47 protein-coding genes, 2 tRNA genes and 2 pseudogenes (1 of these 51 cut by a window edge) are annotated in these 57,671 nt (G+C 43.9%); 28 read left to right on the forward strand and 23 right to left on the reverse strand.

What is annotated here, in order from left to right; all coding sequences use genetic code 11:
- The 7 genes from IQO02_RS22155 to purF form a co-directional block, all read left to right on the forward strand.
- Window positions 1–1,763 (forward strand): FimV/HubP family polar landmark protein (locus IQO02_RS22155; RefSeq protein WP_322626533.1); only part of this gene is annotated, 1,763 nt, incomplete at its 5' end.
- Window positions 1,764–1,908: 145 nt separating this feature from the next.
- Window positions 1,909–2,703, forward strand: coding sequence for a tRNA pseudouridine(38-40) synthase TruA (truA, locus tag IQO02_RS10325; RefSeq protein ID WP_010436895.1), 795 nt, complete (start codon window positions 1,909–1,911; stop codon window positions 2,701–2,703).
- Between the two features lie 176 nt (window positions 2,704–2,879).
- Window positions 2,880–3,806 (forward strand): acetyl-CoA carboxylase, carboxyltransferase subunit beta, encoded by a 927-nt coding sequence (gene accD, locus IQO02_RS10330; RefSeq protein WP_010436898.1) that lies wholly within the window; start codon window positions 2,880–2,882, stop codon window positions 3,804–3,806.
- Window positions 3,807–3,848: 42 nt separating this feature from the next.
- The gene (folC, locus tag IQO02_RS10335; protein WP_016767511.1) at window positions 3,849–5,111 is read left to right on the forward strand and encodes a bifunctional tetrahydrofolate synthase/dihydrofolate synthase; all 1,263 of its coding nucleotides are present in this window, start codon (window positions 3,849–3,851) and stop codon (window positions 5,109–5,111) included.
- Window positions 5,112–5,687, forward strand: a complete 576-nt coding sequence (locus IQO02_RS10340) for an SPOR domain-containing protein (protein WP_010436902.1) — start codon at window positions 5,112–5,114, stop codon at window positions 5,685–5,687. It abuts the gene before it with no gap.
- 61 nt (window positions 5,688–5,748) lie between these two features.
- A complete protein-coding gene (locus IQO02_RS10345) occupies window positions 5,749–6,240 on the forward strand; it encodes a CvpA family protein (RefSeq protein ID WP_009848678.1) in 492 nt (163 codons plus the stop codon).
- Between the two features lie 33 nt (window positions 6,241–6,273).
- Window positions 6,274–7,788, forward strand: coding sequence for an amidophosphoribosyltransferase (purF, locus tag IQO02_RS10350; RefSeq protein ID WP_010436912.1), 1,515 nt, complete (start codon window positions 6,274–6,276; stop codon window positions 7,786–7,788).
- Between the two features lie 198 nt (window positions 7,789–7,986).
- Here purF and IQO02_RS10355 read toward each other — a convergent pair whose 3' ends face one another.
- Complete coding sequence (locus IQO02_RS10355; protein WP_004734167.1) at window positions 7,987–8,862, reverse strand: LysR family transcriptional regulator; 876 nt, start codon at window positions 8,860–8,862, stop codon at window positions 7,987–7,989.
- A 228-nt stretch (window positions 8,863–9,090) separates the two neighbouring features.
- On the opposite strand from IQO02_RS10355, the gene IQO02_RS10360 reads away from it, so the two are divergent.
- The 7 genes from IQO02_RS10360 (at window position 9,091) to recR (ending at window position 15,077) form a co-directional block, all read left to right on the forward strand.
- Window positions 9,091–10,194: a response regulator gene (locus IQO02_RS10360; RefSeq protein ID WP_010436916.1), complete on the forward strand. Its 1,104-nt coding sequence runs from the start codon at window positions 9,091–9,093 to the stop codon at window positions 10,192–10,194.
- 148 nt (window positions 10,195–10,342) lie between these two features.
- Window positions 10,343–10,480 carry a hypothetical protein gene (locus IQO02_RS10365; protein ID WP_004734169.1) on the forward strand — a complete coding sequence of 46 codons (138 nt, stop codon included), beginning with the start codon at window positions 10,343–10,345 and terminating at the stop codon, window positions 10,478–10,480.
- 74 nt (window positions 10,481–10,554) lie between these two features.
- Complete coding sequence (locus tag IQO02_RS10370; protein WP_029189203.1) at window positions 10,555–10,926, forward strand: YbaN family protein; 372 nt, start codon at window positions 10,555–10,557, stop codon at window positions 10,924–10,926.
- Between the two features lie 163 nt (window positions 10,927–11,089).
- Window positions 11,090–11,635, forward strand: coding sequence for an adenine phosphoribosyltransferase (gene apt / locus IQO02_RS10375; RefSeq protein ID WP_010436920.1), 546 nt, complete (start codon window positions 11,090–11,092; stop codon window positions 11,633–11,635).
- An 18-nt stretch (window positions 11,636–11,653) separates the two neighbouring features.
- A complete protein-coding gene (gene dnaX / locus IQO02_RS10380; protein ID WP_016792772.1) occupies window positions 11,654–13,918 on the forward strand; it encodes a DNA polymerase III subunit gamma/tau in 2,265 nt (754 codons plus the stop codon).
- Between the two features lie 151 nt (window positions 13,919–14,069).
- Window positions 14,070–14,399, forward strand: coding sequence for a YbaB/EbfC family nucleoid-associated protein (locus IQO02_RS10385; RefSeq protein WP_009848672.1), 330 nt, complete (start codon window positions 14,070–14,072; stop codon window positions 14,397–14,399).
- A gap of 78 nt (window positions 14,400–14,477) precedes the next feature.
- Window positions 14,478–15,077 carry a recombination mediator RecR gene (gene recR / locus IQO02_RS10390; protein ID WP_010436925.1) on the forward strand — a complete coding sequence of 200 codons (600 nt, stop codon included), beginning with the start codon at window positions 14,478–14,480 and terminating at the stop codon, window positions 15,075–15,077.
- Window positions 15,078–15,172: 95 nt separating this feature from the next.
- On the opposite strand, the gene aqpZ is transcribed toward recR, so the two are convergent.
- Both aqpZ and IQO02_RS10400 read right to left on the reverse strand, forming a co-directional pair.
- The gene (gene aqpZ, locus IQO02_RS10395; RefSeq protein WP_016767513.1) at window positions 15,173–15,862 is read right to left on the reverse strand and encodes an aquaporin Z; all 690 of its coding nucleotides are present in this window, start codon (window positions 15,860–15,862) and stop codon (window positions 15,173–15,175) included.
- Between the two features lie 100 nt (window positions 15,863–15,962).
- On the reverse strand, window positions 15,963–16,211 hold the full coding sequence (locus IQO02_RS10400; protein ID WP_010436940.1) for a YkgJ family cysteine cluster protein: 249 nt from the start codon (window positions 16,209–16,211) through the stop codon (window positions 15,963–15,965).
- Window positions 16,212–16,370: 159 nt separating this feature from the next.
- On the opposite strand from IQO02_RS10400, the gene IQO02_RS10405 reads away from it, so the two are divergent.
- A complete protein-coding gene (locus IQO02_RS10405; protein WP_016767514.1) occupies window positions 16,371–16,808 on the forward strand; it encodes a YcgN family cysteine cluster protein in 438 nt (145 codons plus the stop codon).
- A 138-nt stretch (window positions 16,809–16,946) separates the two neighbouring features.
- On the opposite strand, the gene IQO02_RS10410 is transcribed toward IQO02_RS10405, so the two are convergent.
- The 8 genes from IQO02_RS10410 to gap all read right to left on the reverse strand — a co-directional run bounded on the left by IQO02_RS10410 (window position 16,947) and on the right by gap (window position 27,934).
- Window positions 16,947–18,524: an alkaline phosphatase gene (locus tag IQO02_RS10410; protein WP_193838533.1), complete on the reverse strand. Its 1,578-nt coding sequence runs from the start codon at window positions 18,522–18,524 to the stop codon at window positions 16,947–16,949.
- Window positions 18,525–18,717: 193 nt separating this feature from the next.
- Window positions 18,718–20,604: a BCCT family transporter gene (locus IQO02_RS10415; protein ID WP_010437049.1), complete on the reverse strand. Its 1,887-nt coding sequence runs from the start codon at window positions 20,602–20,604 to the stop codon at window positions 18,718–18,720.
- Window positions 20,605–20,779: 175 nt separating this feature from the next.
- The gene (locus tag IQO02_RS10420) at window positions 20,780–21,133 is read right to left on the reverse strand and encodes a hypothetical protein (RefSeq protein WP_010437053.1); all 354 of its coding nucleotides are present in this window, start codon (window positions 21,131–21,133) and stop codon (window positions 20,780–20,782) included.
- 253 nt (window positions 21,134–21,386) lie between these two features.
- Window positions 21,387–22,346, reverse strand: coding sequence for a ChaN family lipoprotein (locus IQO02_RS10425; RefSeq protein WP_193838534.1), 960 nt, complete (start codon window positions 22,344–22,346; stop codon window positions 21,387–21,389).
- A gap of 75 nt (window positions 22,347–22,421) precedes the next feature.
- Window positions 22,422–23,237 carry a 23S rRNA (guanine(745)-N(1))-methyltransferase gene (gene rlmA / locus IQO02_RS10430; protein ID WP_010437055.1) on the reverse strand — a complete coding sequence of 272 codons (816 nt, stop codon included), beginning with the start codon at window positions 23,235–23,237 and terminating at the stop codon, window positions 22,422–22,424.
- A 210-nt stretch (window positions 23,238–23,447) separates the two neighbouring features.
- On the reverse strand, window positions 23,448–25,484 hold the full coding sequence (locus IQO02_RS10435; RefSeq protein WP_010437057.1) for a methyl-accepting chemotaxis protein: 2,037 nt from the start codon (window positions 25,482–25,484) through the stop codon (window positions 23,448–23,450).
- A gap of 330 nt (window positions 25,485–25,814) precedes the next feature.
- Window positions 25,815–26,699 carry a D-hexose-6-phosphate mutarotase gene (locus IQO02_RS10440; RefSeq protein ID WP_016769082.1) on the reverse strand — a complete coding sequence of 295 codons (885 nt, stop codon included), beginning with the start codon at window positions 26,697–26,699 and terminating at the stop codon, window positions 25,815–25,817.
- Between the two features lie 239 nt (window positions 26,700–26,938).
- The gene (gene gap / locus IQO02_RS10445; protein WP_009848658.1) at window positions 26,939–27,934 is read right to left on the reverse strand and encodes a type I glyceraldehyde-3-phosphate dehydrogenase; all 996 of its coding nucleotides are present in this window, start codon (window positions 27,932–27,934) and stop codon (window positions 26,939–26,941) included.
- A 358-nt stretch (window positions 27,935–28,292) separates the two neighbouring features.
- On the opposite strand from gap, the gene msrB reads away from it, so the two are divergent.
- Window positions 28,293–28,691: a peptide-methionine (R)-S-oxide reductase MsrB gene (gene msrB, locus IQO02_RS10450; RefSeq protein WP_010437061.1), complete on the forward strand. Its 399-nt coding sequence runs from the start codon at window positions 28,293–28,295 to the stop codon at window positions 28,689–28,691.
- A gap of 170 nt (window positions 28,692–28,861) precedes the next feature.
- Here msrB and IQO02_RS10455 read toward each other — a convergent pair whose 3' ends face one another.
- Window positions 28,862–29,668, reverse strand: a complete 807-nt coding sequence (locus IQO02_RS10455; RefSeq protein WP_010437066.1) for a DUF2989 domain-containing protein — start codon at window positions 29,666–29,668, stop codon at window positions 28,862–28,864.
- A 115-nt stretch (window positions 29,669–29,783) separates the two neighbouring features.
- Here IQO02_RS10455 and IQO02_RS10460 point away from each other — a divergent pair, with 115 nt between their 5' ends.
- Window positions 29,784–30,065 carry a YeaC family protein gene (locus IQO02_RS10460; protein WP_010437067.1) on the forward strand — a complete coding sequence of 94 codons (282 nt, stop codon included), beginning with the start codon at window positions 29,784–29,786 and terminating at the stop codon, window positions 30,063–30,065.
- A gap of 272 nt (window positions 30,066–30,337) precedes the next feature.
- On the opposite strand, the gene ansA is transcribed toward IQO02_RS10460, so the two are convergent.
- Together ansA and sppA are read right to left on the reverse strand one after the other, a co-directional pair.
- Window positions 30,338–31,354, reverse strand: a complete 1,017-nt coding sequence (ansA, locus tag IQO02_RS10465) for an asparaginase (RefSeq protein WP_010437068.1) — start codon at window positions 31,352–31,354, stop codon at window positions 30,338–30,340.
- 118 nt (window positions 31,355–31,472) lie between these two features.
- Window positions 31,473–33,323: a signal peptide peptidase SppA gene (gene sppA / locus IQO02_RS10470; protein ID WP_010437076.1), complete on the reverse strand. Its 1,851-nt coding sequence runs from the start codon at window positions 33,321–33,323 to the stop codon at window positions 31,473–31,475.
- A 279-nt stretch (window positions 33,324–33,602) separates the two neighbouring features.
- On the opposite strand from sppA, the gene IQO02_RS10475 reads away from it, so the two are divergent.
- The 3 genes from IQO02_RS10475 (at window position 33,603) to IQO02_RS10485 (ending at window position 38,466) form a co-directional block, all read left to right on the forward strand.
- Window positions 33,603–35,612 (forward strand): NADPH-dependent 2,4-dienoyl-CoA reductase, encoded by a 2,010-nt coding sequence (locus IQO02_RS10475; protein ID WP_016769081.1) that lies wholly within the window; start codon window positions 33,603–33,605, stop codon window positions 35,610–35,612.
- A gap of 199 nt (window positions 35,613–35,811) precedes the next feature.
- Window positions 35,812–36,360 carry an NAD(P)H nitroreductase gene (locus tag IQO02_RS10480; protein WP_016769080.1) on the forward strand — a complete coding sequence of 183 codons (549 nt, stop codon included), beginning with the start codon at window positions 35,812–35,814 and terminating at the stop codon, window positions 36,358–36,360.
- A 114-nt stretch (window positions 36,361–36,474) separates the two neighbouring features.
- On the forward strand, window positions 36,475–38,466 hold the full coding sequence (locus tag IQO02_RS10485; RefSeq protein ID WP_016792776.1) for a DNA topoisomerase III: 1,992 nt from the start codon (window positions 36,475–36,477) through the stop codon (window positions 38,464–38,466).
- A gap of 18 nt (window positions 38,467–38,484) precedes the next feature.
- Here IQO02_RS10485 and IQO02_RS10490 read toward each other — a convergent pair whose 3' ends face one another.
- The gene (locus IQO02_RS10490) at window positions 38,485–39,516 is read right to left on the reverse strand and encodes a DUF3080 domain-containing protein (protein ID WP_016792777.1); all 1,032 of its coding nucleotides are present in this window, start codon (window positions 39,514–39,516) and stop codon (window positions 38,485–38,487) included.
- A complete protein-coding gene (locus tag IQO02_RS10495; RefSeq protein WP_016792778.1) occupies window positions 39,494–40,180 on the reverse strand; it encodes an SDR family oxidoreductase in 687 nt (228 codons plus the stop codon). Before IQO02_RS10495 ends, IQO02_RS10490 begins: the two co-directional genes overlap by 23 nt.
- Window positions 40,181–40,439: 259 nt before the next feature.
- Here IQO02_RS10495 and IQO02_RS10500 point away from each other — a divergent pair, with 259 nt between their 5' ends.
- Together IQO02_RS10500 and IQO02_RS10505 are read left to right on the forward strand one after the other, a co-directional pair.
- Window positions 40,440–41,360 (forward strand): histone deacetylase, encoded by a 921-nt coding sequence (locus IQO02_RS10500; RefSeq protein WP_010437086.1) that lies wholly within the window; start codon window positions 40,440–40,442, stop codon window positions 41,358–41,360.
- A gap of 207 nt (window positions 41,361–41,567) precedes the next feature.
- The gene (locus IQO02_RS10505; RefSeq protein WP_193838535.1) at window positions 41,568–43,712 is read left to right on the forward strand and encodes a methyl-accepting chemotaxis protein; all 2,145 of its coding nucleotides are present in this window, start codon (window positions 41,568–41,570) and stop codon (window positions 43,710–43,712) included.
- Between the two features lie 97 nt (window positions 43,713–43,809).
- Here IQO02_RS10505 and IQO02_RS10510 read toward each other — a convergent pair.
- The 4 genes from IQO02_RS10510 to IQO02_RS10525 all read right to left on the reverse strand — a co-directional run bounded on the left by IQO02_RS10510 (window position 43,810) and on the right by IQO02_RS10525 (window position 46,558).
- Window positions 43,810–43,900: transfer RNA gene (locus tag IQO02_RS10510), tRNA-Ser, on the reverse strand.
- Window positions 43,901–44,270: 370 nt separating this feature from the next.
- Window positions 44,271–44,361, reverse strand: a tRNA-Ser gene (locus tag IQO02_RS10515).
- 138 nt (window positions 44,362–44,499) lie between these two features.
- Window positions 44,500–46,302: a DUF3413 domain-containing protein gene (locus IQO02_RS10520; protein ID WP_010437089.1), complete on the reverse strand. Its 1,803-nt coding sequence runs from the start codon at window positions 46,300–46,302 to the stop codon at window positions 44,500–44,502.
- Window positions 46,303–46,330: 28 nt separating this feature from the next.
- On the reverse strand, window positions 46,331–46,558 hold the full coding sequence (locus tag IQO02_RS10525) for a YejL family protein (RefSeq protein WP_010437090.1): 228 nt from the start codon (window positions 46,556–46,558) through the stop codon (window positions 46,331–46,333).
- A gap of 84 nt (window positions 46,559–46,642) precedes the next feature.
- Here IQO02_RS10525 and yejK point away from each other — a divergent pair, with 84 nt between their 5' ends.
- The 4 genes and pseudogenes from yejK (at window position 46,643) to IQO02_RS10540 (ending at window position 50,493) form a co-directional block, all read left to right on the forward strand.
- Window positions 46,643–47,647, forward strand: a complete 1,005-nt coding sequence (yejK, locus tag IQO02_RS10530; RefSeq protein WP_016792779.1) for a nucleoid-associated protein YejK — start codon at window positions 46,643–46,645, stop codon at window positions 47,645–47,647.
- A 106-nt stretch (window positions 47,648–47,753) separates the two neighbouring features.
- Window positions 47,754–48,540 (forward strand): annotated as a pseudogene (locus IQO02_RS22565) (Hpt domain-containing protein); the annotation flags it as partial.
- A gap of 326 nt (window positions 48,541–48,866) precedes the next feature.
- Window positions 48,867–49,238: pseudogene (locus IQO02_RS22570) on the forward strand (Hpt domain-containing protein); the annotation flags it as partial.
- 76 nt (window positions 49,239–49,314) lie between these two features.
- The gene (locus tag IQO02_RS10540; protein ID WP_010437093.1) at window positions 49,315–50,493 is read left to right on the forward strand and encodes a DHH family phosphoesterase; all 1,179 of its coding nucleotides are present in this window, start codon (window positions 49,315–49,317) and stop codon (window positions 50,491–50,493) included.
- 111 nt (window positions 50,494–50,604) lie between these two features.
- On the opposite strand, the gene nhaC is transcribed toward IQO02_RS10540, so the two are convergent.
- Window positions 50,605–52,041: a Na+/H+ antiporter NhaC gene (gene nhaC / locus IQO02_RS10545; RefSeq protein WP_016769064.1), complete on the reverse strand. Its 1,437-nt coding sequence runs from the start codon at window positions 52,039–52,041 to the stop codon at window positions 50,605–50,607.
- 509 nt (window positions 52,042–52,550) lie between these two features.
- Here nhaC and asd point away from each other — a divergent pair.
- The gene (gene asd / locus IQO02_RS10550) at window positions 52,551–53,669 is read left to right on the forward strand and encodes an aspartate-semialdehyde dehydrogenase (protein ID WP_016792781.1); all 1,119 of its coding nucleotides are present in this window, start codon (window positions 52,551–52,553) and stop codon (window positions 53,667–53,669) included.
- A gap of 64 nt (window positions 53,670–53,733) precedes the next feature.
- On the opposite strand, the gene IQO02_RS10555 is transcribed toward asd, so the two are convergent.
- Window positions 53,734–54,579: an ion transporter gene (locus tag IQO02_RS10555; RefSeq protein WP_010437102.1), complete on the reverse strand. Its 846-nt coding sequence runs from the start codon at window positions 54,577–54,579 to the stop codon at window positions 53,734–53,736.
- Between the two features lie 143 nt (window positions 54,580–54,722).
- A complete protein-coding gene (locus tag IQO02_RS10560) occupies window positions 54,723–55,361 on the reverse strand; it encodes a YchE family NAAT transporter (RefSeq protein WP_010437104.1) in 639 nt (212 codons plus the stop codon).
- A gap of 639 nt (window positions 55,362–56,000) precedes the next feature.
- Between IQO02_RS10560 and adhE the strand changes: the two genes are divergently transcribed.
- A protein-coding gene (gene adhE / locus IQO02_RS10565; RefSeq protein ID WP_016769062.1) for a bifunctional acetaldehyde-CoA/alcohol dehydrogenase crosses the window boundary here: on the forward strand, window positions 56,001–57,671 show its 5' portion. The gene runs 1,035 nt beyond the window's last position; only the first 1,671 of its 2,706 coding nucleotides appear in the window; the start codon lies at window positions 56,001–56,003; its stop codon lies off the right edge, out of view.

Below are 57,671 nucleotides of genomic sequence, written 5' to 3' on the forward strand. Positions count from 1 at the left end.
AGATCATTCCCAATGAATTTGGTGTACCAGAGGATGACGATTGGCTGATTGGAGAGGATACAATTAACGAAGGTGCATTGACGGAATCTGACGCGGAAGTAACATCGGAATCAGAAGCTCCTGTTGCTGACTCTCAACTCGACGCTGCACCTGAAAGCGGTGCTGTGCCTCAAACGGAAACCACACCACAAGTTGAATCTGTACCTCAAACTGAAACTACTTCCTCAGACAGCGAAGATGAGTTCTCTTTTGATGATTTCGAATTGCCTGAGTTCGGTGAAGAAGATGTATTGGCGGAAGCTGATGCTGAAGTCACACCAGAATTAGAAGCTCCTGTTGTTGACTCTCAACTCGATACTGAATTGCAACTAGACGCTGCACCGCAAATTGAATCTGCACCTCAAATAGAAGCTACACCATCAGACAGCGAAGAAGAGTTCTCTTTTGATGATTTTGAGCTTCCTGAGTTTGGCGAAGAAGATGCATTAGCGGAAGCTAACACTGAAATAACACCAGAACCAACAGCACCTGTTACTGATTCACAACCAACCGCAGAACCTCAAACCGAAGCTGCACCACAAACTGAAATGGCGAGATCAGATAGCGAAAAAGAGTTTTCGTTTGATGATTTTGAACTTCCAGAGTTTGGTGAAGAAGATGCGTTGGCGGAAGCAGTTAGTGAACCGGACGAAGCACAGTTAGAGCAAGACTTATCTGATGGTACAGAGACGTTCGAGTTCGATGACCTTGACCTTCCTGAGTACGATGAAGAGAGTGCCAAAGCGGATTCTGTTCTTGATGACATTGAACAAAGTAGTGACGAGCCAGTCGCTGAAGAACAAGGCGTAGAATTAGATGAATTTGATTTGCCGGAATACGGTGAAGATGAAGCTATATCAGATGCCTTTGCTGAAAAACCAACGCCGTTAACTTCTTTTAGCCCGCAAGGTGAAGAGCAAGACGCATTGCATGACTTGTTCTCTAATCCACAAAGCTTTAGTCAAGCTGATGATTTCTCTGATACAGAAGAACCTAAAGTTGAAGACTTTACTCAACCGATGACTTCTGCGGGTGAAGCACCAAGACAAGACTTAAACACAGCGTTGACTCAAGACGAGCCACTTGAAGGCTTTGATGATTTTGATGAAACAGCATTAGCTGAATTGCTTTCTGAAGATGTTCAAGACTCTGTCGACAACATGTTCAACAAACCACTGGATGCGACCTCAATTGATAGTGCAGGACTTGATATTGATGCCATGCTTGAAGTTGGCGGTGAAGATTGGAAAGGCTTTAACCTAGCGCCAGAGCAACAATCGAGCATGCATAATGATGTGCCTGATGATCAACAAGAGATTTGGGCGTCGGCTGAACAGCAAGCTGAACCGAAGATCAAAGAAGAGAATTGGGCTCAACAAGACAACCTAACCGAATCAGGCAACAGTCGTGATAAGCAGTACATGACGATTGATGAACTAATGGCTCAAGTAGAGCAAGAAGGTGAAGAAGTCATTAATCCAGACGATGAAGAGTTAAAATTGGACGTTGGCCTAAATGAATTCCCTGATGTCATTGGTGATATTGGTAATTTTGATGTGGACAGCAACGCTGAAGCTGCTGGTAAGCTTGATTTGGCTAAAATCTATATCGAGATGAGTGATCCTCATGGAGCTATTAAGCTCTTGGAAGAGGCGATAGTAGACGGCAGCGATGATATTCGCCGAGAGGCAAAGAACCTCATCGATACGTTAAACGGCCGATAAATTAAATCAAACATAAAGGGTAGCGTTGGCTACCCTTTACTTTAGGGCGCTGGTGATTGTTTATTGCAGTTTTAACTCCATCTCATTTGGGCTAACACTCATTTCCGTATATACTTCTCGGCCCATTTTCAAAGAGAACAAGAACATGAAAATTGCTTTAGGTATTGAATATAACGGTACCCACTACTTTGGTTGGCAGCGCCAACGAGACGTGAAAAGTGTCCAAGAAGAATTGGAAAAGGCTCTTTCAGTTGTCGCGAATCACCCGGTAGAAGTTATGTGCGCAGGTCGAACCGATGCTGGTGTTCACGGTACGGGGCAAGTCGTTCACTTTGAAACAAATGTCGATCGCAAAATGGTAGCGTGGACAATGGGCGCGAATGCCAATATGCCAAAAGATATTGCGGTTCGTTGGGCTACAGAAGTGAATGAAGATTTTCATGCTCGTTTCTCAGCAACAGCTCGTCGCTATCGTTACATTATCTTTAACCACGCATTACGCCCTGGCATTTTAAATTCAGGAGTGAGTCATTATCATGGTCACCTTGATGAGAAAAAAATGCACGAAGCGGGTCAGTACTTGCTTGGTGAAAATGACTTTACGTCGTTTAGAGCAACACATTGCCAATCTCGCAGTCCATGGCGAAACATGATTCACTTAAACGTGACTCGTCATGGACACTACATCGTGATCGATATTAAAGCGAATGCGTTTGTCCATCATATGGTGAGGAATATCACTGGTAGCTTAATTGCGGTAGGTAAAGGTGAGCAGAAACCAGAGTGGATCCAATGGCTTTTAGAAGCAAAAGATCGAAAAGTTGCAGGTGCGACCGCAAAAGCGGAAGGCTTGTATCTGGTAGATGTTGATTATCCTGAACATTTTGATCTACCAAGAGAGCCAATTGGCCCTCTATTTTTACCGGATGATTTGAACTAAATGTGAGACTTAGGTTCAAAAAATATTACGGTTTCGTGCGTAAAATAGTCACAGAAAATAGGTACAACCAGTTTTTTATCTACAGTCGCTGTTTTATGTGCTTTAATTCCCACGCATAATTCCCAAATTTATTTCTTTCGCAATCAAGCGGAAGAATCGAAACAAAAAGGTCTTCCATGAGTTGGCTTGAAAAGATTTTAGAAAAAAGCAACATCGTAACATCTCGTAAAGCGTCTATCCCTGAAGGGGTTTGGACTAAATGTACTTCTTGTGAGCAGGTTCTTTACCATGCTGAACTAGAGCGTAACCTAGAAGTATGTCCAAAATGTGACCATCACATGCGCATGAAGGCACGTCGCCGTCTGGATACATTCCTAGACAAAGGTGAGCGTGTTGAACTGGGCACTGATCTTGAGCCACAAGATAAACTTAAGTTTAAAGACTCTAAGCGCTACAAAGAACGTATCTCTGCTGCACAGAAAAACAGCGGTGAGACAGATGCATTAGTGGCAATGAAAGGCGAACTACTTGGTTTACCTATCGTAGCATGTGCGTTTGAATTCTCATTTATGGGTGGTTCAATGGGCTCTGTGGTAGGTGCACGTTTTGTGAAAGCTGTTGATGCAGCTATCGAAAACAATTGCGGCTTAGTGTGTTTCTCTGCAAGTGGTGGTGCTCGTATGCAAGAGGCGCTTATGTCTCTAATGCAAATGGCGAAAACCAGTGCTGCTCTTGAGCGCTTATCTGCGAAAGGCTTACCGTTTGTTTCAGTAATGACTGATCCAACAATGGGGGGTGTTTCTGCAAGTTTGGCCATGCTTGGTGATATCAATATTGGTGAGCCAAAAGCGCTTATCGGTTTTGCTGGACGTCGTGTAATTGAGCAAACGGTACGTGAAGACCTTCCTGAAGGTTTCCAACGCAGTGAGTTCTTACTAGACCACGGTGCTATCGACATGATCGTTGACCGTCGTGAAATGCGTCAGCGTGTTGCAAGCCTTGTTGCTAAAATGACCAACCAGCCTTCACCATTGGTAGTTTCTGTGAACGATTCACCGAATGAAGCTACTTATGAAGTACCAGAAGCGCCAGAAAAAGGGTAAAGTACCATCTAACAAACCTACTTAATCATGGTTATGAGTTAGATGAGTCAACAACCTATTCCTCAAGCCACATCCTCTTTGGAGATGTGGCTTGATTATTTATCAAACATCCACACAAGTGCTATTGATCTTGGTTTAGACCGAGTTCAAGCCGTCGCCTCTAAGGCAAAGCTCACCAAACCTGCTCAACACGTTATTACCGTTGCTGGAACCAATGGCAAAGGCTCAACGTGTGCTCTGATGGAAGCGATTCTGTTGGACGCTGGTTACTCAGTTGGTGTCTACAGTTCTCCTCACTTAATTCGCTATAACGAGCGTGTTCGTATTAACGGCCAAGATCTATCCAACGAAAAGATGGTTCAGTCTTTCGATTTCATTGAGAAAGAGCGTGGCGAAATCAGCCTTAGCTTTTTCGAATATGGTACGTTGGCGGCGTTACGCGCTTTTCAAACAGAAACGGTTGATGTTGTGTTATTGGAAGTGGGTCTAGGCGGGCGTCTAGATGCGACCAATATCGTTGAACATGATGTTTCTGTGATTACCAGTTTGGCTGTCGACCATGTTGATTGGTTGGGTGACGACATCAATGTGATTGGCTTTGAAAAAGCGGGTATCTATCGTAGTGGTAAACCTGCTATTTGTGGTCAACCCAAGCCACCTGCGACGGTTGCTGCGCACGCTGATGACATTAAGGCTGAGTTCTATCAAGTGGGTATTCAATATGCTTATGATGTAGATGGTGATGTGTGGAATTGGCGCAGTGGTGCATTTCAATTGGAATCACTGCCTATTCCAAGCCTACCATTACCTAATGCAGCAACAGCATTAATGGCACTAGGTACTTCAGATCTGACTATTAGCGATGTTAACGTGGTGAACGGTTTGAAGAATGCTCAGCTCCCGGGACGCATGCAGCAAATTAGTGAACACCCCGTGATTGTGCTTGATGTCGCGCATAATCCGCATTCGGCCGAATATTTTGCACAGCAAGTTGAGAAGACGTACGCAGGAAAAAACTTACACGTTGTTGTCGCTATGCTTCATGACAAAGATATCCCCGCGACATTGGAAGTATTAGCGCCGATGACAACACATTGGTACCCAGCTTCACTGCAAGGCCCACGAGCTGCAACGGCGGCGGAATTGTGTCAAAGCTTACCTGAAGGTATAAAGCAGCATACAACTCCTGTTGCGGCGTTTGAAGCGGCTTTAGCTTCGGCTCAAGGTGATGATGTTGTGTTGGTGGTCGGTTCTTTCCATACCGTTGGTGAAGTGTTGGAGCACTGGCAGAAAAAAGGAAACTAAATGGCAAGTAAATTCCAAAGCCGATTAGTCGGCACCATCATTTTAGTGGCCATTGGCGTGATTGTATTGCCCGATGTGCTTGATGGTAAGAAGCTCCACTACAAAGAAGAGTTTGCAAGCATTCCGATTAAACCTGAGCTTGATAGTAATGTTGAGGTTTTTGAAGTGCTCGACCCTGTTGAAGATCAGATTGCATTACCGGATTCTCCGGTTGAGCAAGTGGTTGAAAGTGGCGGTGCTGATAAATCCGATACGCAAATGGCGTCGACTTCAAACAATAAAGAAGCAGACAAAGTGGCAGTCGTGGTGAAACCTGTACCAGAAAAAAATGAATACCAAGACAGTGCTTGGCTTATTCAATTAATGGCTTTGAAGAATGCTGACAACGCAAAAAATGTTGTTAAGGATTTACAAAAGCGTGGTTACCAGGCTCACACCAAACAAGAAAAAACTTTTACGCGAGTAATTATTGGCCCGGATGTCTCTAAATCCAAACTTGAGCGACAAATTAAGGAATTAGAAAAAATTACGGGTTCAAAAGGCCAATTGCTCAAATTTAAACCGTTAAATCCATAAGAAAACGTTTGCGTCAGCATTTTTTCTGTTAAAATGCGCGCCAACTTAAGATGAAGAATTCATGAATTGGTTAGATTTTGTCATTTTAGGCGTGATCGGCTTCTCTGCCGTGATCAGTTTAGTTCGCGGTTTCGCTAAAGAAGCGTTGTCACTTGTTATTTGGTTTGGAGCATTTTTTATTGCTAGCCAGTACTACGCTAAATTAGCCATGTACTTCACCAATATCGAAGATGAGATGTTTCGAAACGGAACTGCGATAGCAGCATTGTTTGTTGCGACGTTAGTTGTTGGTGCCTTAGTTAACTATGTCATCGGTCAACTAGTTCAGAAAACAGGCCTGTCGGGTACAGACAGAATCCTCGGTGTCGTCTTTGGTGGCTTACGTGGTGTTTTGATTGTTTCTGCAGTGTTGTTTTTCATGGATGCGTTTACTGCATTCCCAAGTTCTGAGTGGTGGAAGAATTCGCAATTGGTTCCGGAGTTTAGTCGAATCATTGCGCCGTTCTTCGAGCATTTACAAGCAACATCTAGTTTCTTATCTGGCGCGCTTTAGCGCCAGTTAATGTCGAAAATCGAGGATTAGGACATGTGTGGTATTGTTGGAATCGTGGGTTCAACACCTGTAAACCAGTCTATTTATGACGCTTTAACGGTATTGCAGCATCGTGGCCAAGATGCCGCTGGTATTTGTACCATAGAAAGCAATCGTTTCCGTCTGCGTAAGGCGAACGGTTTAGTAAAAGATGTTTTTGAAGCAAAACACATGCAGCGCTTACAAGGTGAAGTGGGTATTGGTCACGTTCGCTATCCTACAGCGGGCAGTTCAAGTGCTTCTGAAGCTCAGCCTTTCTACGTAAACTCTCCTTTTGGCATCACGTTGGCGCACAACGGTAACCTAACGAACGCAAATGAAGTTCGTGCGAAATTATTCGAGAAAGACCGTCGTCATGTGAATACAACCTCTGATTCTGAAGTTCTACTGAATGTATTAGCTCATGAGATCGATACCGTTAAAGGTAACGTGACTTCAGAAGACGTTTTCCGCGCAGTAGCGAACGTGCACCGCACTATTCGTGGTGCTTACGCCGTAACGGCAATGATTATCGGCCACGGCATGATCGCATTCCGTGACCCACATGGCATCCGTCCGCTGTGTCTTGGTAAGCGTGAAGTTAATGGTAAAACAGAGTATATGGTTGCGTCTGAGTCAGTAGCGTTAGACGCTGTTGGTTTTGACTTTATGCGTGACGTTGCTCCTGGTGAAGCTATCTACGCAACATTCGACGGTGATCTTTTCACTAAGCAATGTGCAGATAACCCACAGTTAAATCCATGTATCTTTGAGTTTGTTTACTTTGCTCGTCCTGACTCGTTCATCGATAAAATCTCAGTTTACAGCGCGCGCGTTGAGATGGGTGAGATGCTAGGTAAACGTATTAAGGAAGAGTACGCAGACCTAGACATTGACGTGGTAATTCCAATTCCAGAAACATCGAATGATATCGCGTTGCGAATCGCTCAAGCGATTAACAAGCCATACCGTCAAGGTTTCGTGAAAAACCGCTACGTTGGCCGCACGTTCATCATGCCTGGTCAGCAACAGCGTAAGAAGTCAGTTCGTCGTAAGCTCAACGCTATTCGTTCTGAGTTCAAAGATAAGAACGTTCTACTGGTTGATGATTCTATTGTTCGTGGTACGACATCAGAGCAGATCATTGAGATGGCTCGTGATTCAGGCGCAAACAAAGTTTACATGGTTTCAGCCGCTCCAGAAGTACGCTTCCCTAACGTTTACGGCATCGATATGCCAAGCGCGACAGAGCTGATTGCTCATGGTCGTGATAATGAAACGATTTGTAAGCAGATTGGCGCAGACGCTTTGATTTTCCAAACACTACCAGACCTTATTTCTGCAGTCGGCATGGGTAATCAAGACATCTCTCGTTTCGATACTTCAGTATTCAACGGTGAGTATGTTACGGGCGATATTGACCAAGCGTACCTAGACTTCCTAGATTCTTTGCGTAATGACGACTCAAAGGTTCAACGTGAAATCCAGCAAGACTTAGCGAACTTAGAGCTACATAACGAAGGCGCTTAGTTTCTCGTTAGCAACAGATCACTTTTGTTAGTGGTAAAGCACTTTCGTAAGCAGTAAAGCGATTCCATTATTAATAAAGTGTGTTCGCTAACAATCAAGTGTTTTCACTAATAACGAACCACAGTGTTGTTAGCGGGCTAAAAAGAAAAACCAGAGCATCAGCTCTGGTTTTTTTGTTTGCGGGGAATGGGATTAGTATTAATGAATGTGGTATGCGATCACAAAATCAATAAACAATCTAACCTTCTCAGGTAAATGGTCTTTGTGGTTATAAAGCATGTAAATATCACGAGGGTTAGCGCTCCAGTCTTCTAAGACTTGTACTAAGCTGCCGTCTTCAATGTATTCACGGATCATGACATCAGGCATTAGGGTGATACCTAGGCCTTCAGAACACGCTTGTCTGACAACATTCAATGCATTGGCGTTGAAACGACCTTTCTCGCTATTAACGACGGTCTCTTCATTCGAATTACTCAGCTGCCACTTAATCAATGGGTAGCCTTTGAGCAACGAATGGTTTGCCAACTCTTCAGCGTGACTTGGTGCAGGGTTCTTAGCCAAGTAATCAGGGCTTGCGATAAGAATATCTTTCACTTCGCTGATTTTTCTCGCGATTAAGCTTGAGTCACGTTGCGGACCGACTCTGAAAATTACGTCCCACTCCGTTGGGTCAAGCTGATCGGCTTGGTTGTTCATCATCAGCTCAATATTGATATCAGGGTATTGAGTCATGAATTCACTGAACATCGGCATCATCATGCGCTTAGTCAGGTTGGAGGGAGCGGTAATACGGATCTTCCCTGAAGCACCTTTACACACATCAGTGAGCTCTTCTGCAGTAGAAGACAGACGTTGCAGTAACGGAGAGCACTCATTGAAAAAACGTTCGCCAGCCTCTGTCAAAGAGAGTTTACGCGCGTGTCTATTGAGAAGCCTTAGGTTTAAAGAGTCTTCTAAGGCTTGGATGCGTCGTGTGATGGTCGCAACCGGAATCATAGTTTTGCGTGATGTTGCGGTGTAGCTTCCATTTTCAACGACAAGTCGAAAGAGGTTTAAATCATCTAATTTCATAAATCCAGACACATTTGTTTACAATCTCATCTAATTTATACGTAACAGTGAGATCAATGTTTGCGTTACGTCAACTCGTTGCACTATTTACAAGTATTCCAACCCTCGTCACGAATTACCAGTAAAGAGTGCAAATTTGTGTATTTAGCATTTTATTACTAAGTTTTATATTAGTTCTTGGAACAGATAACAATAATAATTCGACTTAGTTTTGTGAGGTTAAAGATTATGTACAAAACTTACAGTCAGCCAGTAATGACCTCGGCTCAGGAGATGATCAACCAAAAATGTGTCATGTTGGTTGATGATGACCCCATTTTTCGCCGTATAACCAGCGCGTATTTAGATGCGATTGGTTATAAAGTGGTTGAGGCTGAGAATGGACTGGATGCTTTGCAAAAGCTTAGGGATTCAGCACCAGATTTAATTGTGTGTGACTTATCAATGCCAATTTTGGATGGCATCGAGCTTGTAGAAGAGCTCAGCTTAGAGTATCCATCATTGCCTATGATTGTTGTGTCAGCGACAGACGACATGTCAGATGTCGCTAAAGCATTGCGATTTGGCATTAAAGACTTTTTAGCTAAACCGTTAGAGGATCACGCCCATTTAGGTAGCGCGATAGCTAATACACTCAAAGACTCGTTTGACAATATTTCAGACCAACGAGACTTTTCGAGCCAATGGTTTTCGGTAGATGACGGAGGAGAAATCCCTGAAGATCAAGAATTACATTGGCACTTGAATTACTTGCAAGACAACCCTAGTGCAGCAAAAGATCTATTGCATGCGCTACTTCCGGAAAAAGATACACGACAAGGAGCGTGGCGCTGTAGTTATCGATTGTTGCAATCAACAGAAATGATGCCACTTGTGTTTGATTACGCGTGGCTGATGAACGGGCAGTTTGCTTTTTATCTCGTTGATTCGTCTTCTTCTGATAATGGAGGCTCCGCGACGACCTTACTGGTGAGAGCTCTATTCCACGATTACATCAGGAATAGAAAAGATTTTAATGTTGACCTCAAAGATATTGCTGAGGTTTTGGAGAAAGGGATTCATTGCTCTAAGTGCGCTACGCCAGTTGATGCTTTGTTTGGTGTGGCTAATCTTGCTGAAGGGACTATCTCTATCTTACCTGCGGGTTTAGATGGGCGGTGGTCAAACGGTGAGGTGAATCAACACATTGCTGCAGGTGAGCGTTTAGGTGAAAACTGTAAGAAGAATTTTATTACAAGGGATCTGCCGATTGAAAAAGGGTGCCAGTTGTCAATGAGCTTACTGGGATCGGCAAGTTTTAGCTTAGACATACACCAAGGGTCTACTGATTAACCCTATATTTCCTCGGTTTTTGTGAATAATTGATTAAGGTATAGTTGCGCAAATGGTGTGGCTATGCCTTTTTTGTTAAATGTTGATTTAGCAAAGAGGGTTTGGTTCGCCACACACTTACCTTTACTAACAAAAACAAGAAGTAATCATGGCAGATAACAAAGACTTTCAAGACCCGTTTAATGTATTCTACTTTCTAGGATTTTTAGCCGCATTTTTAGCGATCCCATTATTACCAGCAACCCTTACGTTGATTCGAGTATTCAATGGTTACGCAACATTCTAGTGAAGCTATCTTAGATAAACTAATATAGTTAACTCAAGGAGGCCACAATTAGCGTTCGAGTTTTAAGCCTCAATATTGCTGGTGGCCTTTGTATATTTCTCGCAGTTCTAGGGATAGTTTTGCCCGTTCTGCCAACCACTCCTTTTCTCCTTCTTGCCAGCGCCTGCTTCATGCGAAGCAATCCGAAAGTTCATAAATGGATGCATGAGCACAAAACGCTGGGCCCTTTACTGAACAATTGGTATCAATACGGTGCCGTTACCAAACAAGTTAAAACGCGTGGCGTATTCTTTATCTTGTTGAGTTTTGCGTTATCCATCTACTTTGCTCCTATCATTTGGGTCAAGGCTTTCCTAATTTGCGTACTTGTTATTCTTCTCACATGGTTTATGCGACTTCCAACTCATGAGTTGGTTGCTGACAGCAAAGAAAATCACTACCATTAAGCCAGTGTGCCTGCTTATTTAGCGGGCGTTTATTATTTCAGCAATGAAAGTTATGACTCTCGTTGCAATGAATACCAATCGTACCTTTCCTTGGTTTCGTGCGTTAACTTGTTTGATTCGTTAACGAGAGTTTGGAAAGTGGCCTAATGAAGTGCATAAGATTATGAACACAGAAAAAATCTCTCTGATCAAAGCTAGCATCAAAAGTATCCCTGATTACCCTAAAGCAGGTATTTTGTTCCGTGACGTGACAAGCTTGATGGAAGATCCTGCAGCTTACAAAGCGACTATCGACCTGCTGGCGGAAACATACAAGGATATGGGCTTTACTAAGATTGTTGGTACTGAAGCTCGTGGTTTCCTATTTGGTGCGCCTTTGGCACTTGAGCTTGGTGTTGGTTTTATCCCTGTTCGTAAACCGGGTAAACTGCCTCGCGAAACAGTGGCACAATCTTATGAGCTAGAGTACGGCACAGATACATTAGAAATCCATACCGACGCTATCGTTGAAGGCGATAAAGTACTGATGGTCGATGACTTGCTTGCAACTGGCGGTACGATTGAAGCAACAACAAAGTTGATTCGTCAGCTTGGTGGTGTGGTAGAGCATGCTGCATTTGTAATTAACCTTCCAGAAATCGGTGGTGACAAGCGCTTAAAAGGCCTAGGTCTAGAAGTGTTTAGCATCTGCGAATTCGACGGTCATTAATCCTTTTCGGAATTATTCATGAGCTATCTTGCGTTAGCGCGAAAATGGCGACCAACCAAATTTAAAGAAGTGGTTGGTCAAGCCCATGTTTTAACAGCATTAGAGAATGCCCTTAGCCAGAATAGGTTGCACCATGCGTACTTGTTCAGCGGTACACGAGGTGTCGGTAAGACAACCATCGGTCGTTTGTTTGCTAAGGGCCTCAACTGTGAAACAGGCATTACCTCAACACCTTGTGGTGAATGCCCAACCTGTAAAGAGATCGATGAAGGTCGTTTTGTTGACCTGCTCGAGATTGATGCGGCATCACGAACAAAGGTAGAAGATACCCGCGAGCTTCTGGACAATGTTCAGTACAAGCCTGCACGTGGTCGCTTCAAGGTTTACCTTATCGATGAAGTACACATGCTTTCTAGGCACAGTTTCAACGCACTTCTAAAAACTTTAGAAGAACCGCCTGAATATGTGAAATTCTTGCTCGCAACGACAGATCCACAGAAGCTTCCAGTGACTATTTTGTCGCGTTGTCTGCAATTCCACCTTAAGCCGATCAGCGTGGATAACATTCATGAGCAGCTTGATCATATTCTAGAGCAAGAGAGCGTAACTTCTGAGTCTCGTGCGCTTGGAATGATTGCGCATGCGGCCGATGGCAGTATGCGTGACGCTCTTAGTCTAACAGATCAAGCGATTGCATTAGGCAATGGCAATGTAGTGACAGACACTGTTGCTCATATGCTCGGGACACTTGATACCGACCAAGCGATTCATCTTCTTGAAGCGATTAGCAGTAAACAGCCACAATTAGCGATGGCTTGCATTCAAGCTCTTGCTGAAAATGGCGTTGAGTGGGATGGATTGCTGAGTCAACTTGCGACTCAACTACACCGTTTGGCGATGTATCAAGCTCTGCCGTCTACTTTAGATAAGGCTCAGCCTGATGCCGAAAGGCTGGAACTGCTGAGCAAAGCGTTAAGCCCTCAAGACATCCAACTCTACTACCAGATAGTGCTGAAAGGTCGTGAAGACTTGCCATTATCGCCAACCGCTCGTGTTGGTATTGAGATGGTGGTTCTGCGTATGTTGGCATTCAGACCTGCTGAACAAACTGTTGCTACGGCTATCTCGACTGAGTCGACTAGCCCAGCGCCTGCTCCTGCAGCTCAGAATCCGGTTCAGAGTGTTGCTCAGCCAGTGAGTCAAGCTGCGCCAATGGCAGCTCCGAGACAGTCAGCTCAGGCTCCAGCGGTTTCACAGCCTCAAGTGCCTCAGCAAGCTCCTATTCAGCAGCCGGTGCAACAACAACCGCCGCAGAATCAGAACCAATATTCAGATTCGCAAGGTTACGCTGATCATTCAGGCAACCAAGGTTATCCAGAACAGGATTACCCGCACAGTCAGTATGACGCTCCACCTGCTTATGATGAACGTCCTAGCTACGGTGCGGAGCAGGCGATGAGTCCCATGACTCAGCAAACGAATTACCAGAATCAAGAGCAGCCAAATGTTGCTCCCGTTGCACCTTCTTTTTCACCAGCTTCGCAAGAGCAACCAGCGCGTGCAACTTCGCCTGTGAGTGGTTTACGTCACCAATTGCGTTCTCAACGTAGAGGTGGTGCAGCAACAGATAACAAAGGTTCAGCGCCAAAAAAGGCTAAAGCGACACCAGCTAAAACTTCAGTTCTTGACCGAGTTGCTCAGCAACACGGTGGTTCTGAGCGGGTGTCGCCAGCTTCTTTATCAGCCTCTTCTACAGAAAATGTTGCCAATGATAATGAACCTTATCGCTGGAAACCGTCTAAACCTGTAGTGAAAGAGGTGAGTAAAGAGCTTACACCCACTCAGATCAAGCGCGCGTTAGAGCACATTAAGACACCAGAAATGGTTGATAAATTGCTGCAAGAATCTATTGCTCAAGATGAATGGTCCGCCACGATTCAAAAGCTGGAAACAGCAAAGCTTGTTGAACAGTTAGCATTGAACTCAGTGTTTGCTAAAAATGGCACATCAATCACCTTAACGTTAAGATCGAGCCAAGCTCACCTGAATACGGATCGAGCACAGAGTGAGTTGTTACAGTCTCTCAATACCGTGCTCGGAGAAGAGTGTCATTTGAGTGTGGAAATCGGTGACGGTGGAGAAACACCTCTCGAATTAAGAGAAAGATTGTACCAAGGTAAGTTGAAAGACGCGTTTACCGCTTTGGAAAACGATGCCAATGTACAGTTTATTGAGAGGCGTTTTGCTGCTGAGCTCGACAGAGACAGTGTTCGCCCTATATAGAGCTTTTTCACGTTTAGTGACCTGCGTATCATCCTAGATAAGCAAATCTGAGAACTGAACCTCGAGGGGTTGAATCACTGTGGTTTAACCCCCATTTAAGCACCAAAGCTTAATAAATTTTAATAAACCAATTAGACCAGAGAGTATTAACATGTTTGGTAAAGGCGGTATGGGCAACATGATGAAGCAAGCCCAGCAAATGCAAGAGCGCATGCAAAAGCTTCAAGAAGAAATCGCGAATATGGAAGTTACAGGTGAGTCAGGTGCTGGCCTTGTAAAAGTAACCATCACTGGTAGCCACAGCGTTCGCCGTGTTGATATCGATGAAAGCCTAATGGAAGACGATAAAGAGATGCTTGAAGATCTTATCGCTGCTGCTTTCAACGACGCGGCTCGTCGTGTTGAAGAGACTCAAAAAGAGAAAATGGCTGGCGTAACTGGTGGGATGCAACTTCCACCAGGTATGAAGATGCCTTTCTAAGTAACTTATTCTTTAAAGTTAATTCAAGTGGTGGTTTGTGTTGAACAAGTCACCGTTTGAAAATCAGAACGGTTAACTATGCGTACCAGTCATATGCTGGAGCATTTGATGGAGGCCTTACGTTGTCTACCTGGGGTTGGTCCCAAGTCGGCGCAGCGTATGGCCTTTCATTTGTTACAGCGCGATAGAAAAGGCGGCCTACAGTTGGCTGATGCTCTTAGCCAGGCAATGACAGAAATTGGTCATTGTAATGAGTGCCGTACTTTTACTGAAGAAGATACCTGCCATATTTGTACCAACCCTAAACGTCAGGAAAATGGTCAAATCTGTGTAGTAGAGAGCCCTGCAGACATTGCAGCAATTGAAGCAACTGGCCAATATTCAGGCCGTTACTTTGTGTTGATGGGCCACCTTTCGCCACTTGATGGGATTGGTCCAAGTGATATTGGCCTCGATGTTTTGGATTACCGCTTACGTCGTGGTGATATCACAGAGGTTATTCTCGCGACCAACCCAACGGTTGAAGGCGAAGCAACGGCCCATTACATTGCTGAGCTATGCAATGCCCATGAAGTGAACGCAAGTCGAATCGCCCATGGTGTTCCCGTTGGTGGTGAGCTAGAGCTGGTGGATGGCACCACGCTTTCGCACTCCTTACTCGGTCGTCATAAGATATAAAAAAGCCGCTTGGTGAATAATCACTAAGCGGCTTTTTCTTCTTTTGTTATAAAGCTTTGTCCTTGAACGTGTCTATTCTAAAACCTTTCAAACGATTAATCAGAGCCGCGCACGGCTTTGTAAATCGCAGCGCCAATCACGGCACCAATAATCGGTGCAATCCAGAATAGCCATAATTGCGAAACAGCCCAGTCTCCAACAAATACGGCTACACCAGTACTTCGAGCAGGATTCACAGAGGTATTAGTGACGGGGATACTGATAAGGTGGATCAAGGTTAAACAAAGACCAATCGCGATAGGTGCAAATCCAGCCGGTGCTTTTGAATCGGTTGCCCCCATGATCACGAATAGGAACACCATGGTCATGACCACTTCACACACGAGTGCTGCGGTTAGCGAATAGTCACCCGGTGAGTGTTCACCGTAACCATTCGAAGCAAAGCCTGATGAGACAACGTCAAAACCTGCTTGGCCAGAAGCAATCACAAATAGCACGCCGCCCGCGATAATACCGCCAATCACTTGGGCAATAATATAAGGCGCAACATCTTTGCCATCAAAGCGACCACCACTCCATAGGCCGATGGTGACAGCAGGGTTGAGGTGGCAACCGGATATATGACCAATAGCGAAAGCCATAGTGAGTACGGTTAAACCAAAGGCAAGGGAAACTCCGAGTAGGCCAATTCCCACATCAGGGAAAGCCGCGGCTAAGACGGCACTACCACAACCGCCCAACACCAACCAAAACGTACCAAACATTTCTGCGATATACCTATTCATAACGATCCTTATTAATCTGTACCAGTATCAACAAGATAGTTTAGATTTCGTAACTTTGTGAAATCTTGAGCATATAGAAGGCAGAAAAGGGCAGATGCGCTTAGGTAATCGCTTCTAATTCGATCAGGTTATCAAGGGCTTCTTGGTCGGTCTTGCCACAAATGACAGGGCAGGCTTTGAATTGGTGGCACACCTTAGGGCGCGAAGATAGACCAAACAGCTTACAAAGATTTTGCTCATTTAATTGAATGCATCGCACGCCCGCAGGCTTGCCATTGGGCATTCCAGGAATAGCTGATGTAATACTTGGAGCGACACAACATGCTCCACAACCTAAACGACATTCCATCAAATTAAACTCACTAAATAGCAGGGGGCGCGATAGTAGCAAAAAATGATGAGAGTGACAGCTGTTGATTGAATCAAAGAATGAACAATGATTATCCTTGAACTTTTTATGGGCTAGCGGTATAACACGCACCCCAGTAAATGAGTAAGAAGTAATCCTATGACGAATCCATTTTGGCAAGAAAAAACACTAGAACAGATGACAGAGCAAGAGTGGGAATCACTGTGTGATGGTTGTGGTAAGTGTTGCCTGCATAAACTAATGGATGAAGATAGCGATGAAGTTTACTACACCAATGTGGCGTGTAGCTGGTTAAACGACAAAACATGTTCGTGTAAAGACTACCCGAACCGTTTCACTTCTGGTGAAGAGTGCTTGAAGCTGACTCGTGACAAGATCGACGAGTTTCACTGGCTACCAGATACTTGTGCTTATCGCCTTTTATCAGAATCTAAGCCTATTCCTGAATGGCACCCATTGATCACGGGATCAAAAACAGAGATGCATGCAGCAGGCGAAAGTGTTCGTAATAAAGTGGTGTATGAAATTGATGTTGTCGATTGGGAAGACCACATTTTAAACCACCCGAACCGTTAGTTATTCTAAAAACAGCCGCTTTTGAGCGGCTGTTTTGCGTCGCCTAAATTTAAAACTTACTTAATTACTTAACTTAAAGGCTTAAAACAAAAAACGCCCCGGAGGGCGCTAAAGTTAAACGAGCAAAAAAGATTCAGGCTAGTTTACTTGTTGTTTAATGTACTCACCCAATTCTGAGTGGTGCATGATTTTCGAAACCGGCAGTATTTTCTCAGCAGGGCCCCAAGCAAACACGTTCACAGGTGTGTGAGTATGTGTACCTGTACCCCAAACAATGTTTTGACCCGTTGCTTGTTCACGAGCAAGCAGGTTGCCACGGTCGTTATATGGGAAGAATGCATCGAAATCGTTGATAGCAGGTACTTCTTCTGCTGACAAGTATTTGTGCTGAGCCAATCGGTATGGGTTCGGCTTACTGGCTAATACGTTTTTCGCTTGTTCCGCTGTAATAGGGAACTCACTGTTTTTGTTGACTATTTCGGCCAGTTTTTCAGATGTTTGCTGTGCTTTATCTAGCTTTTGAAATTCGCTGATCATGCCGTAGTAGCTTTGCTTCTGATTGTATAGACCATCAAGAATATCGAATGCGCCAAAGTTAAAGTTGGGTGCATAGTCGCGATCAGCGAAGGCTTCGCCAGAACGTTTCTGTGGTTTTGGTAAGTCGTTAGAAGAGTAGCTGAAACCGAAAGATCCTGTTTCGTGGTCTGCGGTCACAATCACGATCGTGTCTTCACGATCTTTTGCCCATTCATACACAGTTTGGATCGCTTCATCAAACTTGAGCAGTTCATGCAGCATCGTGCCGGCATCGTTACTGTGACCCGCCCAATCGATTTGGCCACCTTCAACCATTAGGAAAAAGCCATCTTCATCTTTGGATAGGATGTTGAGCGCTTTTTTTGTCATCTCTTTCAGGCTTGGCTGAGTTCGTTCGCTACTCTTTTTCTTGTTGCTGTAAGCGATGCCATCATCCATGCCTGAGTAGGCGAATAGGCCAAGTAGTTTATCGCCCTTAGCGTCGTCTAGCATGTTGCGATTAAACACCAGTTGGTAGCCGTCTTTCTCTGCTTCAGTCAGCAGGTTACGGTCGTCTTTACGCTTCGATTTGAGATAAACATCACCTTGAGTCAGTTTCTCAAGTTGCTTATAGGTTTCACCTTTGTCGTTGGTCGATTTAGGAATCCAATGACGTAGCCCTCCAGAGAGCATCACATCAGCGCCCGTTGCTAACATATCAGATGCAATTTGATTCTCTAAAGAACGGTGAGGTTGGTGAGCGGCGAAAGAAGCCGGGGTCGCGTGAGTTAAGCGTGTGTCGGACACTAAGCCGGTCGCTTTGCCTGCTTTTTTCGCTTTCTCAAGTACGGTCTCAACATGGTTACCCTGTGAATCGATACCGATCACTTCTGAACCGCTGTAGATACCCGTTGCAAGCATGGTCGCAGAGCAAGCTGAATCCACTACGATTGCGTCTTTCGGATGCGTTAGGGATGAACCAATAACCCCTTCTTGAGCAAGTTGATAAATGGCCGTTTTGTTCCCTTTATAGATGGAATTTGGCGCTTGGTTTGCGTAGGTTTCCAATAAGCCAACTTGCTGAGGACCCATGCCGTCGCCGATCATCAGAATGACATTTTTGATTTCTGCTGAAAGTACGTTGAATGAGAGTGTAGAGGTTACCACTGCGGTAACAATTGGTTTCATAAAGTGATTCATTAGTTATCCCTTTTTATATAAGCGGGATGATTAGAACACCGATTTATGTCAAAGTCGTTTCATATTTGTTTCATCAACATGAAAGTGAGCAATAACTCAAGTTTTTAGAAAAACATAAAAAAAGGCTCACATTTCTGTGAGCCTTGGTCTTATTTAGGAGCGTCCAGATTAACGGACGATGTCATGGCTAATGTCAAGCAAGCGGCAGTTCTGCAACCACCTGGTTGAACGCGACTCGAGCTTTTTGAGCTTGCTCAGATAACTCTACTTTCTTCGCTTGAGCTGTACTTAAGTCGTTTTCAGCCTGCTCAAGAGCTTGTTGTAGATTTTCTGGAAGTTCATGTGTTTCCATTTGCGCACCTTGTTCAAGAACATAAGCACGAATTTCTTTCTTAACATCCGCTAGCGCTTTGTAAGCTTCACGTTCATGTTCAGCTGCCTCTTGTGCGGCATCTTTCTCTTTTTCAAACTGTGCTAATGCCATACCTTCTGCCGACCATGGATCCATGTCTGGTAGTTCTTCGATGTTAATCGTTGGTTCGATGTACGCGTCTTGATGACGTAGATCTAGGCTAGTGGCTCGAACGGCTGAAATCATCAACATCACAGAGATCGCTAGTAGTGGTAAACCACCTACGATTGCTGCGGTTTGTAGTGTACTTAACCCCCCCAAGAACATCAGGATTGTTGGTAAGAACGAAAGTGTAAATGCCCAGAACATACGGTTCCAACGCATCGGCTCTTCTGTCACGTTGTTCTGAACTACAGAAGCCAGAATATAAGAGATAGAATCAAAGGTTGTCGCAGTGAAAATGATACATAGCAGTGTGAATACTGCGATCACCAATGTGCTCATTGGCAGTTGTGCCAGCATCGAGAAGATCGCTTTAGTTGCGCCTTCTTCGTTCAAGATAGCAACGACATCGAGCTCACCAGACAACTGTAGAGATAAACCGTAGTTACCTAAGATCATGAAGAATAAGAAACAGCCTAATGAACCAAAGAAGATTGAGCCTGACACCATTTGTTTAATGGTTCTGCCACGAGAGATTCGTGCAACAAATAGGCCCATACTCGGTGCGAAAACTAGCCACCATGCCCAATAGAAAATGGTCCAATCTTGTGGGAAGTGCGTGTTTTCAAAGGTTCCGTAACCACCAAATGGTTCCGCCCATGTTGCCATCACGAAAAAGTTAGACAGTAGGCGACCAATTGAATCTAGGCCTGTTTCCAGCATGAAAATCGTAGGGCCAGCAATCAGAACGAAAGCCAATAGCCCCATCGCACCCCAGAAGTTGATGTTGCTGAGGATCTTGATGCCTTTTTCTAAACCCGCATAAGATGAGTACGCAAAAATAGCAGTACAAACCAGAAGTACCATCACTTGAGTTAGGTTGTTTTTAGGCAGACCGAATAGGTGGTTAAGGCCTTCAGTGATAAGAGGAGCTGCTAAACCTAAAGTTGTGGCTGCGCCGCCTAATAGACCGAAAATGAATAGGATATCGACGATCTTTCCCGGTACGCCCTTACTACGGTGTTCACCAAGAACGGGCATTAGAGCGCTAGAGATTTTTAGAACAGGTTGTTTACGAACATAGAAGAAGTAAGCAATAGGAATCGCAGGGATCAAGTAGATAGACCATGCGATTGGTCCCCAGTGGAACAGACCATAAGTCGCTGCCCAACGAACGGCTTCCTCACTGCCTGGCTCCAGTTGGAAAGGAGGTGATTGATAGTAATAAGCCCACTCAATACAGCCCCAGTACAAGATACTTGCACCGATACCACCACAGAACAGCATTGCTGCCCATGATGCTGTTTTAAATTCTGGCTCTTCGTCCGCTTCGCCAAGTTTGATTTGTCCCATATCGCTGAAGACAACATAAACCATGAACGCACACGCTGCTAGGCCAAGCGCTAAATATAGAAAGCCGAGTTGATCGGTCATAAAAGTTTTAGCTACCGCAATCCAGTCTGCTCCTTGAGTAGGGAACATAATCAGCGGGAAGACGATCGTGAGTAGGAGTGCTATCGCACCAAAAAAGGTCGGCTTGTCAATAAGCTCAAAAGTGTTTTTCACGAGTATTATTCCATTAAAATGAGAGCGGAATTATGGAGTGAACTCGTTTTTTAGGACAAATCAGGTCTGTTGTCGTGACGACAAATCACTTTTTACAATAGAAAAGACTCTATGCAAAGGGGCAATGCAAGAGATGCAGCGTAAGGGATGGGATACAGTGGAGAACGATAAAGTGTTAGACCAGAGCGAGAAGGATTCCACCAACGGTTGCCGCTGCGGACAAATATTGCCCAGCTGAATACGAACCGTCGTCTTCTTCTTCGATCTTGTCTGGGTGATCCATACCTAGAGCGCCATGAGCAAATGATTCAACCTTATCGGTAACGGTTTCATTCTCTGCTTCAATTTTTTTTGCTTCTTTATCGATTTCTTTCAGGGCAGATAAGAGCGCTTTGCCTTCATTAGAAAGCTTAACAGTGTTTTGTTCAACCTTAAGAGGCGCGGGCTTTTCAGCTTCACTGTTTTTACTCTGTGAGTTCATTTGCGAAGGTGAATATAGCTGGGTATTACTCGTTCCTACCGGCGTCATATAGCTCTCCTTACCTATCCTTAAATATAGTATCGGCAGAGGTGTGAAAAACTTGTGCATTTAATCACCATGGTGATGTTTTTTTATTCGCACATTACATTTTCATCTGCTTAATCAAAACTGCTTGGTAATTAAGCAATTCCTATGCCGATATCAATATTTATCTTAGGGCGCGATTGAACAAGCTTTTAGTTTGCCAGACTTGTAGCATGCCAGACCTAAACTTGGATAAGATTAAGTCTGGATAGCGAGTTTAGTCGCACTTGAGATCGGATCCGCGCTTAGATAGGTGCTTGTATGCCTTCATTCGGTTCTCTTTCTTAACAAAACGAGCCGGTGGAGAAAGCACTTTTAGTTGGTAGTCACTGCTATTCGATGAGATTTCTTCAACTGGACTGATGATGGCAATTTTCAAATCAGGGTTACGACGTAGAATCGACGCTGCAGTGCCTAAACCACCTTCGGTGTGGAATTTACCAGCCACATGGATCACCTGTTGTTCAGGGTTTGATGCTAGGTAATCCACAATCGATTCAGCCATAGTTTCGTCCCAGGTTACCTGAGCGGAAAATTGCTTTTCTGTTTGCTCTGGTGTGCCGTGATGCATTGAAGCCATGAACTTTTCTTTGTAAGGGCTATCGCCAGTATCGACTTCTGAAGCAATCCATTGGCGTTGTTCCGTCGTTAGCTGATCTAGATAGGATAATCCTTTACGGCCGATACACTGTACAAAGGGTTTTGGTGCGTTTGCCGCAATGATATCGACATCGTTGGCTTTTGCGAATTCAACCAGCGCACGATAATCACTTTCGTAATTTGGCCAAGCAGCGGCTTGAGACATAAGAACTTGTTCGCCAATCTCACCGTTTAGATATTGGTTTAATGTGTCTTGATGCTCTCGAGTGAATTGTTCCATTGATAACGCAATGTTTGGCGTAGCGTTTCGACGCACTTTTAGGAAATGGGTTTGGAAGCGATGGATAGCAGAGTGAGTGTGCCATTCTCCAATAAGAACGACGTCAGCTTCTGTCAGTTGCTTGGGTAACGCATCGAGGGAAAGTGTTTTACCTTGTGGGGAAGCAAACTGATAATCATAAAATGTGAAAACGGTTTTTGTTTGCGTGTTAGCCACTGTTTGAGAAGTGTTGTTTGAAGGTTGAATAGCACAAGCTGTAAGCAGGGTAGCTAATCCGATAAGAATAATACGTTGCATGAAATGCCTCCTTGAAGAACACGCATACTAAAGGAGGCAAGATGAGATTTCAATGCAAACGATAATCAATATCAATTAAATTTGTTTGCGGTACACTCTCAACATAAAGTCAGCTTCACAGTTGAATTGCTCTGCATCGGTGAGTTGTCGTTTAAACTCTTCACTCGCTTTCCAAGCAAATGGCGTCATCTGTAGCAGGTCGAATGCATCTGACCCCGATAGTTCCATCATATAGTTTAGTTGTTCTTGGTGTTCAAGCGTAAAACCTTCGATCACTTCTGGATCTTCGTCATGTAAGCGAACGCCATCATAAATTGCATCACGCAGTTGATACAGGTGTCGGTTAGCGGGTGTCACGGTGATCACCACACCATTATCTTTGATGGTGCGTTGCAGCTCTTCAGCCTTGCAAGGCGCGTAAATGCGTAGAATGCCGTCTAAGCTGTTTTCAGCAAAGGGTAGGCGATGGCTTGATGCAACCGAGAAGTCGACTGCAGGGTAGCGTTTAGCCGCGTATTTGATAGCGATCTTAGAAATGTCTAGGCCAAAAGTAGCACCATTCTTTTCTTTTAGGTTTACCGCAATTTCGTTGGTGTAATAACCTTCGCCACAACCAATATCCAATAGGGCAGGTGCCTCTGCTGGTAGATAATGAGAACACAATGTCACCACCGCTTGGCGCATTGGGTCATAGTGGTTGCCTTCAAGGAAGCGGCGACGAGCCTGCATCATCTCTTTGTTGTCACCTGGATCTTTTGAGCGTTTGTGGTGAGCTGGCATCAAATTGACATAGCCTTCTTTCGCTAGGTCGAACTGATGGTTCTTTTCACACTTAAACGTACGATCGTTTTGAGATAAAGGTTGGTGACACAAAGGGCATTGGTAAGTCATTGCGAACTCGAGGTAGATATCTTAAGGGCGAAATTTTAACAGGAAGCAAAGAGGGGCGCTAGCGTAAACGAGGTTGCCTTAAATAAGTAGAGCCAACGAGGTGTTGGCTCTATATGAAGTTATTGAGTTCACGCAGCGATATGTGAACTCAAGCTATTTACTAAAGTTATTAACCAAGGCTAATCACTAAGTCTTTAGTTAAATAAATGGTTAGCTAAAGAAGTTCACTTGATTTTTCAATGACTCAGCTTGCTTTTGAAGTTCATCAGCACTTTGAGATGTCTTAGCGCTGGTTTCTCGGCTTTGTTGGTTTAGGTCGCTGATTGCATGTGCGTTGGCGGCTATCTCTTGAGAAACTTGAGCTTGCTCTTCAGATGTTGCAGCAATAGTTTCAGCTTGAGAAGCAATAGACTCAACCTGAGAAGCAATGGATTCTAGTGCTGTACCGGCTTCTTGCGCTTTATCGAGTACTTGGTTGGCATTCGATTGGCTCTGCGTCATTAGATTTACGGCATTATTAGTGGAAGCTTTTAGTTTCTCAATAATGCTTACCACGTCTTGCACTGAGGTTTGAGTACGATGAGCCAGCGTTCTCACTTCGTCAGCAACAACGGCAAAGCCACGGCCTTGTTCTCCAGCACGTGCAGCTTCAATCGCAGCATTCAACGCAAGTAAGTTGGTTTGTTCTGCGATGTCATCAATCATTTTGGTAACAGTTTGGATGCTTTCGCTATCAGCGCTTACTTGCTCAATCGCTGATGCTGATTTATCTAGCTGATCGTTGAGCTGAGCAACATCAATACACACACCTTCAACAACCTCTAAGCCTTGCTGACTATCGTCATTTGCCAGACGGACGTTTTCAGCAATGCTGTTGACTTGTTGAGCTACGGATTCAGCCGACGTCGCCATCTCTTCTATTGCTGTTACTACTTGTTCTACTTGCGCCTGTTGACGGTCAGATTGCGTTAAGTTGTGGCTTGCATCTTGAGAAACACTGCTTGAGCTATTTTGAACTTGATCACTGGTCGCGCGAATTTCACCCACTAATGTATTCAACTGGGCAGCCATGGTTGCAACCCCTGTATTTAGGTTACTGATTTCATTCTTTGTTTGCTTACCTGAGTTTGGAATATGTAGGCTGACTTCGCCTTTCCCTAAACGCATCATGTATTCGTTTAAGGTTGTTAGCGGTGTTAGTGTATGGTTCAAAACGAAAGTTAACACTACGATTGTAGCGGCGGCAATCAAGGTCGCAATGATAGCGATAAGCTTCAGAAGCTCGTCACTGCCTTTGGTCACTTCCTTAATGAACGTGCCGCCAAGTAGCTTCCATCCCCAACCCGGAACGTCGGTGTATACCAGATATTTTTCACCTACTGTTCCTTGATACTCATATGGGTATAGGATCAGGCCTGATGATTGTTCGAAGAGTTGATAGAAAGGTTTGTTGCCATCGTAATCGGCGACATCAATAATCGATTTGCCACCGCCAGCAAGGGTAGGATGCAATAAGTACTGACCTTGATGTTCTTTTTCATTATCAACAATGATGGTGTATCCGGTGTCTCCCCATGATACCGAGCGCAAAGACTCAAATAAGCTCTGAGTTGCTTCTTCAACGGGTAAGCCAATGAAAGACACACCATTAACTTTACCTTGAGCATTGGTTAAGGGAGCGTAGTAGGTGATGTAACGCTGGCCGAATAGTTTTACTTGAGCGTAATAAGGCTGGCCACTTTTGAGTTTGTTATAGCCTGGGTGGTTTCGTCCTAGCGTAGTAGCAACTACTCGATCACCTGAAGGGTTTTTAAGAGATGTTGATACACGAATGAAGTCCTCACCGAATGGGGCAAACAATGTTGCTACTGCGCCTGTATCACGAGTAAAGCTATCAACGAGTTTGGTGTCGTTGATCAGGCTTTCACCATATTGCGTCATGTTAGGAATCGAATGGCCGTTGAACTCAACGTCATAACTTTCAACATAAACACCTGCTAGGTAACCGTTACGAAAAGTTGATTCTAAAACTTCGGCGGTATGCAGGTAGGCATCAAATTGACCAGATATTGTTTTGGCCATTGCTTCGACTTTTGACTGATGCTCTTTCAGTGTGTTGTCTAATAATACCTGTGAGGCATTTCGATACACGAGGGTCGCAATTGAACCAAAGGCGATCAGCAAGCAAAGTAAAATCACTAGCTTAAGTTGGAAACCAACACTTTGATTTTTGTATTTATCGAACATGAATTCACTATCCTGTCTTCATTTAGGTGTTGTTAGATTTGGTTTTACTATTGAGTTTTATATCATAAGAACTTATTTATCGGCATGGATTGATAATAATTAATGAATTGATGGTTATTTTTATAAATTAAACTGATAAATGGTGATCTGGTGTTGATTTGAACCAATACGAGGAAGGCTGTTGTGGCTATGCGCTATGACTTTTCAGGATATACGCTACTCCTTATTGGATACATGCCATTGCTCTGGGGAGTGGTGAGATTGTAGACAATAAAAAATGCAGCTTGTGAAGGCTGCATTTATTGTTTTTTCTTCGAATTAGCTAGACGCTTAATTCGAAGAGATAACCGTAATCAGTTGGTGGCTCTCGCCTGGCTGTAACGTTTTACCTGCTTCTAGGCTTGGTGCATGCAGCGTTGATTCTACACACATCATAGTGAGGTAACCGTCGTCTTGCATATCGCCCATACTCGCAGCGCCTTCAGCCCACGGGTTCCATAATACAGCAGAGTTATGACCGTGGTTCTCAACCGTTAAAGTGCGATCCAATTTTTTGTCAGCAACAAAAATTTGCGCTTCTGGTTGTGTGTAAACACGATCGATGGTGTCAGTCAGGACAAGCTCAGAACCACCTTGGCAGATCTTACCACCTTGTAGGCTATCAATGTATTCAGCGCCCATACCTGTCGTGGTTGTGTTGTGAATATTTCCAACGTTTAGGTAAGAGTGCAGCGCACCAGAGAAAGTCCATGGCTGAGAATCAGTGTTCTTCACATCCAAGGTCACTTTTAGTTGCTCGCCGATTTCAACATTCAAACGAGCATCGAATTGATGAGGCCAGACAGTTAACGTCTCTTCGTTTGGCTTTAGACCTAAGCTTACTATCACACCCGCTTCGCTTTCACGGTGCTCAACTAATTGCCATTCGCTTGAACGTGCAAAACCATGAGCAGGTGCTGCAATGCGACCAAACCAAGGCCAACATACCGGAATACCGCCACGTAGAGCCGTTTTGCCATCAAACTTAGCTTGTTGACTCATCCAAATTAGGTCTTCTTGGCCTTGTGGTTGGAATGACACGACATGGCCGCCAAACAATGAAATGGCTGCGTTTGCTTTATCGTGGATAACGCGAACTAGTTTTACGCCTTCGTGTTCTACGATAGTCACGTTGTCAGAAAGTACAGTCAGTGTGGGTAGAGTAGATAAATCCATTACATGATCCTTCTAAGGAAATTGAATTCAAATGCTGACTAGAGTGATGCTTGTGATATGACGAGTAACAAGCTCAGACAGTATTAGAATTGAACTTCGTTGTTTTTTAATCAACTTCATTCAAAAGACGCTCAAAATATAGCAGGTATTAAAAAGGCGACACTAAGGTCGCCTTTTTCAAAGTCTTTCTCAATGAAAGTCTTCGCTAATGCTTGTCTAAAGCGATTTCTAAAAAGAAATTACTTAGAGATGTGAGCGATTAGGTCTAGAACTTTGTTTGAGTAACCGATTTCGTTGTCGTACCAAGATACAACTTTAACGAATTTGTCAGTTAGAGCAACACCAGCTTTAGCATCGAATACTGAAGTTTGAACTTCACCGATGAAATCTTGTGATACTACTTGGTCTTCAGTGTAACCAAGAACGCCAGCCATTTCGCCTTCAGAAGCTTCTTTCATTGCAGCACAAATTTCTTCGTAAGATGCAGCTTCTTTTAGGTTAACAGTTAGGTCAACTACAGATACGTTAGCAGTTGGTACACGGAAAGCCATACCAGTTAGAAGGCCGTTTAGTTCTGGAAGAACAACGCCTACAGCTTTAGCAGCACCAGTTGAAGATGGGATGATGTTTTGAGAAGCACCACGGCCACCGCGCCAGTCTTTAGCAGAAGGACCATCTACAGTTTTTTGAGTTGCTGTAGTAGCGTGAACTGTAGTCATAAGACCAGACTCAATGCCCCACTTATCGTTAAGTACTTTAGCGATAGGTGCAAGACAGTTAGTAGTACAAGAAGCGTTAGAAACGATGTCTTGACCAGCGTAAGATGCTTGGTTAACGCCCATTACGAACATTGGAGTTGCATCTTTAGAAGGACCAGTAAGAACTACTTTCTTAGCGCCAGCAGTGATGTGCTTACGTGCGGTCTCATCAGTTAGGAAAAGACCAGTTGCTTCAGCAACTACGTCTACTTCGATAGCATCCCACTTAAGGTCTTCTGGGTTACGCTCAGCTGTAACACGTACAGTTTTACCGTTAACGATTAGGTTACCGCCTTCAACTTCAACAGTACCGTTGAAACGGCCGTGAGTTGAGTCGTACTTAAGCATGTATGCCATGTACTCTACGTCGATTAGATCGTTAATACCTACTACTTCGATGTCTGCACGCTCTTGAGCTGCGCGGAATACGAAACGGCCGATACGGCCAAAACCGTTAATACCTACTTTGATAGTCATTGTAGTTGCTCCACAACTTAATTTCTGATTAAAGATAACTGGTAGTAAAATTACAGAATCCAGTATACATCTGCAATAGATAATCCGACTTAACTTGTTTAATGTCAAAAAAAAGCGACGCTTTTCTTAACAATTGGGTGTAAGTGGTTGAAAATTGACCATTGCGAGTGGCTCTGTACCCTTCCAGTTGGGTAAAATACCCCTAAATGATGATTCACTTATGAGTGTATATGTACAATGTTTCCTGGTGAGAAAGTATGTGCTACAAAACGACTCATATGCAAGCCTTTATGGTAAAAAGTAAATATAATAAATGAGAATGTGGAGAGATATTAACGTGATTCAAAAGGAAGGAAATATGTTAAAGCCTGATGAATACTGGCGTGAACGCCTATCAGACGATGAATTTGAAGTGTGTCGTCTACGTGGAACTGAAGCCCCTTATAGCGGTAAGTTACTGCATAATCAGAAGACGGGTGTCTATAGCTGCACATGCTGTGAAAGCCCTTTGTTTCTGTCGGATAACAAATATGACTCTGGGTGTGGATGGCCTAGTTTTGACGCCCCAGTGAATGATGAAGCGGTACGCTATATAGAAGATCTAAGTCACGGAATGAAGCGTGTAGAGATCCGTTGTACTGCTTGTGATAGCCATTTAGGTCACGTTTTCCCTGATGGCCCACAGACAACTGGAGAGCGCTTCTGTGTTAATTCAGTGTCGTTAATTTTCAACAAAAATGACAAAATTACGAAATAACTTGTAACTATTGTTTAATCCTTACAGATTACATTTGCCGATTTAGGAATACTGAACTGCCCAAGATTTCAGAATTAATTCTAGTACAAATAAAAACAGCTACCAGAAAGGTAGCTGTTTTTTTAGGCTGATGAATAGGAAGTCTAGGTTAGAAATCAATAAGTGTTCGATCAGTAATTAGGGACGACCGAAGGGCTGTAAACCCCATCTTCAATGGCTTCGACAATTTTGTCTGCGTCTTTATTTAACTGCTTGTATCTTGGGGCGTCGAAGTTATAGAGAACGGCCAACTCCGCTTCAGAAGCAATCGGCACATCAAACTCTTTGGCTACCATTGCCCATACGTACGCCTTTTCTCTATGGCCTAAGCTGTGATTGATGCTAGCCATGGACTTAAATATCTCAGTATTAACAACCGAGTTATTCGACAAGGTTAGCGCATTATTGAGTAGCTTCAATGTCTTGGCATGATCTCTCGTGGTATAGAAAGTCGCTAGAGCATATTGCATCTCCGCCGTATTTAATGCTTCAGTTCCTTCTAACTGTAAGAAGCTGCGTCTTGCATTAGTATCACCAGTTTGTGACCATAAGAAGTAGAGTGTTTCTGGTGTGTCTGATTGAGATAGCTCACTAACGATTCGTTCTGACTCTTCAATACTGTGCATTAATGCCGTAAAGCGACGTTCTTGAAGTTGGGATTGGTCAATGGTCTCGATCTGTGCGGCAAGTTCTAAACACTTTTTATATGCAGTGACTAACTCGAATTCTTTAATCTTATTGGTTTCGGTTGGTTGTTTTTGAACTTCAAATCGATGCCATATGAGGTCGGTACGTGCAACACGACATTGTCCGTCGTTCATGTTCAGCAGCTCACATTGTAACGTTGGGTTACTTTGGCATAGCTGATCCGTGTTTTTGTTTCCTTCAAGGCACCCAACCAGAGTGAAAGGCAATATGCCAACCGCCAACCATTTCATAATTTTCATATTCCTTCACTTGTGATCAAATACACTTATTTTCGGTCAGGTTCTTGACTCAATTTCGTTACGGGTTATTTTCTGGTGAAAATTGTTAAAACTAAGGCTTTTTACCATGGATGCAGAACAACTTCTTAGCGCAATGACTCCCGAAGTCTACGAACGTTTAACCTACGCTGTTGAAACAGGTAAATGGCCAGAAGGTACGGCGCTCTCAAAAGAACAGCGCGACTCGTGTATGCAGGCGGTGATGTTATACCAATCTAAACATAACTCTGAAGCTCAACATATGACAATTGCAGCTGGTGGTGAAATTAGCTTTAAATCTAAGTCTGAACTGAAAAAACAGTTTAAGTCAGACCAAGAAGATATTGTTAGGGTCAACCCGAATCACTAAGCTAAATTACAACAAAGGGGTGGCACTGTGCCACCCCTTTTAATTTTAAGCCGCTTATTTATAAGCAGTTAAACGATTTAGCTCACGTTAAATACTTTTGAACCCATTGAAGGTTCATGCTCTCGCGGAGCTTTCTTTGTATGATGAAAGCTCCTGTTAACGACGAAAGCTCCTATTGACTACGAAACCTATTGTTAACCATGAAACCTATTGTGAACCATGAAACTTATTACCAACACGAAGATCTTGGCTCAATCCACAGCAAAACAAGCTTATAAGCTCATCTCACCACGAAGCACTTGTAGCATCTGAGCCTTCACTTCTTCATAGCTTAGGTTTTGGCTTAATAAGTAGTGTAGCTTAGCCAACGCCGCTTCTGGCGTCATATCAAAGCCACTAACTACGCCAGCTTCTGCAAGTGCACATCCTGTTGCGTAACCGCCCATGTTGACTTTACCTGCCAAACATTGCGTTAGATTCACCACAATCACACCACGCTCTGACGCATCTTTCAGATGCTGAAGCAGCTCTGGATTTTGTGGTGCATTACCGACACCAAAAGTCAGTAGGATCATCGCGTTAACAGGCTGTAGCAGCGTGTTGCGGATTACTTCATGTGAGATGCCTGGATACATAGTGATTACGCCGATGGGTTGCGGCGTAATGTTATGAACCTTGAAAGCTCCTTCAGGTTGTTCGTTGACTTTTACGTTATTGCTAAGCTGGATATTAATACCTGCTTCAAGCAATGGGCTTAGGTTTGGCGACGTAAAGGCATTGAAGCCATCTGCATGTGATTTTGTACTGCGGTTACCGCGCATCAACTTGTTGTTGAAGAACAGGGTTACTTCATTGATAGGGTAGTTAGCTGCAAGGTGTAACGCATTCAGCAGGTTTGCTTGTCCATCTGAACGAAGCTCAGCTAGTGGGATCTGAGAGCCCGTAACAATCACAGGTTTGCCTAGGTTTTCAAGCATGAAAGACAGCGCCGAAGCCGTGTAAGCCATAGTGTCTGTACCATGCAGGATAACGAAACCATCGTACTTATCGTAGTTCGCGCGAATATCATCAGCGATAGTTTGCCAATCAAGTGGCGTCATATCGGAAGAATCCATCAATGGAGAGTATTCATGAATGGTGTATTCAGGCATCTCTGGACGATGAAACTCTGGCATACCTGCTAGCTGCTTATCCATAAAACCAGCGACAGGAACATAGCCGTGATCAATAGACTTCTGCATGCCAATTGTGCCGCCGGTATACGCGATATAGATGTGTTTTCTTTCCATGGCGATTAATACTTAGTGTGATATAGGGAACAGGGAGGCGATTATAGCGAATTATCATGCAATAAAAAGAGGCGCCTTACACAGAGGCGCCTCTTGATTATTGAGTTATTGGTTTAACTTATTGAACTTGGCAGTTTAAGCAAAAAGCATATCGGCCTTGTGGGTCGTTAAAGTTGCCTAACAACTGGCTATCTTGGGCTAACTGCTGAGTAACAGGTCGTAAACTGCTCGGTATCATCGATTGGATATCTAGGCCTATCGACATCTGAACTTGATTCATAAATTCTTGAATAAATTGTTCAGTGGCAGAGAGTGGCTCTTCTACCCAGTAGATGTTGTAGGTTTCAAGGTCTGCTAGTGAAGCTGCTGCCGCGATTGCATCGTCAAAATCACCGATTTCATCCACGAGTCCTTTTTGCATCGCATCTTGACCTGTCCATACTCGGCCTTGAGCGATCTTGTCGACAGCATCAACTTCTATACCTCGATTTTCTCCAACCAAGCTGATGAAACGGCGGTAACCATTTTCAATACCCATTTGGAATGCATCCTTCGCACCGTCGCTTAATCCGGTGGTTATACCTAGGCCAGAGAAAGGTGAAGTTCCAACACCGTCAGTATAAACGCCAATGTCATTCAAGCCTTTCTCGAAAGTTGTGATGACGCTGAAGATACCAATCGAACCGGTCAGCGTGGTTGGTTGAGCTAGGATCTTGTCTGCGCCCATTGAGATCCAGTAACCACCAGAAGCAGCAAGGCTAGACATCGAAACGACGACTGGCTTACCTGCTTGTTTGATCGCTTCTATTTCATTGCGGATCACTTCTGAAGCAAATGCACTGCCACCTGGGCTATCTACTCTAAGTACTACCGCTTTCACTTGATCGTCGTTGCGCGCTTGGCGAAGTAGGGCTGCAGTTGTATCACCACCAACCGTACCACGTGGTTGTTTACCATCCATAATCGCGCCGCTGGCAACAATCACCGCAACATCGTGTGACTCGCTTGTTAGATCAGGAAGCATGGTTGTTCGGTACTCGTAGTAGCCAAGTGCGTTGTAGCTGTCTTGACCATCACTACCGAATACATCAGCAAGCTCAAGTCGAACTTGCTGGCGAGTTGCTAGTTCGTCGACTAACCCTAACTTCTCTGCCAGTTTTGCAATATCGCCATCTACTGATTCAAGGTCTTTTAAGAAAGAGTCCATGCTTGGGTTCAGCGTTTTAGCATCGATCTGACGGTTGTTGCTCACGTCATCAACATAGGCTCCCCATAGTTGGCTTAACCAACGAGAAGCGGACTCTTTGGCAGCATCCGACATATCGTCGCGAATGAAAGGTTCTATTGCAGACTTATAAGTACCCACACGGAACACATGTGTGTTCACGTCTAGCTTCTCTAATAAGCTTTTGTAGTAAAGTGAGTAAGCGCTGTAACCTTTAAGGAGCACACCACCGTCTGGTGATAGGAAGACCTTATCGGCGTAGCTGGCTAAGTAATATTGGCTTTGGTTGTAAAAATCACCCACTGCATAAATAGGTTTACCCGTTGCCTTAAATTCATTTAGCGCTTTAGCAATGTAACGAAGTTTAGTTAGGTTGGTTTCTGGCAATTCTCTGAGCGCAAGAACGATACCGGTGACGTTATCATCATCTTTGGCATAGCGAATCGTTTTAACGATATCAAACAGGACGTTCTCTTTTGGAAGGTCTTTACCCAGTAATGAACCTGTTACGGAATCCATTGGGTTAATGTAGCGACTTTGTTCGACAATCGGACCAGAAAGGTTAAGCACTAGAGCCGATTGTTGTGGGACTGTCGGTTGAGTCGTATCTGAGTGAAAGTACACAAAGTAGATGATGGCGATACTGAGTAAAAAGAAGAGGTTAACAAGCGCAAGACGCACAAACGTGATGAGCTTCCAAATCCCTTTAAAGATCATGCCTATAAATTTGAATATTTTTTTCATTCTGTCTCCGCAGTGAGATCACGTCGCTTTAACAAGCAGCAGTACTATTAATCTCAATAATATGAACTGCTTAGTATCCTACGATAATTCCCTAGCTCAAACTACACCAAGAATTGTTAATCGATATATATTCTCATTAAGTGTAGTCATATTAGGGGGTGTTGAACGATTAATGCGGTCTGCATTATGATCGGTGTTACAAAAATGTAAACGGTTGTTTGAAATTTTGGTGATTGAACTATAATGTGGTCAGACCACAAGGATAAAATAATAGAAGTGATGTCTGCCATGTACCCACATTTACTTGAACCACTCGATCTTGGATTTACTCAGTTACGTAACCGTGTATTGATGGGATCAATGCACACAGGTTTAGAAGAAAATAAAGAAGGCCTGCACAAACTCGCCGCATTTTATGAAGAGCGAGCAAAAGGAGGCGTTGGCCTTATTGTTACCGGTGGTTTCTCTCCTAATTTACGTGGCAGATTAACCCCATTCAGTGCTGAATTTAGTAAAGTTAAGCACGCTAGAGCGCACCAAGTTGTTACTGAAGCCGTACATAAGCATGGTGGTAAAATTGCTCTTCAGTTGTTGCATGCTGGTCGCTATGCAATGCACCCCTTCGCGCAGAGTGCTTCTGGCATTAAAGCGCCGATCGCTAAGTTTGCACCGAGTGAGATGAGCCCTCGCCAAATTAAAAAGACCATTGGTGCCTTTGCCAATAGTGCTGAGTTGGCGCAAGTTGCTGGCTATGATGGCATTGAGATCATGGGTTCTGAGGGGTACCTGATTAACCAATTCATCTGTAAGCGTACCAATATGCGTTACGATGAATGGGGTGGCTCGTATGAAAAACGCATGCGCTTCCCGTTAGAGGTAGTCAAATCGATTCGTGAAGCGGTTGGTGATGATTTCATTATTATTTTTAGACTGTCGATGCTGGATTTGGTTGAGCAAGGCAGTACCTTTGAAGATGTTGTGCTGTTGGCTCAAAAACTCGAAGAAGCGGGTGTCACCATTATCAACACCGGCATCGGTTGGCATGAAGCTCGTATTCCGACCATCGCGACACAAGTGCCAAGAGGCGCATTTTCATGGGTGACGGAAAAAGTAAAACCTCACGTTTCTATTCCGGTGATTACCTGTAACCGAATTAATACGCCTGAAGAAGCAGAACGCATTCTCAGTTCCGGGCAGGCGGATATGGTCTCCATGGCTCGTCCTTTCTTGGCTGATCCAGACTTCGTCAATAAGGCCGCTCAAGATCAAGCGCGTTTTATTAATACTTGTATCGGCTGTAATCAAGCCTGCCTTGATAACGTGTTTAAAGGTAAAAGAGCGAGTTGTTTAGTTAACCCACGTGCTTGTTATGAAACTGAAATTATTGTTCAGCCTGCCGAAGCGACCAAAACGATTGCTGTTGTTGGTGCTGGACCTGCTGGTTTAGCTTGTGCTACGACCTTGGCACAACGTGGACATAAGGTTGACTTGATTGAGAAAAACGACCGTATCGGCGGCCAATTCAGATTGGCAATGCAGATTCCGGGTAAAGAAGAGTTCAGAGAAACCATTCGTTACTTTGCTAACCAAATTGATGCTTCAGGCGTGAATCTGAAACTTGATACTGAAGCAACGTTTGAAATGCTGTTGAAGTACGATGAAGTTGTGATGGCTGCTGGTGTTGAACCAAGAAAGCTTGATATTGAAGGCATCGATCAAGAAAACGTAGTCGACTATCAAACCTTGATTCGCGAAAAGACACCAGTAGGCGAAAAAGTCGCAATTGTTGGTGCTGGTGGCATTGGTATTGATGTGGCAACTATGCTGACCGAGCCGACTTCTCACAGCTTGGACGACTGGCTACATGAGTGGGGCATTGATAAGAATATGGAGCACCCAGGTGGGCTTTACCCTTATCCTGATTCATTTAGCGATAAGACCGTTTGGGTGATGCAACGTAAAGCAGGTCGTGTCGGTAAAGGTCCGGGTAAGACTACAGGTTGGATTCATAAACGCACATTGGAAAAACGTGGTGTTAACTTACTTGGCGGCGTGAGCTACAGCAAGATTGACGACCAAGGTCTGCACATCAGCGTTGGTAAGAAAGAGCAGGTACTCGATGCCGATTCCGTTATTGTATGTGCGGGGCAAGTTTCTGTTCGTCCATTCGAAGACATGTGGCAAGAGTTTGGCGGCAAACTGCACGTGATAGGCGGTGCTGATTATGCAGGTGAACTGGACGCGGTGCGTGCAATTCGCCAAGGTGTAGAGTTGGCTATTAAGCTTTAGAAAACAGTTGAATGACTTTGCTCAACTCGCTGTAGATTGAAAGGTAAATAAGGCTCCTAAGTCACAGATTTAGGAGCCTTTATTGTTTCTAGTAGCACTAACTATTATTTCAAATGGACTGTCGTTGAGATTTATTATCGTTTGCATTTTATGCTACAGTTCAAGTATATAAATAATAAAGAATTAGTAAGGACTTCAAATGGATGCTTTGGATCTATTGCTCAACAGACGCTCAATCGCCAAACTCTCTGATCCAGCACCTGAAGGTGCCGCGTTAGAAAATATCATCAAAGCGGGCTTACGAGCTCCAGACCATGGTGCATTGACACCTTGGCGTTTTGTTATCGCGCAAGGTTCAGGTTTACAAAAACTCTCTGACATTTTAGTTCGTGCAGCACAAGCTGACCAAAGCGAAGAAGCGGTGATTGAGAAAGTAAAGAAAGCGCCGTTTCGAGCTCCAATGGTGATCACAATCATCGCAAAGGTAACTGAGCACGAAAAAGTGCCAGCGTTCGAACAACACCTGTCTGCGGGTTGCGCTGCACAAGCAATGCAAATGGCCGCTGTCGCGCAAGGTTTCCAAGGTTTTTGGCGTTCAGGGAAATGGATGTTCCATCCAGAAGTTCACCAAGCATTTGGCATGGAAGGTGATGACGAAATTGTTGGTTTTTTATATTTGGGTACTCCGGGCTGTACGCCAATGAAAGTGCCAGAGCGTGAATTCTCAAAGTTCGTCGAGTTCTTATAGAGTACGTTGAAGCTGAATAGTGGAATACTAACTGTATAAACAACCAGTTTTCCTTGATTTATTAGGGCCACATTAGATAATGTGGCCCTAATTGTTTGTAGCACCTGGAAAAACATGTCTCGTCTTATCATTGCTGAAAAACCAAGCCTAGGCCGCGCGATTGCCGCCGCATTACCGAATCCACAGAAGAAAGACCAAGGGTTTATCAAATGTGGAAATGGGGACGTGGTGACTTGGTGCATTGGACACTTATTGGAACAGGTTGAACCGGATGCTTATGATGACCGTTATAAGAAGTGGAACTTAGCTGATCTGCCTATTGTGCCAGAGCAATGGCAACTGAGACCGCGTAAGACTTCAAGCAAACAGCTTACGGTGATCCGAAAGCTATTGAAAGACGCCACACAAATTGTCCATGCGGGTGACCCAGATAGAGAAGGGCAACTGCTAGTCGATGAAGTGATCGACTATTGCAAGGTATCCAAGGCCAAGAAAGAGTCGATGGACAGGCTGCTGATCAGCGATTTGAACTTACCAGCGGTAAAGCGTGCGCTCTCTCAAATGCGCAGTAACCGAGACTTTATTCCACTGTCTATTTCTGCTTTAGCACGCTCTAGAGCCGATTGGCTGTATGGCATGAACATGACCCGAGCTTACACCTTGCTGGGTCAAAAGGCGGGTTACCAAGGCGTGTTGTCGGTAGGGCGAGTGCAAACGCCAGTACTTGGTTTGGTTGTAAGACGTGATGAAGAAATTGAGAATTTCATTCCTAAAGATTACTTCACTCTGCACGCTTTGATCCCTTATCAAAACAACGGCCAGAGCTTTGATATTCGAGCGCGTTGGAAACCAAGCGAAGCATGTAAACCATGGCAAGATGAAGAAGGCCGAGTGCTCAATCGAAAGCTGGTTGAGAACGTGGCTAACCGAATTGCGAATCAACCCGCGACGGTAACGGAATCAGAGCAAAAACAAAGTAAACAAGCTGCCCCACTGCCTTATTCGCTGTCAGCACTGCAGATTGATGCGTCTAAGCGTTTTGGTATGAGTGCTCAGCAGGTGTTAGATACGTGTCAGTCGTTGTACGAGAAACACAAACTCATCACTTACCCGCGTTCTGATAGCCGCTATTTACCGAAAGATCACTACTCACAACGAGAGTCGGTCGTGGATGCTATCGCTAACAATGCGAAAGAGCTGCAAAGTGGTGCTCAAGGTGCGGACCTTTCTCTTAAATCCAAAGCATGGAACGACAGCAAGGTCGACGCTCACCACGCGATAATTCCTACTCCGAAAAAGTCATCGGTGAACGGCCTATCTGCCAATGAGATGAAGATCTATCAGCAAATCGCTCGTCAGTATCTAATGCAATTCTACCCACCTGCTATTTTTGCCGATGCCAAGTTAGTCTTTGATATTGCTGGTGGCGTGTTCATTGCGAAAGGGCGTCAGCTTATTAACCCTGGTTGGAAGGCGTTGATGGGTAAAACAGATACCGAAGAGAAGGGGGATGGAACTGATGCGGTTCCACCGCTAGATAAAGGTTCTGTGTTGACGTGTCGTGAAGGTGTGATTGGCGATAAGAAAACCGAGCCGCCAAAACACTTCACGGAAGCGACCTTGCTACAAGCGATGACAGGTATCGCGCGCTTTGTCGCGAACAAAGACCTTAAAGCCATTTTGAAAGAGACCGACGGCCTTGGCACAGAAGCAACCCGTGCGGGCATTTTAGATACTCTATTCAAAAGGCAACTGCTAACGCGCCAAGGTAAGAGCATTCATAGTAGCCCTGCGGGCAGAGGTTTGATTCATGCTTTACCTGAGGACTCGACCTTTCCCGACATGACAGCTCACTGGGAGCATCAGTTGCAAGGCATGGCTGAACGAAATCAAGCGTATCAACCTTTCATGCAAGCGCTAGAAAGCAAGATTGATGGTTTGATGGGCAAGGTAAAAACAGGCGAAGTTCCTGAGTCTCTGCGTCATCTTCCTAAAGTCGAAAGACCGGCTTTTAAACGTCGCAAAGGCGGTGGTGCGAAGTCTTCTGCTAACAAAGGTACGTATGCTAAAAAAGGGACTTACGCTAGGAAGGGCACTAAAAGCTAAGACTTATTGAGGTTAGGATTAGCGCCCGACCTTTCGTCCGCAGCGCTTAAACAGCTGCTGCCAATAGTCCACGTGGCGACGAGTTGATGATCGAAAGGCCTGATGTGCATCTTGAATGGGAAAGTAATAATTGTGCAGTTCAGGTTGCGCGTCAAACATCCCTAGTTGCGGGGCTAACTGCTGATAGTAGCCATCCAGCTGCGCCATGTAGGGCTGAACTTTGCCTATATATTGCTGCTCGAACACATTGTTGAGATAGCGAAACTTAGTGGTGTCTCGTTGTTTACCACAGATTATACTGTCATCGAAAGTAGTGAGTTGTTTGGTGATGGTATCAAGCTCAACCGATGCACGAGCGAGTGAGTAATACAAATCCCCAAGGGTCGAACTCTTCTCTAATACTTCTTGAACCTCAATGGTTTTGCCCGAAACGAGCGATGTGTTTAACGCTTGATTGATATGTCCTAATGCATCACTGGTTTGTCGTACCTGATCGCCGACATCTGCACGTAACCACTGACTACCACGCATTTGTGATTGCATGGCATCGCTTGCATAGATGAGATTCCATTGGTGCAGTGGAAATTGTGCGAGTTTTTGCTGCTCGATTTCTTTGAGTAGTTCTACGACCTCAGAGTCTAATTCTCTACCGGATAAACATTTCCCAACACCTGCAAGTAGGGCGACTTGATAATCATAATTGCGAAACTCGTCGGCTACTTTTCCAAGTACGGAGTTTCTTTCTGCAATCAGGTTGAACAATCCACACTGACGAAGCTGGTAACTGTCGATGAGACCGATAGAAAGCGATGGCACGTCAATCAACAGTTCTCTTTTTCTCGGTAGGTTTTCAAATTCCCATTCCTCTTTTATCTCGTCAACATCTTGTACTCTGGCTATCTTGGTTTGGTAGTCGTCGAATAAGTCTCCGGGGCCATCACTGAAGCAGCCAGCTAGTATTACCGTCAGACAAAACAGCGCTGAGTGCTTTACTAGGTTTGAGAGAGGGCCTACATTCATCTGTGGGTTACCAGTCGATTTCGCTGCCATCGAAATTGAAGAAGTGACCACTGACTTCGGTATTCGCTGACTCGATGACTTCAATAAGGCCAGAAGCAGAAATGTCAGTGTCGATCAGAGCATTCGGCCCGCCCATTTCTGTCTGTACCCAGCCTGGATGCAGTGCTAATACAGTGAAGCCGTTATTGGTTAAGTCGTTGCTTAAGCTCTTCACCACGGAGTTTAGCGCGGCTTTAGAGGAACGATAGATGTAGCCGCCGCCAGAGGTGTTTTCTGTCATGCTGCCCACTCGAGAAGACAAGCAAGCGACCTTTTTCACGTCACTGTTTTCTAGAACAGGTAATAGCGTTTCGACAAGCTTCAATGGCGCAATGGTGTTGACTTCAAAAACACGGCGCCACTCTTCAACATCGGTATTGCCCAGACCGTAGCCTTTTGGCCCGTAGTAGCCAGCATTGTTAATCAATATATCGATCGCAGGAATTTGAGAGGGAAGTTGGCTCACCGCTTGGTAATCGGTTATTTCTAACTGAATGCAGGTTAGGTTGGTGTTGTGGTCTGCAAGTGAGATCAGGCCTTTGGCTGAAGAGGCGTCACGGTAAGTTGCGTACACCTTGTGATTACCTTTCAAGTATTGTTGAGTCAGGCTTAAGCCAATGCCGCGGTTCGCTCCAGTAATAAAAATAACGCTCATGGTGATTCCTTTCAGTTCAATTAGTTAAGTTTGATTGCTTAACACAAGAAAAGCAACGGTCCACCAACTGGCCATCATCATTTCCACAAAATCATTACTGATGCTATGGACCTGCAGATCACCCCAAAGAGGAGTATTACGTTTTTCATAGTGGTCTTTGAATATAATTCTAGGTAATGATAATTGTTATCATTATTTGGGGTTGTCGCCAAGTCTGATGCTGTTATGATTTTGATAAAAATACGCAATTAGTCTGATTATGATTCCTTTAATTTACCACCCAATTTATTCGCAGTTACCTTTGCCAGAAGGGCACCGCTACCCAATCAACAAATATCAGTTGTTACACGGTGCTGTTGAAGCACTAATGGATAGCGATCCTCTATGGAAGAGTCAGTTTGAAGTCTTCCAACCAATGCCAGTTTCGGTTGAACAGGTAAAACAGGTTCACGATAGTGAGTATGTGGATTTGCTTATTTCAGGTAATTTGCCCGCGGCGAAAATGAGACGCATCGGTTTCCCGTGGAGTGAACAACTTATTGAGAGAACACTCTACTCAAGCGGTGGAACTTGCTTGGCCGCTGAAATGGCGATAGAGAGTGGTTTCGCGATTCATTTGAGTGGTGGTTATCATCACGCACACCATGATTTTGGTAGCGGCTTTTGTTTGTTGAACGATCTGGTGTTAGCGGCAAAACATGCGCTGACCTTTGAACATATCGATAAAGTGCTTATCGTCGACAGCGATGTTCATCATGGTGATGGTACAGCGACTCTATGCCAAGAGAATGACGATATTATTACTCTATCGTTCCATTGCGATAAAAACTTTCCTGCACGTAAACCGCTATCCGATTTGGATGTGCCATTAAGCCGTGAAACCGGAGATGAAGAGTTTCTGCGCTGTTTCGAACAAGTTACCAAGTTGGCTATTGCTCATCACCAACCTGATCTGATCGTTTATGATGCGGGCATTGATATTCACCAAGACGATGAGCTGGGCTATTTGAATGTCTCGACACAAGGGATATTTGAGCGCGACTGTTTGATGGTCAGTCTCGCAAAATTAGAGTCTATTCCTATGGCGTGTGTGGTTGGTGGTGGATATCGGACTCAGCATCAAGATCTGGTTCCTATTCACATGCAATTATTGAAAGCAGCTTATGAAATTTATGGTTAAACGTCCCCCAAAAACCTATTAAAGAAACCGGCTATCTAAAAACCCCTTGCACCATAATGGTTCTCACCTGCACCAAAAAAGACATGGAATTGCACCAGTTTGGCTTAAATAAAGTACTTTCTTATTAGATAGTTACTTATTTTTGCGACTATTTATGGTCTATAAATTGCTTATCCTCTGTGTCTATAAAAAATACAAGGGATGTAAATGAACCTGACGGACAAGGAACGCAGTTGGCTTAATTGGTTTGGTGTGACAGGTAAACTGGCAATGCGAAGAGCCTGTTTTCTAAATCGAAGTAGAACAAGAGAGCTTGAGCAAGCATTTGAAAGCATCGCTCACACTCGCGTTAAACTGCTTCACAATTGGGTCAAGAATCAATGGGATTTCCTAGAGGACTCTGCTGTTTATTTAGCGAGTCGAAATGAAGAGCAAGCTGAGGATACGTTAGCGAGCCTGCTCAAACGCAGTTCGGATTTTTCTGAGTTGGCGATCATTGATGGCAAAGGCATCGCACAAGCTTCGAGTTTTCAAGAGCATGTCGGTATTGCTATCGGAGATAAAAAAGCAATATCAAATGCAAAGCAGCGCTATCTACACGGGCCGTATATGGACTCGCGCACTTTGAATGTAGGAGCATCAAGCTCTTCGTTTCATGACCAAGTCACATTGATGTTTTATGTGCCGTTCTCTCGAGACGATAACACACAGCAGTTCTTGTGTGGCAGAGTGCCCAATGATGTGATTAGCGATATCATTCAACGAGAAGCTGGGCATATCTACAGTGAGTCGGGTGATAACTATATCTTTATGGTGGACTCGATTCATGATCCACATATTCAACCAGGTGTTGCACTATCTCGTTCTCGTTTTGAAGATAACACTTTTTCTCATGGTGAGAATTTAAAGCAAGGAATCAGTACTGACTGGGGAACGGTCAAGATTCAACAACACACTGAGTTCGAAATTCGCTTTACCGATCCGGCCACTAATCAACTTCATCCGGGGGTCAGGGAAACCATTGAAAATGGGAGCAACCTGTTTGTTGGATACCCCGGTTATTCAGACTACCGTCATATACCAGTTATTGGAAAAGGGCTTACATTTCAGCTGGACGGATCTCCAGACACCTTTGGGATGATGTGTGAATCCGATTTGGAAGAAGTCTATAGAGACCGAAGCTTGAGTTATACCCTATCTAAGCATTTTATCGGGTGTATGTCGTTACCCATCTTTATTCCGCTATTGCTCTCCAACCTTTATTCACTTTCGCCTTACTTACAAAGTGGCCTTATGTTCGCTTGCGCAATAGTGAGCTTAGGCCTATTCAGATGGATCAGCGCCAAACCGTTAGCGGATAAAGTTCATGAGATGACAGGGGTAATGCAAACCTTAGCGGAAGGCGATGGCAATTTAAGTCGGAGACTCGACCCAACCACATTCAGTCATAATGAACTTGGTAATTTGGGGCGTTGGACCAACAGTTTTATCGATAATTTGGATAATACGGTTAGTGAGTTGGTTCATGCTAGTCATGAAGTCAGAGAAGTTTCAGAGTCTATGTTCCGCCGCAGTGTGGTAATGAGCCAAACTAGCGACGAGGCATCACAGGCGTTAAGTAATATGCTGCAATTGAGTCAGTATCAACAGAGTGAAATTACCCATGCGACTGTATCGGCAACGCAAATGGATGTGGTAATGAAGCAAGCTGTTCTTAATGCGGAAGAGGAATACAATCAGTCTGTCGAAGGTATGGAGATTGTTCGGAATATCGTAGAAAGCTCAGCGAACAGTGTTAATGAGGTGAATAATGAAATGTCCAAAGTGTCTGACATTATAGACATCATTACTGACATTATAGACATCATTACTGACATTACCGCGCAGACTAATCTTTTAGCCTTGAATGCGGCCATCGAGTCGGCAAGAGCGGGTGAACACGGGAGAGGATTCTCTGTCGTCGCATCTGAAGTCAGAACTCTGGCTGACCGGACATCCCAAGCCGCTAATCATATTAGTGACCTAATGAAAGAGCTACATAGTAAGTCTCGTAGTGCTGTTGAGTCTATGGAGCAAGGCGTTGAGAATGTGAGTAAAGGAAACTTAACAGTAGACTCAAACGCTCGCAGTGAACAAATTCAAGCGGCGGTTTCTGAGCTCTTTACCACGATGTCTAACCTAGATGAAAATAGTCAGCAGAATGGGCAAACTGCCGATAAGGCACAACGGTCTATATCTGACTTGCAACTCTCTACTAAACAATTAGCACGTAGAGTGTCTTTAATGGGGAATGCGTTAAGCCGATTGGATCAATTAATCGGACGCTTTGAAGTGAGCAGAAAAGTTGCTTGATGCACAGGCTTGATAAGTTGAGTGCATAAGCTTCAACTTAGATACATAAACCTTAGATACAAAAAAGCCGCTGATTTCTCAGCGGCTTTTTTTAATGTGGTGGAGGGATAGGGATTTGAACCCTAGAACCGCTATTAACGGTTGCCGGTTTTCAAGACCGGTGCTTTCGACCACTCAGCCATCCCTCCAATGGCGCGTATAATATAAGGCTGGCTTTCGCTTGTAAATACCCTTACCAACTGACTGCTTTTTTTATGAACGCTTTTTAATATTTTTATTTCTATTGGTAATTTTTTGCGCGTTATTTTCGATGAAAAGTTCAGTTTATTCCTGATAAGCGAGTATTTGCAATCAAAAGCCCTAACGCAGTTATCGAGTTTCTTCATTCGCTAGAGTGATCAGTTATTTACCACGATGGGTGGAACTTAGGGGAGGAGAATAAATATAGCGAGAACTTGAAGCTTGAGATTTTCAAATGATTAGGGCGAAGGCTTGCAAGTTTGGGCATAAACTTCAGATGCAAAAAAGCCGCTGATTTCTCAGCGGCTTTCTTTAATGTGGTGGAGGGATAGGGATTTGAACCCTAGAACCGCTATTAACGGTTGCCGGTTTTCAAGACCGGTGCTTTCGACCACTCAGCCATCCCTCCAGTGGCGTGAATAATATAAGGGGCGGAGGATCTTGTAAACCCTTAATTTACATAATTTTGTTTTGTTGCTTGTTTTCTAATCATTGATGGCAATAAAAAAGGGAAGCCGTTGGCTTCCCTTTTTTAATTGATGATCATTTAGTCATTTTTTGTGTAGAAACGCTGTAGCTCAGTTAGGCCTTGCATCAACACTGGTAAGCGCGGGCTTACGTCTTTTAAGCGCTTATAATCCTGGTCGTACAGTTTATAGTTGCCAAACTTGTCGAGCACTGTTGTTTGCTTGTCGGTAACAAGCGCCAATTCACGAGAATCGCCCGCTAGTATCCATTTTCTCTTACGCTCATCAAACAGGCTGCGACCGCTGCTGAAGTCTGTTGGGTTTGAAGACACACCCAGTAGTTCTTGCATCAATGTGACAGACACATCTAAGTGACTTGAACGATGTGTGTACTCAGAGGGAGACTTACCTGGCCAGCTGATAACTAAAGGAACCTGCAACTGATAGCGACTGTAGTTCGAGTTTGCACCCCAGCTGTTTGTCTTGGTTTCGTTAAATTCAGTACCGTGATTCGAAGTGATGACCACTACAGTATTATCGCTAAGCTCTAGGCGTTCTAATTCCGCGTAAATAGTCGCTAACTGGCTATCGGCTGCTTGTGCTGATTTTTTGTAATCGGCCGCAAAGCGCTCTTCAGTACTTAACGCAGGATCAGAGCTTGCATCGTAATTCGAAAAGTTGTCGAGTGTCGTTAGCTCAATAAAGTTGAACCAAGGACCCTTAGTGTCTGGTGATTGCACCCAATCAGACCAAGCTTGGATAGCACTTTGGTCATCATAAGTTGCTTGCTCTGGCATAACATCACGACCACGGAAAATGATTTCCGAGTAAAGTGGATCGTCGAAATTATCGCCACTGAATGCTGCGAACTTATAATTATGATTGTCTAAAACATCGAACAGTACGGCATTTGAGCCTTGAGCTCGGATGCTGCTTGAGTAGCTACTTGGCAGCCCATAGAACAAGCCAAAAATACCAAACATGTCATTACTAGAACTGTAATGGTTAGTAAAGTTGATTGCTTGTTGAGAGAAAGCGTAGCTGTTTGGCATTGCTGCAGCGTTTAGCGCATCAGAACGCAGGTTATTTACGCTGACCATCAGGATGTTGAGATCATCACTGCGTCGATTGTATTGAATCTTTTCTAGCGGGTAGCTAACTAGATTTACGTTTTCTTTGTTCTCTTCTAAGCGCTGGAGGTACTCTTCACGGTCTAGTAGGCCATGTTTTTCCATAAAGCTTTTCGCTGTCATAGGGTAAGACAGTGGGAAGTTGGCTTTTTGGCTTGTAATTGGATTATAGAAAAACGCATCAGCCCACATATAAGTTAGGTGGCTACTGATGAAACACAAAAAGAACACTGCCGTAATTGGTCGGCCGATGTGCTTATGAGACAGTTTACGTTGCTTACGCCAAACCCATTCAGATAGGCCTAGCTGTAATAAGAAGATGAGCGGCATAACAATGAACAGGTGCTGCAAATCAGAAGTGAATGCAGATTCCTCGCCACTGAATAAAACCTCCCACACGACAGGTGTCAGGTGGAGGTTTATATTTTGATACGTTTGGGTATCAATTAACAGGACAGTTAAACCTATGGTCGCGAAGCAAACGGCAACCAAACGTAGTAACTTCCTCGACGGAAGAATAAAAGTGAGTGGGAACAGCACTAATAGATAGAGAGCGAAGACTAAAAAGCCAAAATGACCAACCCACGATGCAGCTAAATAAAACTGACCCAATAGGGTTTCAGGCCAAGCCGATTGAGTAATATAACGAGTACCGATCAACATCGCCGCAATGATGTTGAAAAATGCAAACCAATGACCCCAACCAACCAGTCGAGATACACGATCGCTATATGAGTTTGCGCTGTCTACCATTTATAATTCTTTTATCCGTCAATCAAATTTAGTGAGACTTTTTATCTTCAAGAGAAGAAATTAAAGCCTCGGCAAATTTTTCAGCAATTCCTTTGCGTTGTGAAGCAGCAACGTTCTGATTTAAGACATTGGTTGCGATATTTCCAGCGATCATCAGTGAAAGTTCTGGTGAAGCTTTGTGCTTAGATAGAACAGCACCCACTTCAGCTAGGATTTTTTCAACTTGTGCATCTGTGTATTTAGATATAATCGGCATAAGGACTCTAATAATGATAGTAAAAGCGGCTTATGATAACCTACTATGCATGACAACTGAAACCTGAACGGTAATATTTTCACTATGAGCCTTCACCTTTCCAACGTAATTTTACACCAACTAAGCAAGAACGATCAGGAAGAGCTGATTGTTAACTATCGTGCTGAATCTCTAGAGAACGATGCTTCATCTGAAAGCCTAGTGGCTGAGCTTCACCGCGTGTTCAACTCAAAAGCAGGCAAAGGGTTTGGTTCTTTCAAATCCGACAGCGAATTCCAGCAGTCGTTGCATGAATTTCGAGCTGGGGAGCAAAGTTTCTATGATTTCTCTCAAAAAAGTGCTCTACGTCTAAAAGATGAACTTTCAAAGTATCCATTTGCTGATGAAGGCACGTTGGTGTTAGCTGAATATCAATCACTGGCAACAGACTACCTTTTCATTGGCTTACTGCCTTCGAACCAAAGTTTGAAAGTCACAGAAGGTCTCGACATTAGCGCGACTGACTATCTTGATATTTCAAAGATGGACATCGTGGCACGCCTTGATCTTTCAACATACGATACAGACAAAGAGTCAAACCGTTACCTTACTTATATAAAGGGGCGTATTGGTCGTAAAGTCGCAGATTTTTTCTTAGATTTTCTACAAGCTGAAGTGGGTTTAGACGCCAAGCAACAAAACCAGGTATTGATGCAAGCGGTAGAAGATTTTGTTTCTGACTCTAAGTTAGAGAAAGAAGAGGCGATCAGCTACAAAAAGCAAGTTGCGGATTACTGTAACGAACAGCTAAAAGCGGGTGATGAGGTTCAAGTTCGTGAGCTTTCTGGAGAACTGCCAGCGAGCACTGATGGCACAAGCTTCTTTGACTATACTAGTGAGCAAGGCTACGAGTTAGAAGAAAGTTTTCCAGCTGATCGCGCAACTATGCGTAAACTAACAAAATTTGTTGGTGCTGGTGGCGGTTTGAATGTTAGTTTTGATAGTCTACTTCTTGGTGAACGTATCTTTTACGATCCAGAGACTGACACACTAACCATTAAAGGCACACCACCTAACTTACGTGACCAACTGACTCGCAATAAGTCATAGTCCTGAGTTAATGGTGAAAAGCGACAGCAGGATGCTGTCGCTTGTTTTGTGCTTGGTATTCTTAGCCAGGATAATGGCTTATCGACGACACGCACAAGGAATATAGATGGAACAATCAGTAGCAAAGCCCAGTCGCTTTAAAAAACCAACCACTTTCTTGGTTGTGCTCTTGGCTCTGTGGCTATTGCCTTCATTGACCCTTCTGAATTTAAGCCGTTCTTACACTACTTCTCTCGCTCAAATTGAAGAACTTGGTATTCGCGTCAATGAATTGAGGCAATCGCTTTATTTCTCTGAACCGCTGCGAGTGTCTCGAATTAATGATTTAGCACTTGATGCACAACTTGTTTACTCGATCCGATTGCAGATTGAGTCTGATTTCCAACATGCCTTGTTTCGCCCTGATGTAAATCAACTGCTTTACGTAGCCGATCAGTTTTTAGAGAAGTTTGACGAGTTCATTCCAATCGAAAGTCAGGTTCAAGATATTGTTGATACGGTTAAAGCAATGCGTGCAGATAATAATCTTTCTTCTGAATTAAAACCTCTGATGAACGAATTTGGTGTTGTTGTCTTTGAAGCTATGTATTCCGATAGTCAAAGCTCATCAGCCACCTATCGAGCCTTTGACTCTATTCTAAAAAAATCTTACTCATTAAAAACTGAAGAGCAAGACGCAATCCAACAACTGTTGGTGGATGCTTCAGCCTTATTAGGTGATTACGCTAAGCTCCATTATTTGGTCGATAAAATTAAGAAAAACTCGGTTAATGAGCAGATCATTAAACTCGAAGCTGAATTTCATGATCGTCAATTCAACCTTTTGGTTGTGATGTTAGGCTTGAGTTTGGTCGCTATGATAGCGCTAGTCTTATTATGTGTTCGCTCAAAAATGGTCGTGCAAGAATCAGCGGAAAATTTGGGACTAGACACTGAGGACGAATCTGATAACAAAGACTTTATATCGCTTTCTGGTGAAGAAGAGCACGTGTTTCAAAAGTCTAAAGACAATGCGATTTCTCCGAGCCTCAAACAATCTAACAATAACACACACACTAAGAGAAAAGCGTCACTTAACCCACACTCAGAACCGCAATCACAACAGAGCTCTAATCTAAAAGTTCAAAGCGCTAATCCAACAATTCCAAGTGTTAATTTAGACAAAAATGTATTAACAGCAAGTGTTACAAGCTCACAAAATCTGGAAGAAGTGTCGATGGCCGGGAAACATATCGCTAGTGTGACCGATTCAAAACCTGCGATTGATATCGAAGATATGTTAGAAACGCTCGATGGTGACGCTGAATCTGTAGAATTGCTGCTTGGAGTTTTTGTACAAGACCATGCTGATGATTACACGAAGTTCAAATCTTTATTGGTTAATGATGAAACTTCTGCCGCGCGTGTTGTGCATAGCTTGAAAGGTGTGGCTGGTAGTATCAAAGCATCGAGATTAGCCATTATTGCAGCGAGCGTTGAAATGACAATGAAACAATCTAGAGCCATCAGTGAGCACGATTTAGAAGAATTAGAATTGGCAATAAAAGCTTCTGTTGACGCCGCTGTAGATTATTTAGATAGTCGGAATTAACTTTCATAGAAATTTTGACAATACTCTGACGAAGTGCTCATACAATCCGCGCCCTTAGTCTTTGTCAGAGGTTTATATGTTACTAGTGTTGAGTCGAAGTTGGATGGTATTGTTGCTTAGCATTGCGTTAAGTGGTTGTTCTCTATTAGAAGTTAAGTTAGACAGTCAGTCGACACCTCTCACTCAGCAAGAGCTAAACGCTCGAATTATGACGCGTGAATACGCCAAGATGTTTTTTACACGAGTAGAAGGCTCCGCGGACTTGATCGCGCAATCTTACTCTGACGATGACACCCTACATCAATCCTATGTTTTGCTTTGGAAGATCCATGCGGAGCAGGGCTTACAACAAGCGGCTTACCAAACTTCACCGATGTCAGCGTTGATTGATTCTTGGGTATTTACTGCGCAAATGAATCAATTCTATGCTCAAAGTCAAGGGGCTGATTTGTTCGAGACAAATGATGCGGTAGAAACCGCTATTTTTCTTGATCAAGAAGTAAAGAAACTCGCAAAAGGCGTATTGAGCTCGAGCGATTTCGATCAGAGCAAAGATTTCGTTGCGCAGTTTGTTGCTAGCCACCCATTTAAAGACCTCACATTCAGAAGCACACCCGCTTACCGTGAATGGCTGAGTTACCTAGGGAAAGACGAGTCGCAAATCGTTCAGAGCTTAGGAACGATGCCAGAGGCGATGAACGATGCGTCAGACCGTTTAAGCTTGATGGCGGATCAAACACCAAAATTGATGTCGTGGAAAGCAGAGTTAGTCGCTCTGAATAGCTCGCTAACGGGTGAAGACCTGTCTATGACGCTCGCAAGCCTTCGTCAAACATCAGCAAGCATGCAGGACTTTATTGAAAATAACCCTGAGTACATGCAAACGCTAGCTTCGATTATGTCGACAGAAATGCAGCCGCTACTGAATGACTTGAGCGATAAGACAGACCAAAAATTAGAGAGACTAAGCGATGAACGCGTGGCACTAGAAAATATGGTGACACGAGAGAGAGAAGCTCTGATAGAGATGGTTGCGAAAGAGCGGATTGAAATTGCTGGTATTGTGGCATCAGAAAGAGAGTTGTTCACTCAAGATCTAGACCGTGTTTCTCAAGATGTGGTTGTGCTTGCAATTGATAAGCTGATGGAGTTAATCAAAGGTGTGGTTATCTACTTCATCCTGTTTATCTTAGTCGTGTTCTTTGCACCTTTAGGAATCGGTTACTGGTTGGGTAAGCGAACCATAAATAAATAGTAAACATGTAAATAGATGAATTAGAAGGTTAAAAAAGAGCGCTCTAGGGCGCTCTTTTTGCATTTCTCTATTAACGTTTTGAGTTATGCCCTAAAGCATTAGCTCATAAACTTAAGCCTGTTGCTTACTTAACTCTGTCGCCTCTTCAGCTTCAAACGCAGGTGCCGTTGGTTCACACTTATCAACGAACCAACCCATGTAAGAAGTCACGATAGTCACGATGATACAGATGAAGCTTAACCACATGAATGGTGCGTAAGATAGTGTCGCGACACCTAGAATACTCGCCATGTAGATACCATTGTCACTCCAAGGCACCATGCCAGAGGTCAGCGTGCCACCAAACTCAGCATTACGAGATAAGTTCTTACGTTTGTAGCCTAAACGGTCGTAGTTTTTCGCACAGATTTTTGGCGTAAGGATGAGTGATACATACATTGCTGAACCGAACACGTTACCCATGAAAGCCGTACCAATTGTGCTAGTTGCTAGTGAGCCAGCGCTGTTTACTCGGCGCTCGAACACTTTAGCAATTGTCTCTAGTACGCCCACTTTATCCAGCAAGCCGCCGAAACCTAGACCAAATACGATGACCGCAACCGAACCCAGCATGGAAGACATACCGCCACGGTTAAGAATCGAATCAATGAACTCTACGCCAGATGAGATGGAGAAAGGTGCCCAAGCAGTGTTGAATGCCGTTAGGAAGTCGATCTCTTGGATCATGACTGCCCAGATAATACCCAGCAGAGAACCAAAACTGATGACTGGGAATGAAGGCATGCGGAAAGCCAACAAACCAAGCACAATAAGTACCGGAACGAATGAGTAAGGCGTGATGTAGAACTGAACTTCCATCGCTTTGATTACAGAATCAACTTGGCTCATGTCAACGTTACCCGCGTAGTGGAAACCAAACGCAGTAAACATGATGCCTGTAATCACGTAGCTGATTAACGCAACTGGAAGCATGCCCTTGATGTGTTCAACTACTTCAACACCAGACATTGAAGAAGCCAAAATCACTGAATCAGAAAGCGGAGACATTTTGTCACCGAAATAACAACCTGACAGCACTGCACCGGCAGTAATCGGTGCTGGAACACCTAGACCTTGGCCGATACCCATCATCGCTATACCTGCTGTACCTGCAGCGCCCCATGACGTGCCGGTCGCCAGTGCAGTCAGAGAACAGATGATCATGGTCGCTAAAAGGAAGATAGAAGGGTGGATAGCTTTCAGACCATAGTAAATGATAGTGGGTACGATCCCGCCAGAGATCCAAGTACCAACAAGAGCGCCAACGGCTAAAAGTATTAAAACCGCGCCTAAGCCATTGGATATTCCTTTGAGTGCTGCTTTTTCTAAGTCTTTGTATTGGTGTCCAAGACGAATACCCAAAACCATGATAATGAACCAGCCAATGTACAAGGCAAGTTGGATTGGTAGGTCAAGCTTTGCTGTAAAGGAAAAAGCAAGGGATAGAAATAGTCCTAACGCGATGAATACCTGCAATAGGTTCGGTAGACGAGTTTTACTCTGCTTCATAAAAGCCTCTTGTTATTTCGAGCATTTATAGTGCTTCGTTATAGTGTGTGGTGCAAAACGGACACTACAGTAATTAGTTTATTATATCGAAAAAATGCGTCTAAGTTGTGATATTTGACTGCTAAATAAATGTTTCGTGGTTTCATGGTCTGAAAATTTGTTAAATTCATGATTGTTACATGTTGAATTCTGTCGCACGTTGTTTTCGTTGTGTAAAATATTATTCTGGTTAACCTTTGTTAAATAGTGGTAATTACTGTTGCAAGCAGGATCTAATTGCTCGTAAATTGAACAATTCATATCAATAAACACATAAGTTTGGTGATAGTCGGTGTTTTATCAGTGACTAAGCGGCGGAATGAACAACAAGAGATAACTGCGTGATTCATCGCGTTCACTTAAAAGAAACGAAAAAGTTACACTTTTTGACAAAAAGCACTTGAGTTCTGTTTCTGAAAAACTTATAGATGGGGGAGAGCAATTTTTAATTTATACATGGAGAGTGAGCGATGAGAGTAGGTCTAGTTGGTTGGCGCGGTATGGTTGGTTCTGTACTGATGCAACGTATGGTTGAAGAGAAAGATTTCGACCTAATTGAGCCTGTTTATTACAGCACATCTCAGATTGGTATTCCTGCCCCTGTTTTAGGTGGTAAAGATGCGGGTCTACTTCAAGACGCTTTTGATATTGATAGCCTAAAACAGCTTGATGCCGTGATTACCTGTCAAGGTGGCGATTACACATCAAAAGTATACCCAGCATTGCGTCAAGCAGGTTGGAAAGGTTACTGGATTGATGCAGCTTCTACTTTACGTATGGACGCTGATTCAATCATCACTCTTGATCCTGTTAACTTGGCTCAAATCCAACAAGGCATCCACGGTGGCACTAACACTTTCGTTGGTGGTAACTGTACCGTGAGCTTAATGCTTATGGCTTTGGGTGGTTTATATGAGAAAGGCATGGTTGAGTGGATGAGTGCCATGACGTACCAGGCGGCATCCGGCGCTGGTGCTAAGAACATGCGCGAACTGATTTCGCAAATGGGTGTTATCAACGATAGCGTTAGCTCTGAGTTAGCTAACCCTTCAAGCTCAATTCTTGATATTGATAAAAAAGTGGCAGACACCATTCGTTCATCTTCATTCCCAACTGATCAATTTGGTGCACCTCTTGCAGGCTCGTTGATTCCTTGGATCGATGTGAAACGTGAAAATGGTCAAAGTAAAGAAGAGTGGAAAGCGGGCGTTGAAGCGAATAAGATTCTCGGCTTAGATGGTCAGCCAATCCCAATTGACGGTACTTGTGTGCGAATCGGCGCAATGCGTTGTCACGCTCAAGCACTAACAATCAAGCTTAAGCAAGACGTTCCAATGGACGAGATTGAAGAGATAATCGCGACACACAATGATTGGGTTAAAGTGATTCCTAATGACCGTGATATTACGGCACAGGAACTAACACCAGCGAAAGTAACAGGCACGATGTCTGTACCAGTAGGTCGTCTACGTAAGATGTCTATGGGTAACGACTTCCTGAACGCATTCACTGTTGGTGACCAACTGCTGTGGGGTGCTGCAGAACCACTACGTCGTACATTACGTATTATTCTTTCTGAGAAAGCGTAACTGCCTCATCTCTGATAATAATTAAAGAAGAAGCGCCTTAAGGCGCTTTTTTTGTATCTGATGCTTAGTCTGGATCTTTGGCGACGACTCGTTTGTCTGGATCTGCTAACTCACTTGCACAGTGCTTGCAATACATGGCATCCGAATCATGGCCTGCACGGTTACAGTTAGGGCACTTAACCAACTCTTTATGAGAGTTCATTTCATTGCTGAGTTCTGCGGTAATTATCCCTGTAGGCACCGCTAAAATAGAGTAACCCAATAGCATGGTCAGTGATGCGATAGCTTTGCCAAACGCGGTTTGTGGGGTGATGTCTCCGTAACCCACCGTCGTGATTGTCACAATTGCCCAGTAGATACTTTGAGGGATACTTGTGAAGCCATTTTCAGGCCCCTCAATGACAAAAATTAGTGACCCAAAGATAGTGACGAGGATGCCAACAGTGCTGAAAAAGATAAGTATTTTTCTTCTTGCCATTAATAGCGAACGCAGCAGGATATTGGAGTCTTGTAAATAACGAACCAGCTTAAGAATTCTGAATATGCGCATGACACGTAACAGCCTGACCACACCCATGAACGAAGCACCTGGGAAGATGATTGCAAGGTATGTTGGAAGAATGGCGAGTAGGTCAACCACTCCATAGAAGCTGGTGGCATAGGACTTAGGTTTTGGGGAGCAATAAAGCCTCAATAAGTATTCTAGTGTGAATAGTGCTGTGAAGCTGTATTCGATGTAACGTAACTGCTGTGACCATTCGGTCATCACGCTCGGGATTGACTCTAAGATTAGCACGATCAATGAAACGACGATCGCAATGATCAGAGAGATATCAAATGCACGTCCTGCTGGAGTATGAGTACCAAAAATAATGACGTACAAATGATGCTTAAGAGGCTGACGTGACATAGGGTGAAGTTCACCTTTTGTTAAATGTATTAACTGTGATTATACAAGCTTCATAATCATGAGGCGAGTGAAAGCCTAACCACTTTACTCGCCTCGTTAATATCAATGCTGAGTCCCCACAACGGCGGGTTATACCGATATTGTTATGCTAATCCTGGAAATAGGTTACGTAACCCGTTTGCAATGAATTCGATGCCGAGTGCTCCCAGAATCAAGCCCATGATACGGGTGATAACATTAATTCCTGTTTGACCAAGAAAGCGAACGATAACTGGCGCAGAACGGAACAGAAGCCAAGAGCAAGTCGCGAAAGCAATAATGCTAAGGCCGATTCCTACTGTATCAATCGCGGCTGGATAGCGAGAACCATAAACAATGGTCGAACTGATTGCACCAGGGCCAGCCATTAAAGGCATCGCTAGAGGAACGACCCCAATTTGCTCTTTGCTAATGTATTCAGACTTCTCTTGCTTGTTCTGCTTATCTTCACCGAGCTTACCGCTCATCATCGAAAATGCGATGCTCAATAATAGCAAGCCGCCTGCAACTCGAAATGAGTCGAGAGAGATGCTGAACATGTCTAAAAGCAATTGTCCCGCGACAAGCGACACAATCAAGATAACGGCAACAGCAACGTTGGCTTGTAAGGCTGTCCTATTCCTCTCTTCTGGGGGCATATGAGCAGTAAGAGAAACAAAAACAGGCATTATGCCGATTGGGTTTACGGCAGCAACAAGCCCAAGGAAGAATTGCATAAAAATTGCGAGTTCTAAACCTTGCATGAGAGCGATCTCCAGATAGCGTTCTTAGGATTGAGGGGTTTGATCTGTACATAGTCAGAGCGCGTAATGTAAGTGACAATTCTAAATTTCACGAATGAAAAAAACTAACGCGAAATAGGGGATTTTTCTTAGAAAAACTAATTGAATCTCACTTTTGTACTAGCCTTGTTGCAAGCTAGTCGTTGGTGTTTCATTTTGTAATATCTTATTGAGTAAATGTTAACTGTCGCACGAAATTAATAAAAAATATGTCAGAATCTAGCCCGTGCAACGCTATGGATATACTCTCAGTAGCACGAATACAGCTGTATACATGTAATTTAACGGACTAAAAATGAAAGTTTTTTACAAGTTATGACTCTATGTAAAAAAACTTTGTCTGTTTGCTTGTTTTTTGCGCTAACGAAAAGTGTGACTTTAATCTATATAAATCAGACTCTTAAGTTTGTTTTTGCGATTGCCTTACTACTTTCTGGTTAATTATTTTTGGGTAACTGATCTGGGTCAATTTTTTTCACACTGTGAAATAATATACTCAGCCCTGAAAGCAATTTACTAAGAACGCTGTGAATTAGGGTTAAAGACAAGCAGTGAAATTAATAAAAAGTTTTTAATATTTATTATTTTAGGAGATCCACCATGCCTGTAACTAACTTAGCGGAACTTGATGCTCTAGTAGCTCGCGTTAAAGCAGCTCAAGAAGAGTTCGCAACATTCTCTCAAGAGAAAGTAGACGCAATCTTCCGTGCAGCTTCTCTTGCTGCTAACCATGCTCGTATTCCTTTGGCTCAACAAGCCGTTGCTGAATCTGGAATGGGTATTGTTGAAGATAAAGTTATCAAAAACCACTTCGCTTCAGAATTTATCTACAACAAATACAAAGACGAAAAAACATGTGGCATCTTAGAAGAAGATGAAAGCCTAGGCACTATGACTATCGCTGAGCCTGTAGGTATCATCTGTGGTATCGTTCCAACAACGAACCCAACTTCAACAGCAATCTTCAAATCTCTAATCTCTCTTAAGACACGTAACGGCATCATCTTCTCGCCACACCCACGTGCAAAGAATTCAACAAACGATGCAGCTAAACTGGTTTTAGACGCAGCGGTAGCAGCTGGTGCTCCAAAAGACATCATCGGTTGGATCGACCAACCATCGGTAGAGCTTTCTAACGCGCTGATGAAGCATGACGGTATCGCACTTATCCTTGCTACTGGTGGTCCAGGCATGGTTAAAGCAGCATACTCTTCTGGTAAGCCTGCGATCGGTGTTGGTGCTGGTAACGTTCCTGTAGTTATCGATGAAACAGCTGACATCAAACGTGCTGTAGCATCTATCCTTATGTCTAAAACATTCGATAACGGTGTTGTATGTGCTTCTGAGCAAGCTGCAATCGTAGTTAGCGAAGTATATGACGAAGTTAAAGCGCGTTTTGCTTCTCACAAAGCTCACGTTCTATCTAAAACTGACGCAGATAAAGTTCGTAAAGTTCTTCTTATCGACGGCAACCTAAACGCTAAAATCGTAGGTCAACCTGCTCCAGCAATCGCTGAAATGGCGGGTGTTAAAGTTCCTGCTGATACAAAAGTACTTGTTGGTGAAGGCCTTGGTAAAGTTTCTTACGATGACGAATTCGCTCATGAAAAACTGTCTCCGACTCTAGGTCTATTCCGCGCAGACGATTTCGAAGATGCTGTCGCTCAAGCTGTAACAATGGTTGAAATCGGTGGTATCGGTCACACATCTGGTCTTTACACTAACCAAGATACTAACGCAGACCGCATTCGTTACTTCGGTGACAAGATGAAGACGGCTCGTATCTTAATCAACATCCCTACTACTCACGGTGGTATCGGTGACCTGTACAACTTCAACGTTGCACCTTCTCTAACTCTTGGTTGTGGTTCATGGGGTGGTAACTCTATCTCTGAGAACGTAGGTCCTAAGCACCTTATCAACAAGAAAACTGTAGCGAAGCGAGCTGAAAATATGTTGTGGCACAAACTACCTAAGTCTATCTACTTCCGTCGTGGCAGCCTTCCAATCGCTATGAGCGACCTAGAAGGTAAGAAACGCGCATTCCTAGTAACGGACCGTTTCCTATTCAACAACGGTTACGCAGACGACGTAGTACAAATCCTTAAAGCACAAGGTATTGAAGTTCAAGTATTCTTCGATGTAGAAGCGGATCCAACACTGTCTGTTGTTGAGAAAGGCGCTGAAGCAATGAAGAGCTTCCAACCTGACGTAATCCTTGCTCTAGGTGGCGGTTCTCCAATGGATGCTGCTAAGATCATGTGGGTTATG

This window comes from Vibrio sp. OPT24 (assembly GCF_015163545.1).
GTDB lineage: Bacteria > Pseudomonadota > Gammaproteobacteria > Enterobacterales > Vibrionaceae > Vibrio > Vibrio cyclitrophicus.

Bases quoted from the DNA above. Each gene is read 5' to 3' on its own strand.
- truA (WP_010436895.1), top strand. From the start codon at position 1,909: ATGAAAATTGCTTTAGGTATTGAATATAACGGTACCCACTACTTTGGT.
- accD (WP_010436898.1), top strand. From the start codon at position 2,880: ATGAGTTGGCTTGAAAAGATTTTAGAAAAAAGCAACATCGTAACATCT.
- folC (WP_016767511.1), top strand. From the start codon at position 3,849: ATGAGTCAACAACCTATTCCTCAAGCCACATCCTCTTTGGAGATGTGG.
- IQO02_RS10340 (WP_010436902.1), top strand. From the start codon at position 5,112: ATGGCAAGTAAATTCCAAAGCCGATTAGTCGGCACCATCATTTTAGTG.
- IQO02_RS10345 (WP_009848678.1), top strand. From the start codon at position 5,749: ATGAATTGGTTAGATTTTGTCATTTTAGGCGTGATCGGCTTCTCTGCC.
- purF (WP_010436912.1), top strand. From the start codon at position 6,274: ATGTGTGGTATTGTTGGAATCGTGGGTTCAACACCTGTAAACCAGTCT.
- IQO02_RS10355 (WP_004734167.1), bottom strand. From the start codon at position 8,862: ATGAAATTAGATGATTTAAACCTCTTTCGACTTGTCGTTGAAAATGGA.
- IQO02_RS10360 (WP_010436916.1), top strand. From the start codon at position 9,091: ATGTACAAAACTTACAGTCAGCCAGTAATGACCTCGGCTCAGGAGATG.
- IQO02_RS10365 (WP_004734169.1), top strand. From the start codon at position 10,343: ATGGCAGATAACAAAGACTTTCAAGACCCGTTTAATGTATTCTACTTT.
- apt (WP_010436920.1), top strand. From the start codon at position 11,090: ATGAACACAGAAAAAATCTCTCTGATCAAAGCTAGCATCAAAAGTATC.
- dnaX (WP_016792772.1), top strand. From the start codon at position 11,654: ATGAGCTATCTTGCGTTAGCGCGAAAATGGCGACCAACCAAATTTAAA.
- IQO02_RS10385 (WP_009848672.1), top strand. From the start codon at position 14,070: ATGTTTGGTAAAGGCGGTATGGGCAACATGATGAAGCAAGCCCAGCAA.
- recR (WP_010436925.1), top strand. From the start codon at position 14,478: ATGCGTACCAGTCATATGCTGGAGCATTTGATGGAGGCCTTACGTTGT.
- aqpZ (WP_016767513.1), bottom strand. From the start codon at position 15,862: ATGAATAGGTATATCGCAGAAATGTTTGGTACGTTTTGGTTGGTGTTG.
- IQO02_RS10400 (WP_010436940.1), bottom strand. From the start codon at position 16,211: ATGGAATGTCGTTTAGGTTGTGGAGCATGTTGTGTCGCTCCAAGTATT.
- IQO02_RS10405 (WP_016767514.1), top strand. From the start codon at position 16,371: ATGACGAATCCATTTTGGCAAGAAAAAACACTAGAACAGATGACAGAG.
- IQO02_RS10410 (WP_193838533.1), bottom strand. From the start codon at position 18,524: ATGAATCACTTTATGAAACCAATTGTTACCGCAGTGGTAACCTCTACA.
- IQO02_RS10420 (WP_010437053.1), bottom strand. From the start codon at position 21,133: ATGACGCCGGTAGGAACGAGTAATACCCAGCTATATTCACCTTCGCAA.
- IQO02_RS10425 (WP_193838534.1), bottom strand. From the start codon at position 22,346: ATGCAACGTATTATTCTTATCGGATTAGCTACCCTGCTTACAGCTTGT.
- rlmA (WP_010437055.1), bottom strand. From the start codon at position 23,237: ATGACTTACCAATGCCCTTTGTGTCACCAACCTTTATCTCAAAACGAT.
- IQO02_RS10435 (WP_010437057.1), bottom strand. From the start codon at position 25,484: ATGTTCGATAAATACAAAAATCAAAGTGTTGGTTTCCAACTTAAGCTA.
- IQO02_RS10440 (WP_016769082.1), bottom strand. From the start codon at position 26,699: ATGGATTTATCTACTCTACCCACACTGACTGTACTTTCTGACAACGTG.
- gap (WP_009848658.1), bottom strand. From the start codon at position 27,934: ATGACTATCAAAGTAGGTATTAACGGTTTTGGCCGTATCGGCCGTTTC.
- msrB (WP_010437061.1), top strand. From the start codon at position 28,293: ATGTTAAAGCCTGATGAATACTGGCGTGAACGCCTATCAGACGATGAA.
- IQO02_RS10455 (WP_010437066.1), bottom strand. From the start codon at position 29,668: ATGAAATGGTTGGCGGTTGGCATATTGCCTTTCACTCTGGTTGGGTGC.
- IQO02_RS10460 (WP_010437067.1), top strand. From the start codon at position 29,784: ATGGATGCAGAACAACTTCTTAGCGCAATGACTCCCGAAGTCTACGAA.
- ansA (WP_010437068.1), bottom strand. From the start codon at position 31,354: ATGGAAAGAAAACACATCTATATCGCGTATACCGGCGGCACAATTGGC.
- sppA (WP_010437076.1), bottom strand. From the start codon at position 33,323: ATGAAAAAAATATTCAAATTTATAGGCATGATCTTTAAAGGGATTTGG.
- IQO02_RS10475 (WP_016769081.1), top strand. From the start codon at position 33,603: ATGTCTGCCATGTACCCACATTTACTTGAACCACTCGATCTTGGATTT.
- IQO02_RS10480 (WP_016769080.1), top strand. From the start codon at position 35,812: ATGGATGCTTTGGATCTATTGCTCAACAGACGCTCAATCGCCAAACTC.
- IQO02_RS10485 (WP_016792776.1), top strand. From the start codon at position 36,475: ATGTCTCGTCTTATCATTGCTGAAAAACCAAGCCTAGGCCGCGCGATT.
- IQO02_RS10490 (WP_016792777.1), bottom strand. From the start codon at position 39,516: ATGGCAGCGAAATCGACTGGTAACCCACAGATGAATGTAGGCCCTCTC.
- IQO02_RS10495 (WP_016792778.1), bottom strand. From the start codon at position 40,180: ATGAGCGTTATTTTTATTACTGGAGCGAACCGCGGCATTGGCTTAAGC.
- IQO02_RS10500 (WP_010437086.1), top strand. From the start codon at position 40,440: ATGATTCCTTTAATTTACCACCCAATTTATTCGCAGTTACCTTTGCCA.
- IQO02_RS10505 (WP_193838535.1), top strand. From the start codon at position 41,568: ATGAACCTGACGGACAAGGAACGCAGTTGGCTTAATTGGTTTGGTGTG.
- IQO02_RS10520 (WP_010437089.1), bottom strand. From the start codon at position 46,302: ATGGTAGACAGCGCAAACTCATATAGCGATCGTGTATCTCGACTGGTT.
- IQO02_RS10525 (WP_010437090.1), bottom strand. From the start codon at position 46,558: ATGCCGATTATATCTAAATACACAGATGCACAAGTTGAAAAAATCCTA.
- yejK (WP_016792779.1), top strand. From the start codon at position 46,643: ATGAGCCTTCACCTTTCCAACGTAATTTTACACCAACTAAGCAAGAAC.
- IQO02_RS10540 (WP_010437093.1), top strand. From the start codon at position 49,315: ATGTTACTAGTGTTGAGTCGAAGTTGGATGGTATTGTTGCTTAGCATT.
- nhaC (WP_016769064.1), bottom strand. From the start codon at position 52,041: ATGAAGCAGAGTAAAACTCGTCTACCGAACCTATTGCAGGTATTCATC.
- asd (WP_016792781.1), top strand. From the start codon at position 52,551: ATGAGAGTAGGTCTAGTTGGTTGGCGCGGTATGGTTGGTTCTGTACTG.
- IQO02_RS10555 (WP_010437102.1), bottom strand. From the start codon at position 54,579: ATGTCACGTCAGCCTCTTAAGCATCATTTGTACGTCATTATTTTTGGT.
- IQO02_RS10560 (WP_010437104.1), bottom strand. From the start codon at position 55,361: ATGCAAGGTTTAGAACTCGCAATTTTTATGCAATTCTTCCTTGGGCTT.